A 53,523-nucleotide genomic window follows, 5' to 3' on the forward strand; every position below is an offset into this window, starting at 1 on the left:
GGCCGCGCTGATCATTTCCAGCACGTCGGTGAAGTGCACCACCACCGGCCTCTCCGGCAGCGCGGGCATCGTGACGCCGAGCAGGCCGAGCTCGGCCCCGGCCGACTCGCGGATGGCCGCCAGCATGCCGCCGACCGTGGCGTGGCAGGCGGCGATGACGTCCCGATGGTCGTCGATGAAGCCCATCTCCGCGTCCAGCGACGTGTACGACGCGAGATGGCGCGCCGTGTCGCTCGGCTCGGCCCGGAACACCGGCCCGACCTCGTAGACCCGCTCGAAGACGCCCACCATCATCTGCTTGTAGAGCTGCGGCGACTGCGCCAGGTACGCCGGGCGGCCGAAGTAGTCGAGCTTGAAGACGTTCGCGCCGCTCTCGGTCGCCGTACCCACGATCTTGGGGGTGTGGATCTCGACGAAGGACATGGCCTCCAGGGCCGTACGGAATCCGGAGACCGCGGCCGCGCCGACGCGGTGGGCGGCGGCCAGCCGCGGATGGCGCAGCGCGACCGGCGCGTGGTCCAGGAGCGTCGCCAGGTTGGCGCGCAGCTCCGGCCGGTACAGGTCGAACGGCGGCGGCTCGGCCGGGTCGGTCAGCGCCTCGATCACCGGCTCGGTGATCTCGACGCCGCCGGGCGCGGACGGCGCGGCGGTGACGGTGCCGGTCACGGCGACCGTCGTCTCCTCCGGCAGCGCCTCCAGCCGCGCGCGGGCGGGTTCCGCGGACACGACGATCTGGGTCAGTCCCGCCGCGTCGCGCAGGATCAGGAAGGCGACCGACTTCAGCAGCCGGCGGCGGTGAATCCAGCCCGCGACACGTACGGTCTGGCCGACGTGTTCACACAGCTGGGAGGACAGGATGCGTTGCATGGTGGCGACCTCCTCTGGTTCGCAACGCGTCCCCTGAGAGGCGTGGGCGAGCGGGATCCTCGCGGTACCACCACACCTTCGCCACACCGCTGATGCGGCGCGGCCTCGGCAAACCCGTGACGTGGGCGATTCGGCGGGGCTCTACTTGGCCGGCCGGCCGTTCTTCCCCGCAGCTCGGGAGGGTCTTCACATCCCGGCCGGAGTCCGCCTTCGCAGCTGCCGGCGGCTCTCTCCGACTCCGGTGGTCGCGATGCTACTCGGCTCCGTCGTCGCTGTTGCCCGCCAGTCTACGGGATGAGGTCGATCTCGACATCGGACGCGAGCGCCCGCAGGGGGAACGGATTGGCGGTGACGACGGGGAGGCCGCGGCGTTTCGCCGTTCGTACGATGCTGGCCGCCGTGACCTGCTCCGCCGCGTACGGGCCCGCGGCCCTGAGGATCACGGCGACGCCCGGCGCGCAGGAAGGCGTCAGCTCGTCCACGATGCTGATCTCCATCGACAGCAGGGCGTCGAGCACGGGTACGGCCGGCTCGTTCAGCTGGGCGAGTGCCGCGGCGAGGGCGGGGGCGGTGGTGACGAGCGGGACCACGTAGCCGCTGTGCTGGGCGCGCGACCACACCATGGCGTCCACGAACGGCGAGGTACGGCGGCCCCAGGCCAGCAGGGCGCTCGAATCGAGGACGCGCCCGATCACGCGACGGGACTGCGGGCGGCGAACTCGTGGTCGCGCTCCCCGACGAGCTGGAGCATCCCGGGCTCGGGCTCACCGCCGAGGATCTCCCGCAGCAGGGCGAGATTGCTGTCGCGCTGCTCGTCGGTGTAGACGAGCCGCTCCTGTTCATCGCCCATGCGTCGAGGATACCTGCGGATCACCGTCTGTCACCATCGAACCGCCGTGCTCCCCGCGTGAGCAGGATCAGGCAAGCACACAGGAGCATCGTTCTAACATTTCCGCAGCTCAGCCTGATCCAATTAAAGGGACAAATTCCACGGAGCGCATATCCGCTCCACAAATGGACAGGCAGGGAAAATCATGCGGGTCGCCATCGTCACCGGGGCCAGTTCCGGCATCGGCCAGAGCGCCGCCGTCCAGATCGCCAAGCGCGGGAACGGCGTGATCCTCACCTACAACGGCAACGAGTCCGGCGCGCTCGACACGGTCGAGACGATCGAGAAGGAGGGCGGGCGGGCCGTGGCGCTGCCCCTCGACGTCGGCAGGTCCGAGACGTTCCCCGCCTTCCGCGACTCCGTCGCCGGGGTCCTGCGCGACGTCTGGGGGCGGGACACGTTCGACATCCTCGTCAACAACGCCGGTTTCGGCCGGATGTCGATGTTCGAGGACACCTCGGAGGAACTGTTCGACACCTTCCTGCGCGTCCTGCTCAAAGGCCCGTACTTCCTGACCCAGGCACTGCTGCCGTTGCTGGCCGACGGCGGCGCCGTCGTCAACGTCTCCAGCAACTCGGCGCTCGCCTCCTCGGTGGAGGAGGGCTATTCCGCGTACGCGACGATGAAGGGCGGCCTCACCGTGCTCAGCCGGTACATGGCCAAGGAGTTCGGCAGGCGCGGCATCCGCGTCAACTCGGTCTCGCCGGGCTCCACCCGTACCCGCATCGCGGATGACGCCTTCGAGCGGTTCCCCGAGGTCATCCCGGCCCTGGCCGCGAAGACCGCGCTCGGCCGGGTGGGCGAGCCCGACGACATCGGCATGGTGATCGCGACGCTGGTGTCGGAGGAAGGCCGGTGGATCACCGCCCAGGACATCTCCGTCGACGGCGGCTTCAACCTCTGACCTGGTGGGTCAGGATACGGGTGAGCAGTTCGACGAGCTGCGCGCGTTCCTCCCGGTTCAGGGGGGCGAGCGCCTCGTCCTCGATCGTGGACAGCAGGTCGTCGAGCCTGTGCAGATGATCGGTGCCCGGCCCGGTGATGGTGATGACGTTGCGGCGTCGGTCGGCGGGATCCGGCGCGCGTTCCACCAGCCCGCGCCCCGCCAGTTCGTTGATCACGGCCACGACGTCGCTGTGGTAGATCCCGGTACGGCGGCTGAGCTCCGCCTGGCTCATCGGGCCGATCTCCGCCAGCGTGACGAGCACGGCGTAGTGCCACTTGCGGGCGTCCGCCCGGGCCAGCCCGTCGTTCACCAGGCGGTCGCAGCGCGTCGAGGCCATGGACAGCAGCCGGGTCGGCCGGTTCCGCAGCCGGGCCGGGACGGACTCGTCCATGTGGGCGTCGCCGGTGTTCATCCCGCGATCTTACCCGGTTGTGTTAGTCGGACTAACGATGTATGTTTCGTTAGTGGGACGAACGTTAGTGTGACTAATTGATTGGCGGTCCTCATGCCCGTGATCGATGTGCTCGACTCGACGATGTACTACGAGGAGGCCGGGGACGGCACCCCGTATGTCTTCCTGCACGGCAACCCGAGCTCCTCCCGTCTCTGGCGGAACGTGCTGCCCGCGTTCGACGGCGCCGGCCGCGTGCTCGCCCCCGACCTGATCGGCATGGGGCGTTCGGGGAAGCCCGACATTCCGTACCGGTTCGCGGACCACGCCCGCTACCTGGACGCCTGGTTCGACCGGCTGGGGCTGGACGGCGTGGTGCTGGTCGGCCACGACTGGGGCGGGGCGCTGGCCTTCGACTGGGCGGCGCGCCACCCGGGCCGGGTCCTGGGCCTGGCCTTCTTCGAGGCGATCGTCCGGACGATGTCCTGGAGCGACCTGGGCGAGGGGCCGCGGGCCCGTACCGAGCGGATCCGGAGTCCCGAGGGGGAGGCGCTGGTGCTCGATCAGAACTTCCTGGTGGACACGGCCTTCACCGGAGGGGTGCTGACGCCGCTGGGGGAGGAGGACCTGGAGGCGTACCGGATGCCGTACCCGACGCGGGAGAGCAGGCGGCCGTTGCTGGAATGGGCGCGGTCCATGCCCATCGACGGGGCGCCCGCCGACGTGGCGGAGCGGGTCGAGCGCTCCGGGGAATGGCTCGCCACCAGCGAGGACGTCCCCAAGCTGCTGCTCACCTTCGACTCCTCGCCGACGCTGCTCGTCACGGCGGAGGTCGCGGCCTGGTGCGCCGCGAACATCGCCGGTCTCACCGTCCGGCACTGCGGGCCGGCCGGTCATCACGCGCCGGAGGACCAGCCCGAGGCCATCGCCGCCGCGATCCTCGCCTGGGCGGACAAGACGCTCTTCTAGGCGCCGGGCGTCGCCGCCAGGGTCGCCAGCATCTCGGCCGAAGGGGAGCCGGCCGCCGGGTGGTAGACGACGAGGAAGAGGTCCGGGTCGGCGGTGGGCACGAAGGACTCCCAGCTGAGGGTCAGGGTGCCCACCGCGGGGTGGTTGAAGCGTTTGCGGCCGTACGTGCAGTAGGTGACGCCGTGGGCGGCCCAGAAACGGGCGAACTCGGGGGACTGGGCGGACAGCTCGTCGATCAGCTCCTTGGGACGCGAGTCGTCCGCGACCTTGCTCAGCGCGGTCCGCAGCCATCCGGCGCACTCGTCGGCGACCATCTCCCAGTCCGCGAAGATCTTCCGGGCCTCCGGGTCGAGGAAGATCCAGCGGATCATGTTGCGTTCCGCGCGTGGCATGGCCTCGAAGTCGGTCATGAGCGTCTTGCCCATGCGGTTGATGCCCACGACGTCCAGGACGGCGGTGAGGAGATGGGCCGGGGTCGGGTCGAGCGCGTCCAGCATCATGCGCAGCGAGGCCCGCGCGTGGAGCGGGGCGGACGCCGAGGACTGGACCGCCGCGTCCCGCCGGGCCTTGATCAGATCACGCAGGTGGCGGCGTTCCGCCTCGGACAGCCGCAGCACGGCGCCCACCGCCTCCAGCACCTGGTCGGAGACGTTGCCGGCGCGCCCCTGTTCGAGCCGGTTGTAGTAGTCCACGCTGACTCCCGCGGCCATCGCGAGCTCCTCGCGGCGCAGCCCTGCCACCCGGCGGCCGTTCACCTGCCAGGGCAGGCCCACGTCCGGCGGTGTCAGGCGAGCCCTCCGAGAACGCAGGAAGTCGCGCAACTCGTCCGAGCGCCTCATCCGACCAGTATCGCATATCCGCAGGTAGCGTCATGATCATCTCCTGAAGGGGAGCGAAGTCACCCCGCCATCAGCCCGGCGGACGGCTGCTCGGGCGGCCGGGGCTCGGCCAGCAGCCGCAACTCCTCGATGACGCCCTGCAGCCGGTCGACCGCGCAGAGGGTACGGCTCAGCAGGCCCTCCAGGTCCGTGTCGCCGGGATGCAGGCGGGCCTCCTCCAGCTCCGCCCGCACCGCGGCGACCGGGGTGCGCAGGCAGTGCATGGCGTCCGCCCTGAGCCGGCGCTGCTCGTCCAGCACGGCCCCCGACCGTTCCTCGGCCTCGTCCGCCCGGTCGAGCGCGCTGTTGATCGCCCTGGCGAGCCGTGAGGGCGCGGCGCCCGGCGCCTCGGTCATCCGCCCGGCGCCGGTGATGTTGATCAGTTCGAGTTCGGCCGACATGGCGTCCAGCACGGCCACCTGCGTACGCGCACTCTCTATCGTCATGACGCTCATCACGGCCCCTCTCAATCGGCTCCCCAAAGGCTGCATATCCAGGACAACGCCACGAGACCGGGAAATCAGCGTCTTACCTGGCCCTTCCCAACCAGGGTCTGGCCAGTACCACCTTCGCGTCGGAGAGCTAGCGGGAGGTGAAGCCGCCGTCCACGAACAGGGTGGCGCCGTGGATGTTCGCCGCGCCGTCGCCGGCCAGGAACACCACCGAGGCGGCGACCTCGGCGGGGGTGCTCAGCCGGCCGCCCGGTGTGGCGGCGACCATCTCGTTGAGGCGGTCCTCGATCTTCTGGTTGTTCTCGGTGCTGGTCGGGCCGGGGGCCACGGTGTTCACTCGTACGCCGGCGGGGCCGTACTCGGCGGCCCAGGACTTGGTCAGGGAGTGCAGGGTGGCCTTGGTGGCGCTGTAGAGCGCGGAGCCGGCCGAGCCGGTCACTCCGGAGATCGACCCGATGTTGACGATGGCGCCGCCGCCCGCCCGCGCCATCTCCGGCGCGATCCGCCCGGTGAGCAGGATCGGGGCCCGGACGCTGATCGCGAACGCCCGGTCGATCAGCTGTTCCGGCAGTTCGCCGGTGGGCTGCGGCATGAGCAGCAGCGCGGCGTTGTTGACCAGCACGTCCAGCCTGCCGTCCGCCAGTTCGGTCGCCCGCCCGGCCAGCGCCTCGACCGCGGCCGCGCCGTCGGCCAGGTCGGCGGCGACGAAGTCGGCGCGCCCGCCCGCCTGCTCGATCTCGGCGACCACGGCCGCGCCGCGCCCGGTGTCCCGGCCGGTCGCGATCACGTGCGCGCCCTGCTCGGCGAGTGCGAGCGCGATGGCGCGGCCGATGCCCGTCGTCGCGCCCGTGACCAGGGCGCTGCGGTCTTTCAGATTGGTGCTCATATGCGGAGACCCCCCAAGAGTGGACTGATTGGTCCAGTCTTGGGGGGTCTGGATTGGACTGTCAAGTCCAGTTTGGTCTAGAAGGTGACCGTCCACCCTTCGCGATCAGCCTGGTCCTTGGTGTACGAGACGCCGTGGACCTTCAGCCCGGCCGGATCGAGCAGGGTGACGGCCCCGCCCTTGTTGCCCAGTTGCAGCCCGGCCGCCACCGGCTGGCGGAGCGTCTCCCCGGGCGCGATCTGCCCCGCCAGCGGCAGAGTGCGTTTGGCCTGGTCGGCGAGGTGCCAGCCGTCGAGAGTGATCGGATCGGGGGAGGCGTTCAGGAGCGTGACGGTCTCCGGTTCCGGCGCGGGGCCAGGCGGGTTCACCACCGCGCCGACGATCCGCAGCGGCAGGTCGCCGGGCTCGGGGCGGGAGGGAGCGCCGCCGATGGCGTGACCGGTGGTGTCGTCGGTGTGCCAGGCCTGGGACTGGAAGGCCAGGAAGATCGCGATCCAGCGGTTCTCGCCCGGCAGGTGGATGAGCAGGCCGCCGTCCTGCCAGACCCCGTCGTCCCGCCGGAACCGCGCGCTGTTGCCCTGGTTCATGTGCACGTCGTGCACGCCGTTGCCCGGCAGGAAGCCGAAGATCTTGTCCCGGGTGGTCGCCTCCGGCCCCCACCGTTCCCCGAGGACGTACATTCCGGACGCGGGGTCGTTCATGGCGCGCTGGACGTAATGCTCAAGTTTGTCGGCGAGGTCGTTGTCGCCGCCGGGCAGATCGGGCGGCAGGGGGCGCATCAGCGCGGGGTCGAACAGGTTGCCCCGGATGTAGTCCAGGCTCGCCTCCCCGGGACGGGAGAGCAGCTTCGTCCAGCCGCTGCCCGGCGCGGGCAGCAGCGCGGTGACCGGATGGGTGAAATTCTCGTCGGCGAGATAGAGCAGTTCGGACGGCGCCTGCTGGGACTGCACGTTGACCGAGGCCCGGTAGTCCACGCCCGCGTCGTCCCGCAGGTGGATCTGGTAGTGCGGCGTGTCGGTGCTCCCCTCCCGCCGCCGGTCCAGCGGACGGGCGGCGAGGACACCATAGGAGCGCAACGGCATTGTGAAGCTCCGATCCCGGGAATTCGAAAACGGGGACAGGTTATCCACGCCGGATATTCGGCCGCGACCCCCTGGGGGAATTCGTTTTCCGGTCCGGAGAATAATCGGGGAAATGCGCGTCCGGGATTAGCGAATGGATAGTGATAAGTCGCCTTTTGGGGTCGTCAGGCGGGCCGCTGGGCGGTGAGGCTGCCGAGCAGGGCCAGCAGTTCGGCGCTGCGGCTGCCGGGCTCGGCGTGGAAGACCACCAGGAGCAGGTCGTCGGCGCCGCTGACCGTGAACTTGTTGGAGTGCAGGTCCAGCTCGCCGACCAGTGGGTGGGTGAGCCGGCTCACCCTGCCCCGCTTGGGCCGTACGTCGTGGCGGCTCCACAGCTGCCGGAAACGTTCACTCCTGATCGACAGCTCGCCCACCAGCTCCACCAGCCGGGGGTCGTCGACGCAAAGCCCGGCGTTGGCGCGCAGGCTGGCCACGCCCTCCTCGGTCGTCTCCTCCCAGTCGCGCCGCAGGTCCCGTTCGGCGGGGTCGAGGAAGACGGCCTGGAGCAGGTTCACCCCGGCGGCGTAGTTCGGGGACAGCGCCGCCGCCAGGGAGTTCACCGCGAGCACGTCCGCGAACCTGTTCTGCACGTACCCGGGATTGTGCGCCCACCCGTCGATGAGCTGGAGGATGCTCGGCGGCACCCGCTCCGGCCTGGGCGCCGTACGCGGGCGCTGCCTGAGGCGGGCGGGCCGCTCCCGGCTCAGGCCGATCAGGTACGCGGTCGCGTCGGCGTCCAGCCGCAGCACCCTGGCCAGCGCGTCCAGGACCTGGACGGACGGGTTCCGGTCGCGGCCCTGCTCCAGCCGGAGGTAGTAGTCGGCGCTGATCCCGGCCAGCATCGCGACCTCCTCCCGGCGCAGGCCCAGCACCCGGCGCAGGCCGGCGCCGCTGATCCCGACATCCTCCGGCCGGACCTGTTCCCGCCGCGCGCGGAGGAACTCGCCGAGTGCGTTGCTGCCGTCCATGCCCTTCACGGTAGCCGCGTTCCGCCGGGCGTGACTGGCCCTGCCACTCCCAGGAACACCGGGGCACTGCCGTCCCGCCACGGGTACGCCGGACAGTGTGGGTGTCGTGACCGGCCGTTCTCCGGCCGGCGTACCAGCGGAAACGGAAAGGCAGACCATTGGTCAGTGTTCCCGGCGGGGCTCTCACCCTCGCGGACGGTCTCACCCTCGGCAGGATGGGCTACGGTGCCATGCAGCTGGCCGGCCCCGGCGTCTTCGGGCCGCCGGAGGACCGCGACCAGGCCCTAGCGGTGCTGCGCGAGGCGGTGGAGCTGGGCGTCACCCACATCGACACGAGCGACTTCTACGGCCCCGCCGTCGTCAACGAGCTCATCAGGGAGGCCCTGCACCCCTATCCCGCGGACCTGCGCATCGTCACCAAGGTGGGCGCGCGCCGCGGCGGCGACGGCAGCTGGATCCCCTCACTGGACCCCGGCGACCTGAAGGACCAGGTCAGGGAGAACCTCCAGCACCTCGGCGTGGACAGCCTCGACGTCGTCAACCTGCGGCTCGGCTCGTTCGACGGCACCGGCCAGGAGTCCCTCGCCGAGCAGTTCGGCGCGCTCGCGGAGCTGCGGCAGCAGGGACTCATCCGCCACCTGGGCCTCAGCGGCGCGTCGGCGGCGCAGCTGACCGAGGCGCAGGCCATCGCGCCCGTGGTGACCGTGCAGAACCTCTACAACCTGGCGCAGCGGCGGGACGACGCGCTGGTCGACCGGTGCGCGGCCGAGGGCATCGCCTACGCCGCGTTCTTCCCGCTCGGCGGCCTCACCCCGCTCCAGTCCGCCGCGCTCACCGAGGTCGCGGCCCGGCTGGACGCCACGCCGCAGCAGGTCGCGCTGGCCTGGCTGCTCCAGCGCTCGGCCACGACCGTCCTCATTCCGGGCACCTCGTCCGTGGCGCACCTGCGGGAGAACGTCGCCGCCGCTGATCTGGTCCTGCCGGCCGAGGCCGTCGCCGAGCTGGACGCGGCCGGGGGGTAGATTTCCGCCCGAACCGGGGAGCGCGCATGGGGTGGGACATCCTGATCGGCGTCGCGGCGGCCGTGCTGGCCTGCTGGGCCGCGCTGGTCGCCGCGCTGGTCGTGCTGCGCCCGAAGGGGTCGCTGCTGACCGAGGCGCTGCGGGTCCTGCCCGACCTGCTCCGGCTGCTGCGCCGCCTGGCGGCCGACCCGGCGCTGCCGCGCGGCGTCCGGATCCGGCTCGGGCTGCTGCTGGCCTACCTGGCGATGCCGATCGACCTGATCCCCGACTTCATCCCGGTCCTCGGCTACGCCGACGACGCCATCATCGTCACGGCGGTGCTGCGCGGCGTGGTGCGCCGCGCCGGTCTCGCGGCCGTACGGCGGCACTGGCCCGGCACCGACGACGGCTTCGCCGCGCTCCGCCGCCTCACCGGCATCCGCGACGACTAGCCGGCCGGGGTGTTCCGCGCCGTGCCACCCGGCCGGTCTCCCGGTGCGTCACCCGCCCTCCGGTGCGGGCGCCGGAACGGTCTGGAACGCCTTACCAGCGATTCCACGACCGTCCGACCACACGGGAGAACAGCATATGAACAAGATCCGCCGCGGCCTGGCCGCCTCGGTGATCGCCGCCCTCGGCGTGCTGGGCCTGGCCGGCTCGCCCGCGCAGGCGGCGACCGTGATCACCGCCCAGCTGAGCATCAGCCCCAACCCGCCCCCCGGCCCCGGCGTCTTCAACGTGAAGGTCTTCGTCAAGGTCCCGATGAGCCAGGAGGACGCCGAAGGGTACCTCGGCAACGGGGCCAGGATCGAAGTGCGGTTCATGGGCGACGACCCGGGCACCGACAGCGTCATCCTCGGCCCGGTCACCTTCGTGAGGTCGTCCACCGGCCTGTCCGTCGGCCCCGAGGGCATCCGGCTCCACTTCCTGTCACAGGAGGCGGGCGGCTCCTTCCTCAACGAGGACGACTCCTGGGGCAACCGCGTGGACGAGGTCTACGTGAACGCCCGGTTCGTCGACGCCACGGGCGCGACCATCCGGACCAACTCCAACCTGGCCACCGGCCTGTTCTGACCAGGCAGAGCTCCGGGGGCGGGTCAGCCACGGCCCGCCTCCGGCACGCCGGCGCGGGGCACCCGGCTCCCGCGCCGGGCCACCACCAGCATGACCACGGCCGGGATGAGCAGCCCGAGCCAGCCGAACAGCCAGGACCCCGTCATCACCAGGACGATGAGGTCGAACCCGGCGAGGAGCCCCACGGGCGCGGCGGCCAGCAGGATCGTCCGCCGCCCGCTCGCGCTCCGGGCGGCGCATCCCGCGGCCACCGCCACCACCGTCAGCGGCGGCATCAGCAGGACGGTGTCCCATTCGTAGCCCAGGAGCCCCAGGGACAGGTTCTGCGGCACCACGGCGGCCGCGAACAACGCCGTCCAGCCGAGCATCCGCCGGTACGGCATGGCCGGCCGCTCAACCCGGAACGTGACCAGCAGCGCCGTCAGCGCGTACGGCGTCAGCATCAGGACGACGGGCAGCAGCTGGCTGGAGCTGAACGAGTACGTCCCCGAGAAGTCCAGGGGCAGCAGCATCGACAGGTTCCAGGCGATCAACCCGCCGCTCCACGCCCAGGTCGCCGCCACCGCCGGCCATCGCGGCGCGTACCGGATCAGCACGACGATCAGCACCGATGCGAGCGCGACCGCGGACGCGATCGCTCCCGACCACCGGTCGAAGCCGTATATCCACGCGTTGATCGCGTTCCCGATCTGTTCGCCGGTGAGCACCAGCGCCGCGACCAGCCCGGCCAGCCCGAACGCCCGCCGCCAGGAGGGCCCCGACTCGGCGCCGAAGGCGGTGCGTAACCTGATCAGGATGGCGCCTCTGATCAGGTCGGCCGAGTCCGCTAGCCGCGGCCGGGCGCGGCCCGGTTCCGCGCTCGCCATCAGGACCCCGAGCATCTCCTCCTCGTGCACGGCCCGGTGCGCCCGCGGATACCACTCCAGCAGCCGCCGGTAGCGTGCCTCCAGCTCGCTCATGAGAGCCCCCAGGCCGTGCTGAAGCCCTGCCGCAGGCGGGTGACGGCGGCGGTGGCGTGCCGGGTGAGGCGGTCGGCCTCGGCGCTCAGGCGGGTGGCGCCCTCGCCGGTGAGGCGGTAGTAGCGCCGCACCCGGCCGTCGACGATCTCCTCGCGCTCGGATTCGATCAGGCCCTCGGCGCGCAGCCGGTCGAGGGCGGCGTAGAGCGTTCCCGCCCGCAGCACGACTCTGCCGCCGGAGATCCCCTCGACGTCGGTGATCACCCCGTAGCCGTGCTGCGGCCCGGCCGCGAGCGCGGTGAGGATCAGGAACGTCGGCTCCTGCATTGGTTTCATGTCATCTGTATATACCGATGGTCGGTATATCGGCAATGCGTCAGCGGGTTTCGGCAGGCAGGTGCTTCTGGGCCCACTGGGAGATCTGCTCCAGGGCCGGCATGAGGGCCAGGCCGCTTTCGGTCAGCGCGTACGAGACCGAGACCGGGGGGCCCTCGTCGACGGTGCGGGAGATCAGGCCCGCCTCGGTCAGTTCGGAGAGGCGGTCGGAGAGGACCGAGTCGCTCACGCCGACGATGGCGCGGGAGAGCTCGCGGAACCCGGCGGGGCCGCCGCCCAGGCTGCCGAGCACGACGCCGCTCCACCTCTTCCCGAGCAGGGTGAACGCGCGGGTCAGCGCGACGTCGCCGCGCAGGCAGGCCGTCACGGCGGGGGCCGGGGGTGGCGTGGACATGCCCTCGATGATAGCCCACTCGAACTAGTCAAATCAGGTGTTGCTAGTTTTTTGCTAGTTGCTTGTATGCTCATCGCCACATCTCGATTGCGAGTGAGGACTGACTGAAATGATCTCTGAAGCGCGTCCCAGCGTCGTCGTGCTCGGTGGCGGATATGCCGGGTTCACCCTGGCGAAGTCGCTCGACGACGTGGCCGACGTCACGCTCGTCGACCCGTCCGACACGTTCATGCACAACGTGGCCTCCTGGCGCACCCTGGTCGAGCCGGAATGGCTGGACCGGATCTTCCTGCCCTTCGACGGGCTGCTCCGGCACGGCCGGTTCGTACGGGACCAGGCCGTCGCCGTGGACGGGCGGCGGGTCACGCTGGCCTCGGGCCGGCGGCTGGAGCCCGACTACCTGGTCCTGGCCACCGGCTCGTCCTACCCGTTCCCGGCCAAGAGCGACGTGTGGGACGCCGAGAAGACGCGGGCCAGGATGCTGGACGCGCACGACGCCCTGCGCGGCGCGCGGCGCGTGCTCGTCGTCGGCGCCGGTCCCTCCGGCCTGGAGCTGGCCGGCGAGATCAAGGCGTTCTTCCCGGACAAGCACGTCACGATCGCCGACATCGGCGCCGACGTCATGCCCGGCCCGTTCGACCAGGCCCTCCGCGACGAGCTGCGCGCCCAGGTGCACGGGCTGGGCATCGAGCTCAAGCTGGGCAGCCCGCTGAAGGCCCTGCCGGAGGCGGCGCCCGCCACCCTCTCCCCGATCTCGATCACCACCGAGGCGGGGGACGAGCTGACCGCCGACATCTGGTTCCGCTGCTTCGGCGTCGAACCCCGGACCGGCTACCTGACCGGCGCGCTCGCCGAGGCGCGCGACGCGCGCGGCTACGTCCGGGTGGACGAGTACCTGCGGGCCGGCGGCGTGGACCGCGTGTACGCCATCGGCGACATCGCGGACGCCGACCGCGACACCGTGGGCTCGGCCAACGCCCAGGCCACGCTGGTCGCCGCCAACATCCGCGGCGAGATCACGGGCTCGCCGGAACGCACGGCCTACGAGAAGATCCCGCCCATGGTCATCGTGCCGCTGGGCCCCGAAGGAGGCGCGGGCCAGCTGCCGGGCCAGGGCGTCTTCGGTGCCGAACAGGCGTCCGGGATCAAGGGCGCGACGCTCTTCGCCGACGTGTACGCCGAGATGTTCAACGTCCCCGCCGGATCGACCCGAAAATAGACCAGAACGAGCGGCCGGCGGGCAGTCGAGAGGGTGAGGGTTCATGGGTGCGGGTGAGCGGGACCTGCGGAGACTGCTGGCCGGGATGCGCCCGGAGCTCAATCCCGGCCGGTACGTCTTCGCCACCGTCGATGGGGGCGTACCGGCCGGGGTCACGCCCGTGGTGACGGTCGCGGAGGCGGAGGGCCTCACGGTGGTGGCGCGGCTGGAGGAGGCCGACGCGGCGGGCCTCGCGTACGACTACGTGGCGGCGTGGATCACCCTGCGGGTGCGCTCCGCGCTGGAGGCGGTCGGCCTGACGGCGGCCGTCGCCGGGGAACTGGCCGCCGCGGGCCTGAGCTGCAACGTCGTCGCGGGTTTCCACCACGACCACCTCTTCGTCCCGTACGAGCGGGCGGACGAGGCGGTCGCCCTGCTGGCGGAGCTGTCCCGGCGCTCCGCCTGAGCGGGAGCCGTCAGCCGGGGATCGCGCACCCGTCCGGGCCGCACGCGGCGGAGCCGCCCACGGGGGTCAGGGCCACGGGGTGCGCGGCGTCCCAGGCCTGGCGCAGGATGCCGAGCATGGTGTCGGCGTCCTGGGCGCCGGAGACGCCGTACCGGTCGTCGATGACGGTGAAGGGCACGCCGGTCGCGCCGAGGCGGCGGGCCTGGGCGCCGTCCTGTTCGACCTGGGCGCGGTGGCGGTGCTCGGTGAGGGCCCGGCGGGTGGCGGCGGCGTCGAGGCCGATCTCCTCGCCGAGGGCGACCAGGTCGTCGAGGGTGAACACGGAGCGGGACCGGCCGAAGTAGGCGTCGAAGACGAGCTCCCACGCCTCGGAGTGGAGTCCCTGCTCGGTGGCGTACGCGAGGAACTCGTGGGCCAGGGCGGTGTTGCCCACGTTGTTGCCGCCCACGTTGTAGGGGGACAGGCCCTCGGCGCGGGCCATGTCCTCGACCCTGCGGGTCATCGCGGCGATCTGGGCCGGGCTCATCCCGGTCTTGGCCGTCAGCATCTCGAAGACCGGCACCGTCGATCCGGTCGGCGTGGACGGGTCCAGCTGGAAGGAGCGGTGGATCACCTCGACCTGGTCGCGATGCTCGAATCGGGCCAGTGCCGCCTTCAGCCGGTGGTTGCCGAGACCACACCACGGGCACGTCACATCGGCCCAGATCTCTATCTTCATGCCGTGAGCTCCAATTCCTACCATCTGTGCGTAGCGACATCCTGCGTTAGAATCGGAAAGCTTACAAAAGGCACAAGCATGTCCGTACCGAACATGGGGGTAGGAAATGAGTGCCGTGCCGAGGGCTCTGGCCGGTCCCTGCGCCCGATGGCCGGAGGACAGCGATTTCGTCCGCGAAGTCCTGGAGCGCGCCGGCGACAAATGGAGCACCCTGGTCGTGGCCACCCTGGAGGACGGTCCCCTGCGTTACACGGACATCCACCATTCCATCCCCGGCATCTCCCAGCGCATGCTGACCCTCACCCTGCGCCACCTGCGCCGGGACGGCCTCATCACCCGCACCTCCTACCCGGAGGTCCCGCCGCGCGTCGAATACGCCCTCACGCCCCTGGGTTCCAGCCTGCTGGCCACCGTGCTCGCCCTGGCCGCGTGGGCCGTTGACCACCATGTCGAGATCCGCCGGAACCGCGCCCGCTTCGACGCCGCGGGGGAGTGAGCGGCGCGGTCAGCCGGGCCAGGCGGTCACCGACAGGAAGCGGATCGGCAGCTCGGCCAGGAGCCGGGGTCCGTGCGGTCCGGCGCCGTCGAACTGGAGGCAGTCACCGGGGGTGAGGGTGTAGCTGGACATGCCGTGGCCGTACACCATCTCGCCTTCCAGCATGTAGAGGAACTCGGTGCCGGGGTGCTGGAAGAGGGGGAAGACCTCGCTGGACTCGGTGAGGGTGACCAGGACCGGTTCCAGGCGCCGGTGCACGCCGCGGAGCGCGCCGAGCAGCCGGTAGTGGTGGCCCGCCCGGGTGCCGCGCCGGACGATCTCGGCGCCGTGCCCGGCCGGGGTGAACACGGCCTCGCTCTCCACGTCCACACCCCGGAACAGGGCGGTGACCGGGATCTCCAGGCCCTCGGCCAGGCGGGCCAGCGTGGTCAGGCTGCACGAGGTCTGGGCGTTCTCGATCTTGGAGAGCATGGCCTTGGAGAGCCCGGCCCGCCGCGCCAGCACGGCCGCGGACAGCCCGGCGGCCTGCCGGTACTCCCGGGTGCGCTGCGCGATGATCTCCTCGAGCGCGCCGGTCACCGCATCTCACCCGCGCCCCGGTACGGATGCGCGCTGGTCAGCGGCCGTCCTTCGGCGAAACGGCTCAGCCGGAAGTCCGGTAGCGCGGCCCCCGTGATCATCTCGGCCGCGATCCTGCCGACCGCCGGGGAGATCTTGAAACCGTGGCCGCTGAACCCGGCCGCGACGAACAATCCGTCCGGACCGGCCGGGCCGATGATCGGGTTGAAGTCGGGGGTGACGTCGTAGCAGCCCGCGTACGAGGTGACGAACGACACGTCGGGCAGGCCGGGGAAACGCCCGCTGAACCGGCCGGCCGCGCGTTCCAGATGCGGCCCGTCGGCCCGGTTGAGGTAACGGTCCGGGTCGGCCGGCTCCGGGTCGGCCAGGTCGCTGTTGCCGATCAGCAGCCTGCCGTCGGGCTCGGTCCGCACGTACTGCAGGCTGACCAGGTCGGAGAAGACCGGCACGTCCCCGACGGGCCGGCCGGGATCGGCGATCACGATCGGCTCGCGGACGGCCCGCACCGGCAGCTCCACCCCGGCGGGGGAGACCAGCGCGGTGGACCAGGCCCCGGCGGCCACCACCACGGTGCCGGCCCCGACCCGGCGGCCGTCGGCCAGCCGTACCCCCGTGACCCGGTCCCTTTCGGCGACCAGCGCGGCCACCGGCGTGTGCTGCAGGACGCGCGCGCCGCCGCGCCGCGCCGCCTCCGCGAAGTGCTGGCAGGTCCGGTACGCGTCCCCGTGCCCCCCGCGCGGCTCGTACGCGAAGACGGCGAAGTCCTCCGTCTCCAGCCCCGGCCACAGCCCCCGCACCTCGTCATGGCCGATCAGCGACACCTCGACCCCGAGACCCCGCTGAACCGCCACGTTCGCCCGCAGCGCCGCCTCGTTCTCCGGCCCGACCCCCACCACATATCCGGTACGGCGGAAGCCCAGCCCCGGCGTCTCCTCGAAGAAGCGCACCCCCTCCCAGGCCATCGCGGCCAGCAGCGGCACCCCGTAGTGGCAGCGCACGATGCCGCTGGACTTGCCGGTGCCCCCCGAACCGATCGTGCGCCGCTCCAGCACCAGCACGTCGCGGACGCCACGCCGGGTCAGGGCCGCCGCGATGGACATGCCCTCCAGGCCGCCGCCGACGATGACGACCTCGTGCGCGCTCATCGCCCGGGGATCCACTCGGTCCCGGCCAGCGGCACCCGCGCCATCGCCGCCGCCTCCACGGTCAGCGCGACCAGGTCCTCGGGTTCCAGATGGTGCACGTCGGCCTTGCCGCAGGCGCGCGCGAGCATGGTGGTCTCCATGGTGATCGCGCGCAGGTAGTTGGCCACCCGCTCGGCTCCGCGTACGGGATCGAGCCTGGCCTGAAGGGCCGGGGACTGGGTGGCGATGCCGACCGGGCAGCCGCCGGTGTGGCAGGCGGTGCAGCCGCCCGCGGTCGTGCCGAGCTCCGCGTACGAGGCCGGCCCGAAGTCGTGCACGGTGTCGTTGCAGCCGAGGGCGACCAGGGCGGCCATGCCGACGGAGACCGCGTCCGCGCCCAGGGCGAGCGCCTTGGCCACGTCGGCGCCGCTCCTGACGCCGCCCGAGACGATCAGTTTCACGTCGGGGAAGTCGGCCAGCGCGTCGGCGGCCAGCCGGACCGCGGCCAGGGTGGGGATGCCGGTGTGCTCGATGAAGACGTCCTGAGTCGCGCCGGTGCCGCCCTGCATGCCGTCCACCACGACCACGTCCGCGCCCGCCGTGGCGGCCAGGCGCACGTCGTGGTAGACCCGGGTCGCGCCGATCTTGACGAAGACCGGGACCCGCCAGTCCGTCGCCTCGCGCAGTTCCTCGATCTTGATGCGCAGGTCGTCGGGGCCGGTCCAGTCGGGGTGGCGGCAGGCCGAACGCTGGTCGATGCCCTCCGGCAGGGTGCGCATCGCGGCCACCCGGGGGCCCAGCTTCTGGCCCATCAGCATGCCGCCGCCGCCCGGCTTGGCGCCCTGGCCGAGCACCACCTCGATCGCGTCGGCCGCCCGCAGGTCGTCGGGGTTGAAGCCGTAGCGGGACGGCAGGCACTGGTAGACCAGCGTCTTGGAGCTCATCCGCTCCTCCGGCGTCATGCCGCCGTCGCCGGTCGTGGTCGCCGTGCCGACCTCGCTCGCGGCCCGGCCCAGCGCCTCCTTGGCCGGGGCCGACAGCGCGCCGAACGACATCCCGGCGATGGTGATCGGGATCTCCAGCACGACGGGGTCTCGGGCGTTGGCCGCCCCCAGGACCGTGCGCGTCGCGCACGCCTCCCGGTAGCCCTCCAGCGGGTAGCGGGAGGCGCTCGCGGTCAGGAACGTCAGGTCGTCGAAGGCAGGCACGGCACGGCGGGCGCCGCCGCCGCGGATCGGGTAGCGGCCGAGCCGGGCGCGTTCCCTGATCCCGTCGAAGCTGCTGTCGGAGCTCATGGGGTTCCCCAGTGGTAGAGCTGCCTGGCGGAGGCCACCCGGGTCACGTTCTCCGGGTCGATGTGGTCGAATCCGTGCTGTTTGGCCAGGCGGGCGACGAGTTCCACGTCCGCTTCCGCCAGCTCCTCGATCCGGGCGTCCGCGCCGAGGTCCCTGATCTTCCCGGCCACGTAGATGACCGCCTCGTACAGCGAGTCGCCGAGGCCGCGCCCGGCGTCGCCGCCGATCAGGATCGTCCCGGCCTGGGCCATGAAGCCGCAGTGGTCGCCCACGTCGCCGGCCACCAGCACGGTGCCGCCCTTCAGCGAGATGCCCGCGCGCAGCGAGGCGGAGCCGTGCACGACGACCGTGCCGCCGTGCGCGCAGGAGCCCAGGCTCTGCGAGGCGTCGCCGTCCACCCGGACCAGGCCGGACATCAGGTTCTCCCCGGCGCCCCAGCCGGCCGTGCCGCGCACCAGCACGGTGGCGTCGCGGCCCAGCCCGCCCGCGTAGTAGCCCGCCGTGCCGTCGATCTCGACGGTGATCGCCTCGGTCAGGCCGACCGCCAGGTTGTGCCGTCCGGCCGGGCTGGCCAGCCGGGCCGACGCCCCCGCGGGCAGCGCGCGGAGCGCGGCGTTGGCGTCCCGTACGGACGTGACGCTCAGGTCGATGTCCACAGGTAGACCTCCTCCGGCTCGGGTTCGTAGACGCGGGCGGCCGCGATGCCGGGGAGCACGGCGAGGGCGCGGTACTCCGAGGCCATCGCCACCCAGCCGGCGGTCTCGGCGATGATCGCGGGTTTGCAGGCGATGACGTCCCGGACCACGGCGAAGGCGTCCGGCGTCTGCACGGCCAGCGTGTAGAAGCCGTCGAACCGCTCACAGAGCAGCCGCAGCGCCTTCTCCAGGCCGTCGCCCTCCGCCATCCGGTACGCGAGGAACCTGGCCGCCACCTCGGAGTCGTTGTCGCTGTCGAAGGGGACGCCGCGGGCGAGCAGTTCGCGGCGGATGGTGGCGTGGTTGGCGAAGGAGCCGTTGTGCACCAGGCTGAGGCCGTCGCCGACGACGAACGGGTGGCAGTGCGCGGCGGTGATGGCCGACTCGGTCGCCATCCGGGTGTGCGCCACCGCCTGCGTGCCCGCCATCTCGCGCAACCGCCACTCGGCGGCGAGCGCGGCCGGATGCCCGACCCCCTTGAGCACCCTCACATCCGGATAAATCGTGATCCCGGCAGAGTCGGGGCCGCGTTCGGCGACCTGGGCCATCATGGCGGCCATCAGCTCCCCCAGCCGGGGGCGCAGGTCCGCGTCCCGGAGCTGGAGCGCGGTGATGCCGCACATCAGAAGGCCGTCAGGTACGCGTCGAGCTCCCACGGCGTCACCGTGTTGTGCCAGGAGAAGAACTCCTCCCGCTTGCGTCCCGCGTAGTACGCCGCCACGTCCGCGCCGAGCACGCCGGTCACCACCGGGTCCCGCTCCAGCGCCTCCACCGCGTGTAGCAGCGTCACCGGCAGTTCGGCCGCCGAGTCCGCGAACCGTCCAGGCCCGCTGGGATCGCCCGGATCCAGGTCCCGCTCGATCCCGTCCAGACCGGCCGCCAGCACCGCCGCGATCGCCAGGTACGGATTGGCCGACCCGTCGCCCCCGCGCAGCTCCACCCGGTCGCCCTCCGGAACCCGCAGCAGGTGGGTACGGTCGTTGCCGCCGTAGCTCGCCCGTTTCGGCGACCAGGTGGCGCCCGAGCTGGTCGTGGCCGCGCCCCGCCGCTTGTAGGAGTTGACCGTCGGCGCGATCACCCCGTGCAGCCCGGCCGCGTGGTCGAGCACGCCGGCCACGAAGGCGTACGCCAGCTTGGAGAGCCCGAGCCCGCGCGGGTCGTCGTCGCCGGGGAAGAGCGGGGTCTCGCCGTCCCAGAGGGAGAGGTGCAGGTGCAGGCCGCTGCCGGTGCGGTCGGTGAACGGCTTGGGCATGAAGGTGGCGATCATGTCCTGGCGTTCGGCCAGCATGTGCAGGAGATACCGGAGCGTGATCACGCGGTCGGCGGTGGTGAGCGCGTCGGCGAACCGGAAGTTCTGCTCGAACTGGCCGTTGGCGTCCTCGTGGTCGTTGGCGTAGTTGCCCCAGCCGAGGGCGTTCATCGCGGTCGAGACGGTGGTCAGATGGTCGTACATGCGGGTGACCCCGCGCGCGTCGTAACACGGCTGGGCGGCCGCGTCCCGAGCATCCGCGACCACCACATTCCCCGAAATATCCCGCTGAAGCAGGAAATATTCGACTTCGGCTCCTACATACGGGGTGTACGGCATACGCGCTAATAACCGGCGCAGAATCACCCGCGGCGCGTACGGCCACGGCTCTCCGTTCACATGCGGATCGCAGTGCACCAGCGCCAGCCCCTCCCGCAGGAAGGGCAACGGCGTATACGACCCCACATCCGGAATCGCCATGATGTCCGGATCGTACGGCTGCTGCCCGAGCGCGCCCGCCGCGTATCCGGCGAAGCCGACCCCGTCGGCCTCCAGGGCGTCCACCGCCTCCACCGGCACCAGCTTGGCGCAGGGTTTCCCGGTCAGGTCGACGAACGTGGCCAGGATGAACCGCACACCGTCGGCCCTGGTCAGATCTCCGAGCGAGGTCGCCATGGGGGCTCCCGTTCACTGTTGCTCACCGGCGTTGAAGCAAAGTGAACAACCGCCTTGTTGCCCCGGAATGGCCCTCCTGTTTCGACCCTGTTTCCCGGCCGTCCGCGTAAAAGTACCGATTCGGCGGGGAACCGGTTCGGCGTGCGGGGGCGTACAGGGAGGCGTCGGAAATCCGTGGTGAGATGAGCTTTCGTGGAGTGGGGATGAAGCTGTCCGGTCCTGTCGTGATGGACGAGTTCGAGCAGGTGGTCACCCGGGAGGAGCCCGAGACCGGGCTGCGGGCGATCATCGCCGTGCACAGCACGGCACGCGGTCCCGCGCTCGGCGGGGTACGCATGTGGCCGTACCCCGGGCACGCCGCCGCGCTGGACGACTGCCTGCGGCTGGCCCGCGCGATGACCCGCAAGACGGCCGCCGCCGGACTGCGGCTCGGCGGCGGCAAGAGCGTGATCATCGGCGACTCCGCCACGGACAAGACGACGGAGCTGCTGCGCGCGCACGGCCGGTTCATCCAGTCGCTCGGCGGCAGATACGTCCCCGGCATCGACGTCGGCACGGGCGCCGAGGAGATGCGCGTCATCGGCACCGAGGCCGCGACCGTCACCTGCACCGAGGGCGACCCCTCCTACCTGACCGCGCTCGGCGCGTTCGCCGGCATCACCGCCGCGGTCGAGCACGTGTACGGCTCCGCCGACCTGTCCGGCCGGACGGCGGTCGTCCAGGGTGTCGGCCACGTCGGCCACCACCTGGCCCGCCTGCTCACCAAGGCGTCGGCCGCCGTGCTGGTCACCGACGTCGTCCGGTCACGCGCCGAAACCCTGGCGGCCGAGATCGGCGCCGGCGTACTGGAGCCGGAGGAGGCCCTGGCCACCCGGTGCGACGTGCTCGCGCCGTGCGCCCTCGGCGAGGTGGTGAACCCGGCCACCATGCCCGCCTTGCGGTGCGAGATCCTCGCGGGCGTCGCCAACAACGTCCTGTCCCAGGACGACCTGGCCACGCCGCTCGCCGCCCGCGGCATCACCTTCGTCCCCGACTTCATCCTCAGCGCCGGCGGGATCACCTTCCTGGACGAGCAACTCCGGGGCGGCGACGAGCGCTCCGCGGTGCCGCGCGTCCTGGAGATCGGCCCCCGGGTCGGATCGATCCTCGCCGAGGCCCGCGCCGCCGCCGTCACCCCCCTGGACGCGGCCACGGCACTGGCCGAAGAACGCCTCCGCCTGTCCGGCCCCACGCCAATCGACCGCGGAACCACTCGCTGACCTGCGCGCCGGTGAGGATCGCCTTTGCGGTGCTCGCGCCGGCGGCGTGTCAGTTACTGTCAGTCGCGGCCAGCACCGACAGGGTCTGGCCGTCCGAGGTGACGGCGGCCAGCCCGATGTCCCACGCGATCCGCTTGAACCACCCCGAGTCCGCCCCGAAGGTGAACCAGGCGCACTGCCCGGCCCGCTCCTCGACCTCGGCGGCCGTCGCGCCCTCCGGGGCGGCGGAGAGGCCGGCGAGGGAACGCCACGCTGCCAGCCGCCCGTAGGCGCCCCGGAGCCCGGAGTTGTAGGCCCCTCCTGTCGACGCGGCGGAGAAGAGCAGCCGCCAGGCACGGTCGGGCCTACCGGGGACGATCGTCGCGGGCTTCCCCTCCAGGCAGGCCAGCCCCAGTTCGGCGAACCCGCCGAGCGGCCCCGCCAGGGCGTACGTCCGCGCCTCGACGCGGCCGCGGGACTCCTCGGCCCAGTTGGCCACGGCGGCGGCGATCAGCGCGGCGGCCACGTCCGTGGTGGTCTCGGTGACCCGCGTGGCCGCCTCGGACGGCACACCCGGCTCTTTGGGGATCCCCGACCAGAACGGGACGCTCCGGCCCCGGACACTGTACTGAGGCAGGGGCGGTTCCCCTTCGACGGCACGCAGGGTCAGCGGCAGCCACGACAGCGGGTGGGACAGCCAGTCCGGCGAGGCCAGCCAGCCGCGCACGCCGGGGATCTCCTCGACCGCCGCCTTCCGGAGCACCAGCTCCTGAACCAGGCAGGCACGCAGATCGGCCGGGACGTCACCGCCGGAGAAGGCGGCCGCCAGTTCTCCCGCCGGATGGCAGGCCGCCAGCAACTCCATCCCGTGGCGCCCCAGCTCCGGAGTGTCCGTCTGATACGCCGAGACCAGCCGCAATGTCTGGGACACCGCCTCCACGCCGGGCGCGAAGGCCAGCAGCCGCAACAGATGGCGGCGCACACTCCGTGCCTGCCACATCCGGGGATCGTCAGGCCCGGCGAGGGCGATACCGAGGTCCGCGACGAATGCGGCGTCCCCCCGGGCGAGCCGTTCCTCAGCCGTCGCCCACACGCCGGTGACCTTCGTCATGGCCGGTAACGCGGCGACAATCTTCGCGATCTCGTCGGTCACCTCACCCAGCATAGGTGTGCCGAACGCTCCGGCTACGCCGCTCCGGTGATCATCTCGGGCCAGAACTCCCGGTAGCGGCCGGAGTGGAAGACGAGTGGCTCCCCCTCCGCCCGCTGGTAGCCCTCCACCGCTCCGACGAAGATGTGGTGGTCGCCGCCGTCGTGGACGCGTTCCGTACGGCAGACGAAGCTGGCCAGGGTCCCGGCGAGTATCGGCAGGGGAGTGCCGAGCAACTCGACCCCGGCGAACTTGTCGGTCGAGGGTGTGGCGAAGCGCCTGGACAGGTGGTCCTGGCCGGCGGCGAGGACGTTGACGGCGAACCGCCCGGCCCGCAGGAAGAGCGGCGCGCTGGGCGCCCGGTTCGACAGGCACCAGAGCGCCAGCGGCGGATCGAGCGAGACCGAGGTGAAGGAGTTGACGGTCACACCGGCCCGCTCCCCGTCGTCGGTGACCGTCGTGATCACCGCCACTCCGGTCGCGAACTGCCCGAAGGCCTCACGGAGCGATCTCATGCCGCGACCCTGCTCAGGTAGGCGTCGGCTCGGCCGGCGTCCATGAACCAGTCGGCGTAGTCGGCCGGGTCGTCGAAGCCGTTGACGAACCGGGAGGCGATCTCCGGGCGTTGCCCGGCGGCGCCCAGGAGCGCCAGGTGGTGGGGTTCGGCCGGCGCCAGCAGCGCGTTGGTCCAGTCCGTGACGTGCCGCGCCTGAGCCCAGAAGAGGTCGAAGGTCCGCCGCATCCAGTCCGCGTCGAAGGGCTGCGCGCCCCGGTCCAGGATGGCCCGCAGGTAGGTGGCGGCGCACTTGGCGGCGTTGTTGCTGCCCTGCCCGGTGATCGGGTCGTTGAGCACCACGACGTCGGCGACGCCGAGCACCGGTGCGCCGGAGGGCAGAACGGCGACAGGGTGGCGAACCGTGGGGGCGAAGCGGCCGGTCAGGACCGCGTTGGCGTCGGTGAGCTCGATCCCGGCGCAGCGCTCGGCCTCCCACGGGAAGAAGGTCTCCAGGATGCGGCGGCTGCGCGCCAGATGCTCGGCGGGGCCGCGTACGTCGCCCCAGCAGTCCATGGGACCGCCCGGCACGCCCTCGAACACCATGATCTCGCAGGGGCCGGTGTGCGTGAGCGCGGGGAAGACGAAGTACTCGCCCACACCGGGGAGCAGATTGAAGCAGACCGCCGAGTGATCGGGGCGGGGAGCGAGACCGTGGACGTAGGTGACCGCCAGCGCGCGCTGCGGAACGGCGTACGGGGAGCGCGCGGGGTCCCGCTCGAAGAGCGCGGCGATCTGTCCCTTCCCCGCGGCGACGAGGACCAGGTCGTACCGGGCGGCATAGCTCTCCAGGTCCGCGGGGGTGGCGTCGTGCAGGACGAGCTTGCCGCCGAGCCGTTCGAACTCGCCCAGCCAGGCCGGCATCTTCAGCCGCTGGTCGACCGAGCGGGCCGGGACGTCCAGCCGCGCCGCCCAGTCGAGCGCCTTGCCGCCCTCCGGGCTCGGAACCGTGAGCGCGATGCCCTCGATGGGCGGGCAGACGTCGGCCCACCGGTCCAGGCCGAGCGTACGCTCATGGGCCTGCGCGGTGCCGAACATGGCCTGGCCGGACATCACCCGGCCGTCGCGGATGTCCTCGGGGGTGCGGTTGGAGATCACGGTGACGTCGTAGCCGTGCTGGAGCAGGCCGATGGCCAGGTGGAGGCCGGCCTGACCGGCGCCGACGATGAGGATGTCGCGCATGGTGATGTGTTCCTTCGGTGTCAGGAGTGGAGGTTGCGATCGGCGCCTGACAAGAAAGGTACGGCCGGCCCGTCCGCCCGGGCCATCCGCTGAGCGCGGATCTCATCCACCTGACGCCGAACCCCGGCGCAACGTCTCCGACGGCGGCAGCCCGTACTTCTCGCGGTACTGGGCGGCGAAGCGTCCCTGGTGCAGGAAGCCCCATCGGGCGGCCACCGTGGTCACCGTGGCCCTGGCGGGATCGGCCGTCCTGAGCTCGTCGTGCACCCGGGCCAGCCGTACCTGCCTGAGGTAGGCCGTCGGGGTCAGGCCGAGATGCGCGCGGAAACCCTCCTGGAGCGAGCGGCTGCTGACCGCGACGGCGCCGGCGATGTCGGAGGTGGTGAGCGGGAGGTACGCGTGCTCATGGATGAACTCCATCGCCCGACGTACGACCTTCGGCAGCGCGGCGGGTCTGGGCGCCGTCAGCCGCTCGAGGTAGGTGGAGGGCTGCATGGTCAGCAGCAGGGTGATCAGGGCGTTCTCCAGGTGCGCGACGGCCAGCGGATAGCCGGTCAGCCCGTCGTCGCGTTCGGCCTCCCTGACGAGCAGGTCGGCCATGTCCCGCCAGGACCGGGTCCAGCCCGTCGTCAGGTCCACGCCGAGGTCGAAGACGACCGGACCGTTGAGCTGTTCGCCGAGCATCTGCTCCAGCGAGCGCTCGATGGAGGCGCGCTCGAACTTGATCACCAACTGGGGGCAGCCCGCCGCCCAGCGCATGTCGAGGTGGCGGGTCGGCGAGGGCAGCGCGGCCAGCGACGGGGTGGAGACGATCTCCTCGCCGCCGGCGCGGATCAGGCTGCGCCCGGCGAGCGGGATCATGACCAGGAAGAACGTGTCGAGGTCGCCCGGTTCGATGTGCACGTCCGCCCCGTAGTCGAGGTAGCTGACGCGGACCGAGCCGAGCTGGACGGAGTTGAACCGGGCCGACAGCAGGTCCGCGTCCCCGGCCAGGTCCAGCCGGTGCGGGCAGAACACCTTGGCGACCTCGCCGCGGATCTCGTCGAGGTCGGAGCTGGCGAAGACGGCACGATTGCTGAGGAGCACACCGGATGATCGTCATTCTCGACCCCGGTGTTCCATGAAAAAGGACGCACAAGAGCCAGACCTCCGCTGACCGGAGGCCGGTCCGTCAGATTCGATGAGTTCAGACGGCGCCGTTGACATATCAAATGAACGCTTTTTTAATTCACGCATGGGGCGCGTCGCGGGAGTGACCGCCGCCGAGACCCGGGAGCGTTTGCTGCGGGCGGCGGCCGAGGTGTTCGCCGCACGCGGGTACGACGGCACCCGGGTTGCCGACATCGCCGCCGCGGCGGGCGTGAGCAACGGCGCGATGTACGCGCATTTCGGGTCGAAGGCGGAACTGCTGACCGCCGCCCTGCGTGCGCACGGGCGGCGGCTGCTCGCGGACCTGTTCGCCGCCGACCCGGACCGCTCGATCACCGAACTGCTCCTCGTGATCGGCCGGGGGCTGCCGCGCCGCCGCGACCCCGGCCGGCATCTCATCGTGGAGGCCCTGGTGGCGGCCCGCCGGGACCGGGAGGTCGCCGGCCCGGCCCGCGCGTACGTCGGCGAGCGCGCCGACTGGCTGGCCGAGCTCGTGCGGGCCGGTCAGGCCGACGGGGAGCTCGACTCCGCGGTGTCGCCGGACGCGCTCGCGCACCTCTGCCTGCTGCTCGCGATGGGCAGCGCGCTGATCACGCCGGAACTGCACGGGGTGGACGACGCCGAGTGGACCGCGCTGCTGACCCGGCTCGCCACCGCGCTCGCCCCAGCCGCAGAGACAGCCGCAGAAACAGCCGCCGAGAAAGCCGACACAGCCGTATCGAGGGGAGCCCCGCAGTGAAAGTCAAGATCGACTCGGAGCGCTGCCACGGGCACGGCCGCTGCTACGACCTCGCCCCCGGCCTGTTCACCGACGACGACGAGGGCTACGGGCAGGTCGCCGGGGACGGCTCGGTGCCGCCGGAGAGCGAGCGCGCGGCCCGGCTGGCGGTGGCCAACTGCCCCGAACGGGCGATCGAGATCCTCTAGGAGAGCGCGCATGACCGTCGACGACCGCTTCCGGCAGGACTACCAGGACACGGTGCGGGACCGGCCCCCCGGCGTCCGCAACGAGATCATCACCGGGCCCGTCTCGGACTGGGCGACCGACTTCTCCCACGCCGAGCCCGAGTGGGCGGCCGATCCGTACCCGATCCAGGACGAGCTGCGGTCACGCTGCCCGATCGCGCGCACCGAGCGGTTCGGCGGCGGATGGCTGCCCACCCGGTACGAGGACGTCGCGTCCATCGCGTACGACACGGAACGTTTCTCGTCGCGGGCGATCATCATGAGCAACTTCCGGCCACCCAAGGAGGCGGCCCCGGTGGGCGGCTCGCCGCCGATCTCGTCCGATCCGCCGTTCCACCACCACGCGCGCAAGCTCCTGCTCCCGGCGTTCACGAAGAGCGCGGTCACCCAGCGGGAGGAAGCGACCCGGGCGTTCTGCCACCGGCTCATCGACGCGCTGGAGGGGAAGGAGGTCGTCGACGCCGCCCGCGACTACGCCCAGCACATCCCCATGCGGGTCATCGCCGACATGCTCGGCTTCCCGCCCGAGGACGGGCCGAGGTTCCGCGTCTTCATCGAGAACCTCCTCGAAGGCATCAACCTCCCGCCCGAGGAGCGCACCGCCCGCGTGGAGAGCCTGTACGACTACCTGCTCGACCAGATCCGCGACCACGTGGAGCGGCCGCGCGACGACCTCACCACCTACCTGGTCGACGCCGAACTGGGCGGGCAGAAGCTCCACCCGTCCCACGTGGCGGGCACGATGGCGCTCCTGCTCATCGCCGGCATCGACACCACCTGGAGCGCCATCGGCGCCTCGCTCTGGCACCTGGCCCGCACCCCGGCCGACCGCGAACGCCTGGTCGCCGACCCCGGCCTGCTGCCGACCGCGATGGAGGAGTTCCTCCGGGCGTACGCCCCGGTGACCATGGCCCGCCTGGTCAGGGAGGACATGCGCTGGCAGGGCGTCGACATGAAGGCCGACGACTGGATCCTGCTGTCCTTCCCCGCCGCCAACCGCGACCCGGCCCAGTTCGACCGGGCGGGCGAGGTCGTCATCGACCGGGAGGTCAACCGGCACGCCGCGTTCGGCCTGGGCATCCACCGCTGCGTGGGCTCCCACCTGGCGCGCATGGAGTTACGCGTCGCGCTGGAGGTCTGGCTGGAGCGTTTCCCGGTCTTCGGCCTCGCCGACCCGGCCGCGGTCACCTGGGCCACGGGACAGGTACGCGGCCCGCGTACCCTCCCGCTGCGCATCGGCTAGCGCTGGATGGACTTGGTCTCCAGGAACTCGTCGATGCCCTGGCGGCCGAACTCGCGGCCGTTGCCGGACTGCTTGTAGCCGCCGAAGGGCGCGAGGGGGTTCCATTCGGCGCCGTTGATGTCGACCTGGCCGGTGCGCATCCGGCGGGCGACGCCGAGCGCGCGTTCCTCGCTGCCGAAGACCGCGCCGGTGAGGCCGTACACGGTGCTGTTGGCGATCTCGACGGCCTGGTCGTCGTCCGCGTACGGGATGATCGTCAGGACGGGGCCGAAGATCTCCTCCTGGGCGATCACGGATGCCGGGTCCACGTCGGCGAAGACCGTCGGCCGTGCGTACGCGCCCGAGTCGAAGCCGGCGGGCCTGCCGGGGCCGCCGAACGCGAGGGTGGCGCCGTCGGCGACGCCCCGCTCGATGTAGCCGTCGACGCGGCGGCGGTGCGCCTCCGACGCCAGCGGTCCGACGCGCGTGGCCTCGTCGGCGGGGTCGCCGACGGTGTACTCGGCCGCGGCGGCCACGACCATCTCGACGATCTCGTCGTGCCGCGCCGCGGGGACGAGCATGCGCGGCCACCCGCCGCACACCTGGCCGCCGTTGGCGAACGCGATGGCCACCCCGTGCGGTACGGCCCTGGCCAGGTCGGCGTCGTCCAGGATCACGTTCGCGGACTTGCCGCCGAGCTCCAGCGCCACCCGCTTGACGGTCTCCGCCGCGACGGCCGAGATGCGCCGGCCCGCCCGGGTGGAGCCGGTGAACGACACCATGTCGATGCCCGGATGCGCCGAGATGGCCTCGCCGACGACCGGGCCCGTGCCGTGCACGACGTTGAACACGCCCGCGGGCAGCCCCGCGTCGGCGGCGATCTCGGCGAGGATGCCGGCGGTCAGCGGCGCGATCTCGGAGGGCTTGAGGACCATGGTGTTGCCCGCCACCAGGGCGGGGGCCAGCTTGGAGACGACCTGCTGCAGCGGGAAGTTCCACGGGGTGATGGCGCCGACGACGCCGACCGGCTCCCGGACGACGAGGGAGTGCCCGATCTCCTCCGTCCACGGGAAGTCCTCGGCGATGGCCGCGACGGAGGCGGCCACCCTGACCGGGAAGGCGGCCTGCGCGAAGCGGGAGAGGCTGATCGGGGCGCCCATCTCGGCGGTGATGGTGGCGGCGATCTCCTCAGACCGGTCGCGCAGGCCCTCGGAGACGCGGCGCACGATCGCGGCCCGTTCGGCGACGCCGGTCGCGGCCCAGCGGGGGAACGCGGCCGTCGCGGCGGCGACAGCCTGGTCCACATCGGCGGCGGTGCCCGCCGGCACCCGGGCGACGACCTCCTCGGTCGCCGGATTCACCACGTCGATCGTTTCGCCGGATCCGGCGACGGCGACGCCGCCGATCCAGTGGGAGTTCATCGTTGTTGTGCTCATGCCCTCGAGCGTGCCGCCGGCGACTGGCCGGATCCATGTACTCCCAATCCAGGGATCCGCCGGGCCGTGACCGGTGTCACGTCATCGGCGATGACGCACCCGCCCCGGGTCGCCGTCGATTGGATCACGCCGGACAGGAGCCGGCAGGCCGACGCCGGCGCCGCTCCCGTGCGGGAACGACGCCGGCGCGCGGCTTCGATCAGGTCGCCTCTTCAGTCACCGGGTAGGCGTCGAGACGACGCCGGTGTGCGGCTTCGATCAGGCGGCGAGACCCCCTACGGGCTCAAGCGCTCCGACAGAGTGGACCGGCCGCTCTTGGCGCCGGTGCGGCGAGTGGCGTCACCCGCGTCAACGGCACCGGACAACGGTGAGAACCCGGTCCGTCTCAGCCCCAGGGATTGAACGGGACGGCCGCAGGCTTGGCCTTGCTGAGTTCCCATTCGAAATTGCCGTTCTTGAGCCCGAAGCTGGCCGAACCGAAGTCGTACCAGGTGAGCGCGTCACGGTGCTGCTGCGGCAGCCAGTCCCAGTTGACCAGCTTCGGGAACTGCCACCAGCCCTTGTGGTTCTCCGGCTGCTCGCCCCAGTCCGCGAACCGGAACGCGTGCGTGCCGCCGCCGTCCTTGTGATAAACGATCGTGGGGTGCGTGCCGCCATCGTCCCAGCGGACGTTGTTTCGATGGCGGATATTGTAATTGCCGTGCGCGGACGCGGAAACCCAGTCCGCCCAGCCGTTCTGGACCCACACCACGACGTGCTCCCAGTCGTGCCGATGCCCGCAGATGGAACAGCCCGGTAGAGTGGTCTGGTCCTTTTCGAAATATACGGCGTACATGTACGCGCACCAGCCGTTGTTGCATTTGACCCGCGAATAGATGTTGGCCTCGTCGAGATCCCAGGGGTCGTGGCAGTTCGCGTTGATGTAGCCGGTGGTGGGCAGGCCCGGGTTGATCTGCGCGTACTGCCAGCCGATGGCGGCGGTGGGGTAACAGCCGTCCCAGTCGTAGTCGAAGGCCGGCTCGTACCAGCGGTGCTCCCACGGCGCGTTCCAGTCGTATCCGACCGGCGGATCCGCGAGGGCCGGACTGGGAACGACGAGGACGATCGCCAGGCCCGCCAGGGCGGCGCGAATGGCGAACGAGAATCGTCCGGACCGGCGGCGGCGACCGGCAGGCGGCCCGCCGCGTGAGACCAGTCGAGCGAGTAATTCCCGTACTTGGCTTCGCACGTTCTCCTCCTTCATTACATCGGTGAGTGCCATACCGGTAAGGTAGGAAAACGGCTTTTGTATTCGCATCCGTATCACCCTGGTGCGCGGCCCCGGTGATTCGCAGGGGTAATAAAACGAATCGCACCGCCGACACCATGCCGGCGGTGCGATTCGTTTTATCCAATCGAGCTAGTACGACGAGTAAATCGTCACCTCACCGATCGACCACCACCAATCGGGTTCCGTACCGGTCTGGGTGATCTTCACGAATCGGGCGGTCCGCGGGGTGACGGTGATCGGCCGTTTCCAGCCGAAGCCGATCCCGGTGCCGACCGTCGTCCACGTGTCGCCGTCCATGGAGAACTCCAGCCGGAAGCCGCGCGGGAAGTCGCTGGTGGAATCGCGAGGCGTCTCCACGGTGACCTGCGCGATCGTGTGCGGCGAGCCGAGATCGATCTGGTACCACTGGTCGGGGGCCTGCCCGATGCCGGTGCTCCAACGGGTGGTGGTGTCGCCGTCGATGCCTTCGGACGCCGTATCCTCCAGCCAGGTCGAGGAGGCGTCGGCCTCCCAGTCGGTCTTGTCGATGGGGACGGGGTCGAAGGTGGCCAGGCCGCCGGCGTACCTGGTGACGGTCGCCACCAGGCGCTGGTTCTCGGTGAACGTGTCCGTGCCGAAACGCCGGAGCTTCTGGGCGAACGTGGCGGCGCCGTCGTTGTTGATCACGGGGATCGGGGCGGGGCGGTTGTAGTAGAAGCCCCAGTAGCCCTGGCCGTCGGCGTCGGTTCCCCTGACCTTGTACGACCAGTTCGACCAGGACTGCCGCCGCGCGTTGAGGCCGGCCATCCAGCGCGCCCAGACGTCGTCGTAGTAGTAGAGGGAGTACTCGCCGTACAGGACGGGAACGCCTGGGTCGGCGAGCAGGCCGGGCAGGTCGTCGAGGTTCCTGGTCACCAGATCGTTCTGCGCGGTCCAGTCGTGCGCCTCCTTCACCTTCATCGCGTACGGGTGGAGTTCGTAGACGACGTTGCTCCAGCCGTACTCCGAGGGCGGGGCGATCCGGTCGAAGTCGAAGAACGCGCCCATGACGATGAGGTGGTCGGGGTCGATCGCGCGGACCGCGTCGTAGAGCCGGTCGTAGTAGGCGCTCTTCCGCGTGACGTCGCCGGCGTCCTCGTCGATGGCGAGCAGCGGCTCGTTGATCAGGTCGTAGCCCGCGACGGCCGGGTCGCCCTCGTAGCGGGCGGCGATCGCCTCCCAGATCTCCTCGGTCCAGTCCTGGTACGCGGCGGTGCCCCAGAACCCGCCCGGACTGGGACCGACCCGCCCGCAACTGGCCCACGGGCAGCCGCCGCCGGGGACGGTGTGCAGGTCGAGCAGGGTGTACATGCCGCGGTTCGCCGCCTGTTGGACCGCCCAATCGATCTTGCTCCAGGGGTCGGCCTTCCAGGTGCCGTCCATGTTGAGCAGCGTCGTCCAGGCGATGGGCAGGCGGACGAAGTTCAGCCCCATGGCGGCGATCCGGTCGAAGTCGGCGGCGGTGATCCAGGTGTCCTCGTGCGCGTCCCGGATCGCCTGCCCGCCGGCGCGGCCGAATCGCTGGTCGAGGGTGAGCTGGAGGTTGTGGTCGTCGCGGCTGAGGCTGACCGACATCTCGCCGATCGACCACCATCGGTAGCTGCTGCCCGTCTGGGTCACCCGGACGTAACGCGCGCTCCTCGCCGGGAAGTTGATGTTCGTGGCCTTGAGGGTCCCGACGCCGGAGGCGACCTGCGTCCAGGTCTGCTCGTCGTTCGACAGCTGGACGGTGTAGCCGCGGGGGTAGTCGTCCTCGGAGGTCGTGTTCTTCTCCGTGTCGAGCGTGACGCTGTTGATCGTCATCCGCGCGTGCAGGTCGAGCTGGATCCACTGGCCGGGGGCCTGACCGGCGTTGGTCGTCCACCGGGTGGCGTTCTGCCCGTCGAGCACGGCGGAGGCGTCCGTGTTGTCCGAGGTCCGGGCGGTCCACTGGGTGCGTTTGAACGAATCACGCGGCGCGTTGTCCTCGTCCTCTTCGGGGAAGTCGTCGTTGAACAGGTTGATCTCGCCGACCGACCACCAGTCTCCGGCGCTGCCGGTCTGCCTGACCCGGACGTACCGGGCGGTCACCGGCGCGAAGTCGGCGGTCGTGACCGGCGTCGCTCCGCTTGCGGCCTTGTCGTACTCGGTCGTCCAGTGCGTGTTGTCGGGGGAGACCTCGACCACGAGGTGGCGGGCGAAGTCGCCGCCCGCGAAGCCGGCGTAGTTCACGGTGAGCCGGTTGAAGCGCGACAACCCGCCCAGGTCCAGGTATAACCACTCGCTGCCGTTCATGGCGGCCTCGGTGCTCCAGCGGGTGGAGTCGTCGCCGTCGAAGGCGCGCGTGACGTCCTGGATCCTCGCCGAGGCGGTGGCCGTCCAGCCGGAGCGGTCGAGCGCGAACTCCCCGAGCGGAGACATCCACTCCTCCATGGCGAGCCAGCCGCCGAGGTTGGTCCCCCGGAGGCTGACCGTCGCTCCCGAGCCGGAGTTCTTCTTCAGCACCGTGCCGCTGACCTTGAGAAAGTCGGCCGAATCGAGGGCGGCCGCCGGTCGGGCCGTCGTCGTGACGGCAGTGGCGGCGATGAGTGGGATGAGGGCGGCAATCGGCCATCGGCGTTTCATCTGGACCTCCTCGAAGCTTGACACTTGCGATGGTGGAGCCTCGAGGATACTTTGTCTATGGCTTAGGCTAAGCCAATTCCAAACGACCGGCGCCGCTGTCTGAGAGGGATCACTCTCATGAGAAGACCTGGCCTGGCGCTCGCCGCGCTGCTCCTCGCGGCGTGCTCACTCGTGCTCGCCGCCTGCTCGGGTACGGCGCCCGCGGGCGGTACCCCCGGCGAACTGACCGTGTGGATCATGGGCGACAGCTCCGCCCGGTTCGAGCAGCTCGTGCGGCCGTTCGTCGACCGGACCGGCATCCGGGTCGACCCCGTCCCCGTCCCGTGGGACTCGGTCGACCAGAAGTTCACCACCGCCGTGGCGTCGGGCGACGGGCCGGACGCCCTCCAGATCGGGCTGTCGAAGCTGCGTACCTTCGCCGACTCCGGCGCCCTGCTCACGCTCGACGACCGGACGTTGCGGGAGCACCCGGGCCTGGCCGCCGCCAACTTCCTCGACGGCGTGTCCCCCGGCGGGGACCCGGTGAGCGTTCCGTGGGTGGCCGACACCCGCGTGCTGTTCTACCGGCGGGACATCCTCACCGGCCAGGGCCTCGATGAGCCGCCGAGGACGTGGGACGAGGTCCGCGCGTACGCGAGGATTCTCGCCGGGCGCGGCGGGGGCGGCTACGGCTTCCACATCCCGCAGTGGGACAGCGCGCTGCCGGTCATCATGACCTGGACGATGGGCGGCCGGATCGTCGACGACGCCGGCCGGGTCGACTTCGACACCCCCGAGTTCCACCGCGCCGCCGACCTCTACCTCGGTTTCCACGCCGACCGGAGCGTGCCCGCCGACCCCGACTTCGACCAGATCCAGGGCTTCGTCTCCGGCGCGACCCCCATGCTGGTCTCCGGCCCCTACCTGGCGGGCGAGGTCGCCTCGGCCGCGCCGGAACTCGACGGCAAATGGTCGGTCGCCCCGATCCCCGGCGACGCCACCCACACCTCCCTGCTGGCCGGCTCGAACCTCGGCGTGTGGCGCTCCAGCGGCAACCGGGACGCCGCCCTGCGCCTTCTCGACTACCTCTCCCAGCCGCGTACCCAGCTGACCTGGTACGAACTCGACGGCCAGCTCCCCACGGCCAAAGCCGCCCTCAACGACCCGGAACTCACCGCCGACCCCCTCGTCTCGGTGTACGCCAGGCAACTCCGCGACGCCCGGCCCCTGCCCCCCGTGCCCAACTGGGACGGCGAAACCGGCAAGGCGCTCCTGGACGCCCTCAACTCCGTCGTCCTGACCGGCGCGAACCGCGACACCGCCCTCCAGGGCCTGTACGCGGCGACCGGCGGCACGTCCGTCAACTGACCGGAGCCGGCATGAAACAGCCTCTCGCCCCCTACGCCTTCATCGCCCCGGCGATGATCCTGCTGCTCGTCTTCGGCGTGCTCCCCATCCTGGTCGCCCTGCCCGTCAGCCTCACCGACATGAACCTCGCGGGCCTGGCCGACTGGTCCAGGATCGAGTTCGCCGGCGTGGCGAACTTCCGCGAGCTGGTCGCCGACGACGCCTTCTGGCAGGCCCTCACCAACACCGGGATCTTCGCGCTGCTCGGCGTCCCCACCGTGATCGCCGTCTCGTTCGCCGCCGCGCTCCTGCTCCACCGCAGCGAGAACCGCTTCTTCCGGGCGCTCAGGGCGTTCTACTTCGCCCCGGCCATCACCGCCATCGTCGCGGTCTCCCTCGTCTGGGGCTACCTGCTCAACACCCGGTTCGGCCTGGTCAACCACCTGCTGTCGACGGTGGGCCTGCCGCCGGCGCGGTGGCTCGGCGACCCCGTCCTGGTGAAGTTCTCCGTCGCGCTCGTCGCCGTCTGGCGCGGTACGGGACTGAACATCATCATCTTCCTCGCCGCCCTGAAGACCATCCCCCGGGAGTATCTGGAGGCCGCCGAGCTCGACGGGGCTTCCGGGGCGCGGAAGATCGTGTCGATCGTCATCCCGCTGCTGCGGTTCGCCTTCCTCTTCGTGGCCGTCACCACGGTCATCGCCTGGCTGCAGTTCTTCGACGAACCCTTCGTGCTCACCAAGGGCGGGCCGCTCGGCGAGTCGACGAGCATCTCCCTCTTCCTCTACCAGGAGGGATTCTCCGCGGGCCGGTTCGGCTACGCCGCCGCCGGAACCCTGGTGCTCTTCCTGATCATCGCCGGCGTGACCCTCGTCCAGCTGCGCGGGCGGAGGTTCGATGCGGATCGTTAGCTCCCGCCGCCTGACCGCGGCCATCGGAGCGGCCCTGGGCGCCGGGGCGCTGGTCACCGCGTTCCCGTTCCTCTGGATGATCTCCGGTTCGGTGAAGCCGCGGTCGGAGTCGGCCGCGTACCCGCCCCGATTGCTGCCGGAAGCGCCCACGTTCGAGAACTTCGCCCAGCTGTTCGGGCGGCTGGACTTCGGCCGCTACCTGGTCAACACCCTCGTGGTCGTGCTGATCAGCATGGCCGGGGTGGTGCTCATGGCCATGGCCGGATACGGGTTCGCCAAGTTCCGCTTCCGGGGGCGCGGCCCCATGTTCTTCCTGGTGCTCGCCACGATGATGGTCCCCGTCCAGGTGACCATGATCCCCACCTATCTCCTCCTCAACGGCATGCGGCTGACCAACACCCTGGTGGGCGTCGCGATCCCGGGGCTGGTGTCCGGGTTCGGCGTCTTCCTGTTCCGGCAGTTCATGTCGGCCGTACCCACCGAGATGATCGAGGCCGCCCGCCTCGACGGGGCAGGCGAGGCGCGCATCTTCTGGCGGATCGTCCTGCCGCTGTCCAGGCCCATCCTGGCCGTGCAGATTGTGCTGACCTTCATCGGCGCCTGGAACAGCTTCCTCTGGCCGCTGATCGTCGCCGACGACGACCGGCTCTACACCCTGTCGGTCGGGGTGTCGCTGCTCAACCGGCAGATCGCGACCAGCCCGTCGCTCCAGATGGCCGGGGCCACCCTCATGGTGGTGCCCATCCTGATCGTCTTCATCGTTTTCCAGCGTCACATCGTGCAGGGCTTCACCCTGTCCGGCCTCAGGTGATCGAGAAAGCAAGGTAAGTAGATGAGCAATCGTTTCACCGGCTTCGTCCGTGCCAGCGGCTCCCGGCTGGTCGACGGCTCGGGTGCCCCGCTGCTCCTGCGCGGCGTGGGCCTCGGGAACTGGCTGCTCGCCGAGGGCTACATGTGGAAGTTCGGTGACGAGATGAGTTCGCCCCGCCAGATCGAGCGGCGCGTGGAAGCCCTCGTCGGGCCCGATCGGGCCGCCGAGTTCTGGACCCGGTTCCGCGGCGGGTACGTCACCGAGGAGGACGTCGCCGCCATCGCCCGCCTGGGCTTCGACCACGTCAGGCTCCCGCTCAACTCCCGCGCCCTCGTCGATGAGGACGGCGGGTTCCTGGACGGCTTCACGCACATCGACGACCTGCTGCGCTGGTGCGGGACCCACAACCTGTGGGTGCTGCTCGACCTGCACGGCGCGCCCGGCGGCCAGACGGGCACCAACATCGACGACTCCCCGAACGGCCGGCCCGAACTGTTCATGGACGACCGCTACCGGCGGCTCACCGTCCACCTGTGGGCGGAGATCGCCCGGCGGTACCGGGACAACCCCGTGGTGCTCGGCTACGACCTGCTCAACGAGCCGCTCCCCAACGAGTGGCAGCACGTCTACCCGGCCGAACTCGTCTCCCTCTACCGCGACCTGACCGCCGCGATCCGCGCCGCCGACCGGAACCACCTGATCGTCTACGAGGGCTCGCACTGGGCGACGAACTGGTCCATCTTCACCGAGGTGCTCGACCCCAACTCCGCGTTGCAGTTCCACCGGTACTGGTGCCCGCCCGACCGGTCCAGCATCCAGGAGTACCTCGACACCCGGGACCGCCTCGGCGTGCCCATCTACATGGGCGAAGGCGGCGAGAACACCCCCGAATGGATCTACACCGCGCACCGGCTGTACGAGCGGCACGAGATCGGCTGGAACCTCTGGCCGTGGAAGAAGTCCGACACCCTCACCTCGCCCGTCTCCGCCGGCCTGCCCGACGGCTGGGAGCTGATCGCCGACCCGTACGCGGCGGTGCCGCCCGGCCGGGCCTGGGACATCCTCCAGGACTTCCTCGACCGGGTCTCCCTGCGGGCCTGCCGGGAGCGGCCGGAGATCGTCAACGCCGTGTTCGGCCGCGGCCCGCTGCGCATCCCCGCGTGGGGGTTCGTCGACGAGTCGCCCGTGTTCCGCGACCGGTTCTCCGCGTACGCCCATGACGGCGTGTGGCACCGCTCCTCGGGCCGGCCGTACGAGGAGACGGAACTGATGCCCGTGCTCGTCCAGGCCGGGGAGGAACTGCACTTCCCGCTGGAGAGCCGCCCGTCCGGATGGCGGGTGGACGCCGACGAGCCGGACCGGTTCGAGATCTCCTGGCGGGACGGCCGCGTGGTGGTCCGCGCGACCGGGACCGCGTGCCTGCGGGCCCTGCACGTGACCGGCTGCGAGAGGGTTGGGGCATGAGCGTCGAACCCGGGGGCCGTCCCGTTCTCACGTTGCCCGAGGTGTCCACCGTCACCACCCTCCGGCAGCGCAACCGGGCGCTGGTCCTCAAGATGGTGATCCTCGCGCAGGAGACCACGCGGGCCGACATCGCCAAGGAGAGCGGGCTGTCCACGGCCTCGGCCGGCAACCTCGTCGCCGAGTTGATCGCCGCGGGCCTGGTCGAGGAGCGCGGCCTGGTGTCCTCCCGGGGCGGCCGGCCCATCACGCTGATCGGCCCCCGGGCCGAGAGCGCGATCACGATCGGCGCCGACATCGGCGAACGCGGCGTCGCCGTGGAGATGTTCGACCTGGCGATGAACCGGATCGACCGCGAGTTCCGCGGCGGGACCCGGGCGGAGGAGCCGGAGCGGATCGGCGCCGCCCTCCACGAGGCGCTGGTGGCCCTGCGCGACCGCAACGCCGCCCGCTGGCCGACCCTGCTCGGCATCGGCCTCGGCCTGCCCGGCCTCGTCGAGACCGGCCAGGACGGGCAGCAGATGCTGTACGCGCAGAGCCTCGGCTGGCCGCCCCTCCCGATCCGCACGCTGTGCGACGCCGGAAGCATCCCCGTCCTCGCGGAGAACGGCGCGAAGATGCAGGCCAGGGCCGAACTGTGGTTCGGCAACGCGCGCGGCGTGGACCACTCCCTGGTCGCGCTCCTCGGCCGCGGCGTCGGGCTGGGCGTCGTCACCGGCGGGCAGCTGGCGTACGGCGCCCACTCCAGCGCGGGGGAGTGGGGGCACATGGCGATCGAGCGCGGCGGCCGGGTGTGCCGGTGCGGCAACCGGGGCTGCGTCGAGGCGTACCTGGGGTCCGACGCGATCCTCGCGGCGTGGCGGGAGACCGGAGCGGACTTCGAGGGCACCGGCTGGCGGGCCGTCGGCGAGCTCATCGCCGCCGCGCACCGGGGCGACCCGGACGCGAGCGCGATCGTCGAGGACGTCATCGACTGCCTGGGGACCGCCCTGGGCGGCATGGTCAACCTGACCGGCCCGGAACGCATCATCATCGGCGGCTGGGTGGGCCTGCGGCTCATGGAGTCGCTCGGCGACCGCATCACCGCCGCGATCAGGAAGCACAGCCTGTCCAGACCGGGCGGCCAGTTCCAGCTGACGGTCGCCAAGTTCGGGGGAGACGCCGTGGCCACCGGCTCGGCGCTGCTGCCCCTGGAAGCGCTCATCGCCGCCGATCCCATGTCCGAAAGGGGACCACGATGACCGGCTCACGCGAGGCGAACCACTCCCGGGGACGCCGGCCCCACCGCTCCCTGCTGGACCACCGCCACGCCGAACGCGACCGGCTCGACAAGCTGGTGGCCGCGGTACGCGCCGGCGAGAGCCAGTCCCTCGTGCTGCGCGGCGATCCGGGCGTGGGCAAGTCCGCCCTGCTCGACTACCTGGTGGAGCGGGCCGCCGGCTGCCGGGTGGCGCGGGCCGCGGGCGTACGGGCCGAGATGGGGCTGCCGTACGCGGCGGTCCACCAGCTGTGCGCGCCCATGATGGAACGGCTCGACCGGCTGCCGGAACCGCAGCGGGACGCGCTGCGCGCCGCGTTCGGCCTGCGCGCGGGGCCGCCGCCGGACCGGTTCCTGGCCGGGCTGGCCGTGCTGAGCCTGCTCGCGGACGTGGCCGACGACCGGCCGCTGGTCTGCGTGATCGATGACGCGCAGTGGCTCGACAGCGCCTCGGCGCAGGCGCTCGCCTTCGCCGCGCGGCGGCTGTCCGCGGAGTCGGTGGCGTGCGTGTTCGCGGCCCCCAGCGGTGGCACGCACGAGCTGTCCGGCCTGCCGGAACTGCTGATCGGCGGCCTGCGGGACGAGGACGCGCGGGCGCTGCTGCGCTCGGTCGTCCCCGGCCCGCTGGACCCGCCGGTGCGGGACCGGATCGTCGCCGAGGCGTACGGCAATCCGCTGGCGCTGCTGGAACTGTCGGCCGGGATGACGCCGGCCGAACTCGCGGGCGGCTTCGGCCTCCCGGCCGGGATCAGGCCGCCGCCGGGAGGGAGCGAGGACGGGTTCCGGCGGCGCCTGGAGCCGCTGCCGGAGGACACCCGGCGGCTGCTGCTGGTCGCGGCGGCCGAGCCGCTCGGTGACCCGGTCCTGGTCTGGCGGGCGGCGGCACGGCTCGGGATCGGCGCCGCCGCGGCGGGACCGGCGGCCGACCTGTGCGAGTTCGGGGCCCGGGTGCGGTTCTGCCATCCGCTCGCGCGCTCGGCGGTGTACCGGGCCGCCCCGCCGGAGGAGCGCAGGCGGGCGCACCACGCGCTGGCGGAGGTCACCGACGCGGCCGACCCGGATCGCCGGGCCTGGCACCGCGCGCACGCGACGGCCGAGGCCGACGAGGAGGTCGCCGCCGAACTGGAACGTACGGCGGAGTACGCGCGGGCCCGTGGTGGCATGGCCGCGGCGGCGGCGTTCCTCCAGCGGGCGGCCGAGCTGACCCCGGATCCGCCGCGCCGTGCCGTACGGGCGCTGGCGGCGGCCGGGGTCAAGAGGGAGGCGGGCGCGCCGGAAGCCGCGGCGGGGCTGCTCGGGGTGGCGCTGGCGGGTCCGCTCGACGAGCGGCGGCGCGCCCGCGCGGCCCTGCTGCACGCCGAGATCGTGTTCACCGCCACCCGGGGCAGCGCCGCAGCGCCGCTGCTGCTCGACGCCGCGAGACAACTCCAGCCCCTGGATCCTGAGCTGGCCCGCGACGCCTCCCTGGAAGCGTTGTCGGCGGCGATGCTCGCAGGACGCCTGGCTGCTGACGGAACCGGCCCCTGCGACGTCGCCCCCGCGCTGCCGACGCCCGGCCGCGCGGGGGACCCCCTGCTCGACGGCCTGGCGCTGCTCTTCACCGCCGGCCCCGAAACGGCGGCTCCCACGCTGCACCGCGCCCTGGCCGATCTCCACAACGGTTCCCCCGCCAGCCTCCACGAGGGCCTTCACGAAGGCTTCCTCGACGGCCCTCGCGACGGCTTCGCTGGTGGTCCCCGCAAGGACTTCCCCCGCGGTCCGCGTGACGGTTCTCCCGACGGCCCTGGCGACGGCTTCCCCGACGGTCCCCGCGACGACTTCCCCCGCGGTCCGCGCGGCGATTCCCGCGACGGCCTTCGCGGCGCCGGGGAGGGGATCCGGCGGCTCTGGCCCGGGTGTGTCGCCGCCGTGGCCTTGTGGGACCACGACGCCTGGCGCGAACTCGCGGATCGTCATGTCGCGCTCGCCCGTGACACCGGAGCCCTCGCCGTACTGCCCCTGGCGCTGGCCTCGCGCGTCACGGCCCACCTCTTCGAAGGCGAACTGGCGGAGGCGGCGGCGCTGAGCGCGGAGGCGCAGGCGATCACGGCGGCGACCGGGCTGCGCGTGACCGACCACGGCGCTCTCGCGGTCGCCGCCTGGCGTGGTCGCGAAGCCGAGGCGGAGGAGCTGATGCGCGTGAGCGCCGGTGAAGCGGCGTCCCGCGGGGAAGGGGCCGGGCTGACCGTCGTGGACTGGACGAGAGCCGTCCTCTACAACGGGCTCGGCCGGTACGACCGCGCCTGCGCCGCCGCCCAGCGCGGGAGCGAGGACCCGCCCGTGCCGGGCGCGGCGGCGCAGTGGGCGCAGGCCGAACTGGTCGAGGCGGCCACCCGCTGCGGCGACCGCGCCCTCGCGTACCGGGCCGCCGAGCGGCTCGCGGAGACCGCCCGGGCCTGCCCCACCGACTGGGCCCTCGGGATCGAGGCCCGGGTACGCGCCCTGGTCAGCGAACCGAGCCAGGCCGAAAGCCGCTACCGGGAGGCGATCGAGCGCCTTGGCCGCACTCGGCTCCGGCCCGACCTGGCGCGGGCGCATCTCCTCTACGGCGAATGGCTCCGCAGGGAACGGCGCAGGATCGAGGCGCGCCAGCAGCTCCGTACCGCGCACCGGCTGTTCGCGGCGATCGGGATGGCGGCCTTCGCGGAGCGGTCGGCGCTGGAACTGCGGGCCACCGGCGAGAACGCGCACCGGCGGAGCGTCCCGTCCGGCGGCGACCTCACCCCCCGGGAAGGACAGATCGCCCGGCTCGCCACCAAGGGTCTCACCAACTCCGAGATCGGCAGCCAGCTGTTCGTGAGCCCGCGCACCGTCGAATACCACCTCCGCAAGATCTTCGCGAAACTGGACATCACCTCGCGCAGCCAGCTCGACCGGTTCCTGGCCGACGCCGACAGCCCGGTCGGCTAGGGACTCGTACTACAGCCAGGTCTTGTTACCGATAGTGTCGGCGCATGCCTGATGAGTTAACGGCTGACGATGTCCAGAAGTAGGTCTCGGGGCTGGATGTGCTGTTCGGGCGGGTGGCAGGCCGGTTAGGGCGAGTGGAACCGCGTCGGCAGGCGCGAGCATATCTGCTGGGCTTGCCGGCTCCAATCGAGCGTAAGAACGGCTGGCGGGTGGCCGAGGCGGCTGGGGACGCGGCTCCGGATCGCATGCAGCGCCTGTCGAACAGCGCTCGCCAGGATCCCCGGCAGGTGCGCGCTGACCTGCGCGACTACGTAACGGGCCACCTCGGCCATCGCGACGGCGTGCTGATCGTGGACGAGACCGGCTGGCCATCGCGGCGGCACAGGTCGGCGCGGCTACGGCTCACCGACGCGGGCCGCAACGTTTGAGTACGCCCCTGCTCAGGCTCCGCATCATTTCCTGGCGCACAGTGAAGTCCCAACCTCTAGCCAGGAGTGATGATGGGTAGTGAACTTCCAGACGCCGTAGCACGCCAAGTCATGGCGGATGTCATCAACGAAAGCAAGCGCGCCGCCGGCCTCACGATGCCCCCCGCAGAGGGCACTCAACACCTGCTCGCCCCTCTGGCCAAGGCTATCGCTGCCGACCCCGACGCGTCCGAGGCCCTGGACGCCATGCTCACCGTCATCCGCGAGCATCAGGCACTCGATCCACTCCCGGTGGGCGAATCGGCACGACTGGTCGGCATGGCAAACGTAGACCTGCACCCCGGGACCAACATAAAGTCGGCGCCTTACGACGGCGGCGGCGCAAACGGGCCCGCACAGAGCCACTACAATCCCGAGACTGGCAAGTTCGGGCTCACCGGTAATGCGGGCGCCATTCAGGGCGGACAAGGCGATCACGTGTATTCGGTGTGCTGGCTAACCTGCGCCGTCACCGCGCCACAGAGTCGAACGGTCGACGCCCGCGCCGTCGTCAAGTGGGAAGCCCTGTGGAAGCTCGCCCATGTCGGAGTGGCGGAGGCCCTGGTCGGAGCAGGCCCCCGTGCGACGGCGAGGGCGGGCGTGAACCTCCAGGCCTACGACTCCAACGGACCGGTCACCGACCTCGTTTCACACACACTCGTCAACCAGGACTATGCGGGCACGTCCACAAGCTGGCGAGAGAAACAGAACGACGACGGCGGGTACGCGCCGCAGATGCAGGTCAGCTTCCAGCTGCCGGCCGGGCAGACCCGCTGGGTGAACGCGATCTTCTGGCTGGACCTCAACGCCTACTACTCTCCCATCTGGAACCAGGCGTCCAGCAGCCTGAGAATCAATGGTGAGGTGGTGTTCTTCGCCTTCGACGGCCTATAGCGCTCCGCCGTGACGGAGCAGCGCGCACTCACGTAGCCACCCCAGCACGGCCAGTCGGAGCCGCCCGGCCCATGTCACAAGGCCGGACCTACGACCGATCAGCCAAACAGCTCCCACAGCCGGATGATCTTATTTTCTGTGACGGTGGCGAAGAGGGAGCCGTCAGGGCTGAAGGCCGCCGCGGTGGGCCACTCGTACGAGGGTGAGCCTGCGGTCCGTGCGCCAGCTCGTGAGCGGTGTGCTTGCCTGCCCGTCCCGCACCGGAATCTCGGCCCACTCAGCCACCGCGTCCGTCATGAAGACGAGCAGGATCGATCCCCCGGTCCGAGCACCACCGCCATGACGAATGCCGCCATCAGGGCGTCGGTTAGCGCGTCGCCGGTGACGAAATTGACCATCGCCTGCCAGACTCCGCCCAACAGCGCCAACCCGATCGCTATCCCGCTCGCGATCGAGAAGCCGAACAGCAGCTTGTTGAGCAGTGAGAAGATCCGCCGCCCGATCCGCAGGTCGGCGTAACCGGGCTGGTCATGCGCCCAGGTGTGGTCGGACCTTTCCCGATACGAGGTGATGATCACCACACCGCCGACGAGGAACCACCAGGAGAAGGCGTCCAGCGCCAGCGTGGCGAGCGCTCCTCCCCACGCCACGCTCGCCACCAGCACCAAGAGCATGGTGCCCGGTCCAGGAGGAGGTTGGCGGATGGTCAGGGCCGCGAGCCGCCACCAGGCGAAGTCCCTGACCCCGATGCTCTTGTCGCCCAGGGGTACCTCCTCGGCGTCGAGCCACAGGCCCAAAGGGCTGGACAGGGTCTCGGAGAGCGGGGTCGGCCCACCGTCGCGCAGCCGGTCGAGCAGACGGCCCCAGCCCGGATGCGGAACGGTCCGTACGAGGATGCCGTCCAGGTAGTCGGCGGCGGCAGCGGCCGACATGGGCTCCGCCTCGACCACGGCGGCCCGGCCCAGCGCCTGCGCAGCGGCGGAACGTCGCCCTGCGCTCAGGCTCCGGCATCACCGCGGCCGCGTCGGCCGACCCGTTCAACGACGAGGTGTTCTGGACCGGCGACCGCTCACCACGTCCCATAGACGGATCGTCACCGATCGGGCGCAATCTGTCAGGAGATCTAAGAAACGGCTCCCAGGCTAGGCGTTCCCGCTGGGGCTTCACGGATTCGAACGGCAAGCCGGTGCGGCGACCATCGAAGAGCAGGGCATCCCCCCGGATGCGCCGCTCGAGAGAAGGAGCAAGCACATGAGCGTCACCACGACGGCCCCGGGCAGACCCACGATCGTGCTCGTGCACGGGGCGTTCGCCGAGTCGTCGAGCTGGAACGGCGTCATCGCCGGGCTGCTCGCCGACGGATATCCGGTCCTCGCGCTCGCGAACCCGCTGCGCGGCGTGGCCGGCGACGCCGACTACCTCCGCGGCGTCCTCACCGACATCGAGGGCGACGTGGTCCTCGTCGGCCACTCGTACGGCGGCATGGTGATCACCAATGGCGGGACCGGGAACCCCAACGTCAAGGCCCTCGTCTACATCTGCGGCTTCGCACCCGACGTGGGCGAGACCGCCGCCGAACTCTCCGGCCGCTACGAGGGCGGCACGCTCGGCGAGACCCTCGCCGTGGTCAAGCTGCCCGACGGCGGCACCGACCTCTACATCCGGCAGGACCGCTACCACCGGCAGTTCGCGGCCGACTCCACGGTCGAGGAGGCCGCGATCATGGCCGCGACCCAGCGCCCGATCACGGAGGCGGCGCTCATGGAGCCGTCGGGGGAGCCCGCCTGGAGGTCGATCCCCTCCTGGTTCCTGTTCGGCAGCGAGGACAAGAACATCCCGGCCGCCGCGCACCGTTTCATGGCGGAACGCGCCGGCTCCCGGCGGACCGTGGAGCTGACGGGCTCGCACACGGTCGCCATCCCGGAGGCGGCGGCCGCCGTGGACATCATCCGCGAGGCGGCCCGGGGGTAGCGGGGGCGCTCCGAAGAACCCCGGCTCGAACCGGGGTTCTTCGGGCTTTCGGCCCTAAGGAATGTCGTGCCGCGGCGACGGGCACGTCCTGCTGGGGTTCTTCGGCTTCCGCTCGCGGGAATGTCGCGCTGCGGAGGTGGGGCGCGTCCTGCTGGGGTTCTTCGGCTTCCGCTCGCGGGAATGTCGCGCTGCGGAGGTGGGACGCGTCCCGCTTGGGGGCCTTCGACTTTCGCCTGGGGAACGTCGCGTTATGGGGCGGATGGGGCACTGCTGTCGGAAACCTATTGTTGATGGGCCAGGCGCGGCTGCGGAGGGGGACGGATCTCATGGACCGGGCACGGCTCGCCGACTTCCTGCGTACTCGCCGGGAGGCGCTGCAACCCGAGGACGTGGGACTGCCACGCGGGAGACGGCGGCGGACCAGCGGCCTGCGCCGCGAGGAGGTCGCCGTGCTGTCCGACATGTCGATCGACTACTACAGCAGGCTGGAACAGCACCGCGGGCCGCACCCGTCGGAGCAGATGCTGAGCGCGCTCGCCCGCGGCCTCCGCCTCTCCCTCGAGGAACGCGACCACCTGTTCCGCCTCGCCGGGTACGCCACCCCGCAGCGCCACCTCCGCGCCGACCACATCAACCCGGGCATGATGCGCATCTTCGACGGCCTGGCGGACGCCGCCGCGCAGATCGTCACGTACCTGGGGGAGACGCTGAAGCAGACCCGCCTGTCGGTGGCGCTGATCGGCGACGAGAGCCTGCACACCGGACTGGCGCGCAGCCTGCACTACCGCTGGTTCACCGACCCGGAAACCCGGGAGCTGTACCACGAAGAGGACCAGGAGGACCACACCAGGCTGATCGCGGCCAACCTGCACCGCGTCTACACGCGTGACGGCGCCGGCTCACGGGCGGCGGCCATCGTGGACGCGCTGCTGGACAAGAGCCCCGAATTCACCGCGATCTGGGGCGAACACCCGGTCACAGGCCCGTACTGCCCGCCGAAACGAGTCCGGCATCCCCAACTCGGGCTCCTGGAACTGCACTGCCAGACCCTGCTCGACCCCGACCAGTCCCAGCTGCTGGTGGTCTACACGGCAACCCCGGGCACCGAGAGCTACGACAAGCTCCGACTGCTCTCAATCATCGGCGCCCAGCCCGAGAGCGCCGGCGCCGGATCTACTTTGTAAAGGCCCTCACACGGTGATGACGATCTTGGCCTTCGCGTGCTCCTTGCTGAAGTACCGCATCGCCTCCGGCACATCGCTCAACGCGTAGGTCCTGTCGATCGCCGGTGCGATCCGACCGGATTCGAGCATCTCCTTGAGTTCGGCGAGGTTGTCCGGGCTGGGTGACGCCATGAGGCTGCGCAGGCGATGCCGTACGAACGGGGCGAGCATGAGCGCGCTGATGAGCCGGCCCATCGGCCCGACCCACCGGTTGCCCTTCGAACTGGACAGGACGAGGATTCCGCGGGGGTTCAGCACGCGCCTGAAGGCGGATAACGAATGATTGCCCGCGAGGTCGAAGATGAGGTCGTAGCGCCGGTCGCCCGTGGTGAAATCCTCCCGGGTGTAGTCCACGACATGGTCGGCGCCGATCGAGCGGACCAGCTCCACGTTCCTCGTGCTGCACACACCGGTCACCTCCGCGCCGGCCGCTTTGGCGATCTGGACGGCGAAGGTTCCCACGCCTCCCGATGCCCCGTTGATCAGGACTTTCTGCCCCCGCGCCAGCTCGCCCCGGTCCCGGAGGCCCTGCAGCGCGGTGTTCGCCGCCCACGGCACGGCCGCCGCCTCCGCGAAGCTCAGGTTGGCCGGCTTCGCGCAGAGCAGTTTCTCGGGAACGCTGGCGTACTCCGCGAAGCCGCCGGCGGAGATCTCGGCGTAGACCTCGTCGCCCGGCCGGAACCGGGTCACGTTCTTGCCGACGGCTTCGACCTCGCCGGCGATGTCCCTGCCGGGCACCTGCCGCTTGGGGCCGCGCAGGCCGAACGCCAGACGGCCCAGGTAGGGCTCTCCGGTCATGGTCACCAGGTCGCCGTGGGTGACCGACGACGCGTGCACCCGGACCAGGACGTCGTCGTCGCCGGGGGTGGGTTTGTCGGCTTCGCCGATTCGCAGGACGTCGGGGGTGCCGTACTTCTCCTGGACGATCGCTTTCATGATGGTCTCCCTGATTATTCGACGGTTCGCAGGATCTGCTCGATGGAGGTGGCGCGGGTGCGCAGTTCGGCCAGGTCGGTCGCCGTGCGCTGCTGGGCGTCCTGGGTGTTCTCGGCGAGCTGCTCGTAGCGGCGTACGAGCTGGCGCAGGTCCTCCTGGACGGCGGCGGAGACCTTCAGCTTGCGGAACTCCAGCACGGTGGCCGCGGTGCCGATCAGCAGGATCAGGGCCAGCAGCGAGAGGCCGAGGATCAGGACCGTGCCCGGCCAGGTGGTGGTGTCCATGTCAGGTCTGCTCCTTGGAGGCGGGACTCTTGTCCGGGTCCGGGGTGAGGGTCTGGACCGCTTCGGCCACGGCCGAGGCGGTCAACTGCAGGTGGAAGTCGGTGACCTCGTAGTACTTCATGGCCTTGCCGTCCTCGGACAGCTCCAGGCTGCCGGTGATGAGCCCGGCCGCCTCCAGCCGCTGCAGGTGCATGTGCAGGAGCGGCCGGCTGATCCCGATGTCGCGGGCCATCCGGCTGACGTAGTCACGCCCTCCGGAGAGCCTCGCGACGATGCGCAGCCGCAGCGGATTGGCCAGTGCCGCGAGCATCACGACCAGTTCGTCACCGGTCGGTGTCATGACACTCCTTCACCTGAAAGAAATCTCTTACATGTGAAGCATAAGTCAGACATGCCGGATCTGGCTAGAGCGGTGAAACGGCCTGCCCGAGTGCCGCGATCATCTCGGTGGAGGCGGTTGAAGAGCTACGATCATTACCGGGTAAGCATGTAATCCCCCGTACGTGCTGAAGGAGACAGATGTCGTCGTCACCGGAACCGCGATCGTCGCGTCTTCGTCTGCCGCGCTGGTTCTCCGAACCCGTGGTGCCCGTGTCCGACCACGAGGACCTGCGGGTCTCCAACCTGGAGCTCTTCTTCGACCTGGTCTTCGTCTTCACGGCCACCCAGCTGACCGTCCTGCTGGCCTCCGACTTCGGGAAGCTGCCGCAGGTCGTGCTGATGTTCGGCGTGATCTGGTGGATGTTCGCCGGCTACGCGTGGCTGACGAACGCCGTGCCGCCGGTGCGGGCGACCCGGCGCCTGTTCATGCTGCTGGCCATGGGCGGCTGGCTGATCGTGGCGCTGGCCGTGCCGGAGGCCTTCGGCGCGAAGGGCACCGGGTTCGCGATCGGGCTGTTCGTGGTGATCGTCGTGCACGGGCTGATGTACCTGCAGTCGACCATGCGCTTCCTGTCCATGTTCGCCTCCAACCTGGCCGGCGGGGTGCTGGTCCTGGTCGCCGCCGGGACCAGCGGGGTGCCGCAGCATCTGCTCTGGCTGGCGGCCCTGCTGGTGATGTGGGGTTCGCCGCTGCTGACGGGCCAGGAGGGGTTCCCGCTGCACCCGGGTCACGCGGTCGAGCGGCACGGCCTGGTCGTCATCATCGCGCTGGGCGAGTCGATCGTGGCCATCGCGGTCGGCATCGGCGACGCCCCGGGGCCGATGAGCGCCGCGACCATCGGCACGGCGCTCATCGGCCTGGCCCTCAGCGCCGGCATCTGGTGGGCGTACTTCCATCTGGACCTGGAACGCGCGGAGCACGCGCTGAAGCAGGCCACCGGCCAGGTGGCGCGGACCCGGATGGTGCTGCTCGGCTTCTTCTACGCGCACGTGCCGATCCTGCTGGGCATCATCGCCCTGTCGGCCGGCGTCAAGAAGGCCGTCGCCCACCCCGGCGACCCGCTGACCGGCGGCGCTTCCATCGCCCTGGCGGGCGGGGTGGCGGCGGTGCTGCTCGGCTCGGTGGCGTTCCGCGCCGCCCTCGGCCTTCCCGGCCGCCTGCTCCGTACGGCTACCGCCGCGGTGATCCTGGCCGCCATGCCCCTCGGCTGGATCACGGGGGTGGGTCAGCTCGCGGTCACCGTCCTGCTGCTGACGGGCTCGCTGCTGCTGGAAGAACGCGCGGCCGCAGCACGAGGAGCGTGACGGCGAAGGCCGCTGCGAGCAGCACGGCGGCGACCACGAAAGCCAGCCGGTAGCCCTCGGTGAGCGCGTCGGCCGTCCCCGCACCGCCGGACAGCAGGCCCTGCGTACGGGAGGCCGCCAGGGTGGAGAGCACCGCGACCCCGGAGGCCATGCCGATCTGCTGCGTGGTGTTGAACAGCCCGGAGGCCAGGCCCGCGTCGCCGGGTTCCGCGCCGGACATGCCGAGCCCGGTCAGCGCCGGGAGCACCAGGCCGCCGCCCGCGATGAGCAGCATCACCGGGAGCAGATCGGTGACGTAGTCGGCGCGTACGGGGACGCGGGTGAGCCAGGCCATCGCCGCGAACAGGAGCAGCAGCCCGGCCAGCAGGACGAGGCGCTCGCCGAAGCGGGTGTTGAGCCGGGCGGAGACGAACAGGGACACGCCGCCGATGGCCACCGCGGCGGGGAGCATGGCCAGGCCGGTGGCGAGCGCGCCGTAGCCGAGCACCCGCTGGAGGAAGAGCGCGACGATGATCTGGAAGGCGAACATGGCCGAGAGCGTGAGGACCTGGACCAGGTTGGCGCCCCAGACGTTGCGCGGGCGCAGGACGCGCAGCGGCATCAGCGGGGTCGCTGCGGTGGCCTGGCGGGCGACGAACGCGGCCAGCAGCAGGAGGGAGAGCGCGCCGAGTCCGAGGGTGTGGGGGGCGAGCCAGCCGTACTCCTCGATCTTGACGACGGTGTAGATGCCCAGCATCAGGCCGGCGGTGACGAGGACGGCGCCGAGGGCGTCGGCTCCGGCGGCTAGCCCGATGCCGCGTTCGGCCGGCAGGGCCCTGACCGCCAGGGCGACGGTGGCCAGCCCGATGGGCACATTGATGAAGAAGATCCAGTGCCAGTTGAGCGCGTCGGTGAGCACGCCGCCCAGGACCTGGCCGATCGAGGCTCCGGCGGCCCCGGTGAAGCTGAAGACGCCGATGGCCTTCGCCCGTTCGCCCGGCTCGGTGAAGAGCGTCACCAGGATGCCCAGAACGACCGAGGAGGCCATGGCGCTGCCGACGCCCTGCGCGAACCGGGCGGCGATCAGCGTGCCGGGCCCCGAGGCGGCCCCGGCCAGCACCGACGAGGCGGTGAAGACCGCGTTCCCGGCCAGGAACATGGTCTTGCGGCCGACGAGGTCGCCCAGCCGCCCGGCCAGGAGCAGCAGTCCGCCGAAAGCGATCAGGTACGCGTTGACGGTCCAGCTGAGCCCCGCCGGCGTGAAGCCCAGGTCCCGCTGGATCGCGGGCAGGGCCACGGTCACGATGCTGCCGTCCAGGATCGTCATCAGCATCGCGGCGGACAGCACGGCGAGCGCCGTCCAGCGCGTACGGGCAGGGGAAAGGGAAGATCGCGGCATGGCCGTCTCCTGTTCATGGGGAACAGAAGCGACCGTAGCAGATAGTTCCGTAACAGACGATCCCTTGCGGACCTACTTGGCGCGCTGGCGGGCCCGCCGGGCGGTCTGCGGTGCTTCGGCGGGGGTGGCCAGCTGTCCCTCCGCCAGCCGGGTCATGATCCGGATGAGCGCCTCGCCGTCCTCCCCGGACAGCGCGTCCAGCGCCGAGCGGTGCACCCCGTCGACGATCTCCTGGCTCCTCCTGGCGACCTCCGCGCCCTTCTCGGTGACCACGATCACCCGGGCCCGCCGGTCGGTGCTGGACGGGCGGCGCTCGGCGAGCCCCGCCTGCTCCAGCGCGTCCACGGTCACCACCATCGTGGTCTTGTCCATGTCGCCCAGCTCGGCGAGCTGGATCTGGGTGCGCTCCTCCTCCAGGGCGTGCACCAGCACGCAGTGCATGCGCGCCGTCAGCCCGATCTCGGCGAGCGCCGCCGCCATCCGCGTGCGCAGCACATGGCTGGTGTGGTCCAGCAGGAACGACAGATCCGGTTCGGTACGCGCGGGCGCCATGGCGATCATCCCGCCATCCTACCAACTAGTCCCGTTCCGGATAATCTGCGAACGGGACTAGTTGGGTCTTCGGGAGGGTTTAGTCGAAGCCGAAGCCCCACGGGAGCGGCTCCCGCTTGAAGAGCCGGCTCGGGAACGCGTCGGCGATCGCCTTGTAGCCGGTCGGGTTCAGGTGCAGGCGGTCGCCCGTGTCGTACGCGGGCAGCAGCTGGCGGGGGTTGGCCGGGTCACGCGTGGCCTTGTCGAGGTCGACCACGGCGTCGAACCTGCGGCTGGTGCGGATCCAGTCGTTGACGGCCTGCCGGGACGCCTCGCGGAGGCCCGCCGGGTCGTCGTAGGAGGTGTTGCCGCCGAAGGGCGTGATCGTCGCGCCGTACACGCGGATGCCCTTGGCGCGGGCCCGGACGATCATCTGGTCGTAGGCCGTGATCAGGTCGGCCACCACGCGCTGCTGGGCGGCCTCGCTGGCCTCGGCCGTGCCGATGTCGTTGACGCCCTCGAACACGATCAGCCACTCGACGCCGCTCTGCGCCAGCACGTCGCGGTCCACGCGGCCCTGGGCGTTGGGCCCGAGGCCGTCGTTGAGCACGCGGTTGCCGCCGGCGGCCTGGTTGAGCACCGCCACGTTCGACGTGTCGTGCCGGGACTGCAGGCGGTCGAGCATCTGGTCGGGCCAGCGGTCGTTCCCGTTGGTCGTGGAGCCGCGCCCGTCGGTGAGCGAGTCGCCCAGGATGGCCACCGCCGCCGTCGAGTCCTTCGACCAGACCTCCAGCCCGCTCAGGAAGTACCAGTGGTCGGTACGGGTGGACCCGACCAGGTCCGCCGCCCCGGCGTGGTCCCCGGCCAGCAGCCACGACGAGGTCCTGGACCCGGGGTGGGAGGTGATGTTGTTGGACGCCTGCCCCTCGGCCAGGTACGTGGTCACGGTGAGGTTGGACCTGGGGGCGATGGTGAAGTTGAGCGGGTCGGAGACGATCTGCGCCCCCACCGGGACGGACACGGAGGTCCGGCCGCTGAAGGTCACCGGCTTCACGCTCTCCGGCACGATCGCGCTGACGCCGGCCTGCCCGCCGGCCGGGAGCGCGACGGTGACCTTGGTGATGGGCAGCGCCGTGCCGCCGAAGGCGTTGGAGAAGCGCAGCCGGATCTGCTGGCCGCCGACCGAGGTGTGCAGGGTCTGCCGCAGCGTGGCGTTGGCCATCACCAGGTTGTCCTGCGTGAACGGCGCGGGCGGCATGTTGCCGGGTTCGGTCAGCTGCGGCATCGACACCCAGGTGTTGACCCAGTGGCCGTCCATCTTCGGCTTGACGCGCCCGCCGAAGGGATCGGTCGTACGGCCTTCGGCGCCTAACGCGCTGAGCGCGGGGGAGACCATGACGACGGCGATCGCGATGATCGCGGCGATCACCGTCCTGGTCAGTTGCGACATTCTTTCGGCGGGCTGCGTGAGCGCGGCCAGGCGCCGGGGGGAGTGCAAAGGTGGAGCATTCATCGCTGGTCCTCCATCAAATCTGGTCCTGACGACGATCGGCCCTCGAAACATTTCTGGTCAGTCCAGAAATATTTCGGGGGCAACGTACGTCGCTTTGATCACCGGGTCAATGGGGTCCACACGGGTGCGGCAGGGTTCGAAGGGGTCGTGCCTGCGGGGCTTCCGGGGCGGGAACCGTGTGCTGCCTCGGCTCCCGGCGCGAGGACGGGCCCGATCGGGACCCGCCGATCGGGGGATGGAAAATTCTCGCGGCGTGAAACATTCACCCGCTGGCAGAGCATCCTGAATACGGATATTTCGCCTGATTAAACATTCGGGTGTTATTGATTTTCCCGGGCGGAGCGCGCAGGTATTCGGCCGGTCATCAGCGGTCCAAGGTCACGCCGGGCGGCCATTCTCCGGACGGGAGCCGTCGTATGGTCGCCGACGACGGCGATTTCGTTTCGGCGAAAACCGTAATTCACCCCATTCACGGCCGGGAGAGGACGAACGTGACGGCGACCGGAGCGGA

Annotated in this window: 56 protein-coding genes and 1 pseudogene (1 of these 57 only partly in view); 24 read left to right on the forward strand and 33 right to left on the reverse strand. The window is 71.1% G+C overall.

The window, feature by feature from the left end:
• The 3 genes from Aph01nite_RS19850 to Aph01nite_RS19860 all read right to left on the reverse strand — a co-directional run.
• Positions 1–867, reverse strand: an 867-nt coding sequence (locus Aph01nite_RS19850; protein WP_204042420.1) for an amino acid--tRNA ligase-related protein, incomplete at its 3' end; no start/stop codon positions are given.
• A gap of 287 nt (positions 868–1,154) precedes the next feature.
• Positions 1,155–1,562: a hypothetical protein gene (locus tag Aph01nite_RS19855; protein WP_204042421.1), complete on the reverse strand. Its 408-nt coding sequence runs from the start codon at positions 1,560–1,562 to the stop codon at positions 1,155–1,157.
• The gene (locus tag Aph01nite_RS19860; RefSeq protein WP_204042422.1) at positions 1,559–1,717 is read right to left on the reverse strand and encodes a hypothetical protein; all 159 of its coding nucleotides are present in this window, start codon (positions 1,715–1,717) and stop codon (positions 1,559–1,561) included. The genes Aph01nite_RS19855 and Aph01nite_RS19860 overlap by 4 nt, the downstream gene beginning before the upstream one ends.
• A 184-nt stretch (positions 1,718–1,901) precedes the next feature.
• Between Aph01nite_RS19860 and Aph01nite_RS19865 the strand changes: the two genes are divergently transcribed.
• Complete coding sequence (locus tag Aph01nite_RS19865; protein ID WP_204042423.1) at positions 1,902–2,660, forward strand: SDR family NAD(P)-dependent oxidoreductase; 759 nt, start codon at positions 1,902–1,904, stop codon at positions 2,658–2,660.
• Here the strand turns inward: Aph01nite_RS19865 and Aph01nite_RS19870 are convergent.
• Positions 2,650–3,114, reverse strand: a complete 465-nt coding sequence (locus Aph01nite_RS19870) for a MarR family winged helix-turn-helix transcriptional regulator (RefSeq protein ID WP_204042424.1) — start codon at positions 3,112–3,114, stop codon at positions 2,650–2,652. The genes Aph01nite_RS19865 and Aph01nite_RS19870 overlap by 11 nt on opposite strands.
• Before the next feature lie 93 nt (positions 3,115–3,207).
• Between Aph01nite_RS19870 and Aph01nite_RS19875 the strand changes: the two genes are divergently transcribed.
• The gene (locus Aph01nite_RS19875) at positions 3,208–4,062 is read left to right on the forward strand and encodes a haloalkane dehalogenase (RefSeq protein WP_204042425.1); all 855 of its coding nucleotides are present in this window, start codon (positions 3,208–3,210) and stop codon (positions 4,060–4,062) included.
• Here Aph01nite_RS19875 and Aph01nite_RS19880 read toward each other — a convergent pair.
• The 5 genes from Aph01nite_RS19880 to Aph01nite_RS19900 form a co-directional block, all read right to left on the reverse strand.
• Positions 4,059–4,901 carry a helix-turn-helix transcriptional regulator gene (locus Aph01nite_RS19880; protein ID WP_204042426.1) on the reverse strand — a complete coding sequence of 281 codons (843 nt, stop codon included), beginning with the start codon at positions 4,899–4,901 and terminating at the stop codon, positions 4,059–4,061. The genes Aph01nite_RS19875 and Aph01nite_RS19880 overlap by 4 nt on opposite strands.
• Positions 4,902–4,960: 59 nt before the next feature.
• Entirely contained in the window at positions 4,961–5,386 is a 426-nt protein-coding gene (locus Aph01nite_RS19885) for a histidine kinase dimerization/phospho-acceptor domain-containing protein (protein ID WP_204042427.1), read from the reverse strand.
• Between the two features lie 136 nt (positions 5,387–5,522).
• Positions 5,523–6,278: an SDR family NAD(P)-dependent oxidoreductase gene (locus Aph01nite_RS19890; protein ID WP_204042428.1), complete on the reverse strand. Its 756-nt coding sequence runs from the start codon at positions 6,276–6,278 to the stop codon at positions 5,523–5,525.
• 77 nt (positions 6,279–6,355) lie between these two features.
• Positions 6,356–7,360 (reverse strand): DUF2278 family protein, encoded by a 1,005-nt coding sequence (locus Aph01nite_RS19895; protein WP_204042429.1) that lies wholly within the window; start codon positions 7,358–7,360, stop codon positions 6,356–6,358.
• 164 nt (positions 7,361–7,524) lie between these two features.
• A complete protein-coding gene (locus tag Aph01nite_RS19900; RefSeq protein WP_204042430.1) occupies positions 7,525–8,367 on the reverse strand; it encodes a helix-turn-helix domain-containing protein in 843 nt (280 codons plus the stop codon).
• A 158-nt stretch (positions 8,368–8,525) separates the two neighbouring features.
• Between Aph01nite_RS19900 and Aph01nite_RS19905 the strand changes: the two genes are divergently transcribed.
• The 3 genes from Aph01nite_RS19905 to Aph01nite_RS19915 all read left to right on the forward strand — a co-directional run bounded on the left by Aph01nite_RS19905 (position 8,526) and on the right by Aph01nite_RS19915 (position 10,442).
• Positions 8,526–9,389, forward strand: a complete 864-nt coding sequence (locus tag Aph01nite_RS19905; RefSeq protein ID WP_275419257.1) for an oxidoreductase — start codon at positions 8,526–8,528, stop codon at positions 9,387–9,389.
• A 26-nt stretch (positions 9,390–9,415) separates the two neighbouring features.
• The gene (locus tag Aph01nite_RS19910) at positions 9,416–9,820 is read left to right on the forward strand and encodes a YkvA family protein (protein WP_204042432.1); all 405 of its coding nucleotides are present in this window, start codon (positions 9,416–9,418) and stop codon (positions 9,818–9,820) included.
• Between the two features lie 136 nt (positions 9,821–9,956).
• A complete protein-coding gene (locus tag Aph01nite_RS19915; RefSeq protein WP_204042433.1) occupies positions 9,957–10,442 on the forward strand; it encodes a hypothetical protein in 486 nt (161 codons plus the stop codon).
• Between the two features lie 23 nt (positions 10,443–10,465).
• On the opposite strand, the gene Aph01nite_RS19920 is transcribed toward Aph01nite_RS19915, so the two are convergent.
• From Aph01nite_RS19920 to Aph01nite_RS19930, 3 genes are read right to left on the reverse strand one after another with little or no spacing between them, the layout of a single operon-like run.
• Positions 10,466–11,401: a hypothetical protein gene (locus tag Aph01nite_RS19920; protein WP_204042434.1), complete on the reverse strand. Its 936-nt coding sequence runs from the start codon at positions 11,399–11,401 to the stop codon at positions 10,466–10,468.
• Positions 11,398–11,736, reverse strand: a complete 339-nt coding sequence (locus Aph01nite_RS19925) for a PadR family transcriptional regulator (RefSeq protein ID WP_239161823.1) — start codon at positions 11,734–11,736, stop codon at positions 11,398–11,400. Before Aph01nite_RS19925 ends, Aph01nite_RS19920 begins: the two co-directional genes overlap by 4 nt.
• Positions 11,737–11,776: 40 nt before the next feature.
• A complete protein-coding gene (locus Aph01nite_RS19930; RefSeq protein ID WP_204042435.1) occupies positions 11,777–12,130 on the reverse strand; it encodes a winged helix-turn-helix transcriptional regulator in 354 nt (117 codons plus the stop codon).
• 109 nt (positions 12,131–12,239) lie between these two features.
• On the opposite strand from Aph01nite_RS19930, the gene Aph01nite_RS19935 reads away from it, so the two are divergent.
• Together Aph01nite_RS19935 and Aph01nite_RS19940 are read left to right on the forward strand one after the other, a co-directional pair.
• Entirely contained in the window at positions 12,240–13,349 is a 1,110-nt protein-coding gene (locus Aph01nite_RS19935; protein ID WP_204042436.1) for an NAD(P)/FAD-dependent oxidoreductase, read from the forward strand.
• A 43-nt stretch (positions 13,350–13,392) separates the two neighbouring features.
• Positions 13,393–13,794, forward strand: a complete 402-nt coding sequence (locus Aph01nite_RS19940) for an ACT domain-containing protein (protein WP_204042437.1) — start codon at positions 13,393–13,395, stop codon at positions 13,792–13,794.
• Between the two features lie 10 nt (positions 13,795–13,804).
• Here the strand turns inward: Aph01nite_RS19940 and Aph01nite_RS19945 are convergent, their stop codons facing one another.
• Entirely contained in the window at positions 13,805–14,512 is a 708-nt protein-coding gene (locus tag Aph01nite_RS19945; protein ID WP_204042438.1) for a DsbA family oxidoreductase, read from the reverse strand.
• A gap of 106 nt (positions 14,513–14,618) precedes the next feature.
• Between Aph01nite_RS19945 and Aph01nite_RS19950 the strand changes: the two genes are divergently transcribed.
• Complete coding sequence (locus Aph01nite_RS19950; protein WP_204042439.1) at positions 14,619–15,008, forward strand: winged helix-turn-helix transcriptional regulator; 390 nt, start codon at positions 14,619–14,621, stop codon at positions 15,006–15,008.
• Between the two features lie 9 nt (positions 15,009–15,017).
• On the opposite strand, the gene Aph01nite_RS19955 is transcribed toward Aph01nite_RS19950, so the two are convergent.
• The 6 genes from Aph01nite_RS19955 to glnT are packed head-to-tail and all read right to left on the reverse strand — an operon-like array spanning position 15,018 to position 20,625.
• Positions 15,018–15,587, reverse strand: coding sequence for a helix-turn-helix domain-containing protein (locus Aph01nite_RS19955; protein ID WP_239161824.1), 570 nt, complete (start codon positions 15,585–15,587; stop codon positions 15,018–15,020).
• The gene (locus Aph01nite_RS19960; RefSeq protein ID WP_204042440.1) at positions 15,584–16,732 is read right to left on the reverse strand and encodes an NAD(P)/FAD-dependent oxidoreductase; all 1,149 of its coding nucleotides are present in this window, start codon (positions 16,730–16,732) and stop codon (positions 15,584–15,586) included. The genes Aph01nite_RS19955 and Aph01nite_RS19960 overlap by 4 nt, the downstream gene beginning before the upstream one ends.
• Positions 16,729–18,006: an FMN-binding glutamate synthase family protein gene (locus tag Aph01nite_RS19965; protein ID WP_204042441.1), complete on the reverse strand. Its 1,278-nt coding sequence runs from the start codon at positions 18,004–18,006 to the stop codon at positions 16,729–16,731. The genes Aph01nite_RS19960 and Aph01nite_RS19965 overlap by 4 nt, the downstream gene beginning before the upstream one ends.
• Positions 18,003–18,662, reverse strand: coding sequence for a GltB/FmdC/FwdC-like GXGXG domain-containing protein (locus tag Aph01nite_RS19970; protein WP_204042442.1), 660 nt, complete (start codon positions 18,660–18,662; stop codon positions 18,003–18,005). The genes Aph01nite_RS19965 and Aph01nite_RS19970 overlap by 4 nt, the downstream gene beginning before the upstream one ends.
• Positions 18,647–19,324, reverse strand: a complete 678-nt coding sequence (locus Aph01nite_RS19975) for a class II glutamine amidotransferase domain-containing protein (RefSeq protein ID WP_204042443.1) — start codon at positions 19,322–19,324, stop codon at positions 18,647–18,649. Before Aph01nite_RS19975 ends, Aph01nite_RS19970 begins: the two co-directional genes overlap by 16 nt.
• Positions 19,324–20,625 (reverse strand): type III glutamate--ammonia ligase, encoded by a 1,302-nt coding sequence (gene glnT / locus Aph01nite_RS19980; protein ID WP_204042444.1) that lies wholly within the window; start codon positions 20,623–20,625, stop codon positions 19,324–19,326. Before glnT ends, Aph01nite_RS19975 begins: the two co-directional genes overlap by 1 nt.
• Before the next feature lie 203 nt (positions 20,626–20,828).
• Here glnT and Aph01nite_RS19985 point away from each other — a divergent pair, with 203 nt between their 5' ends.
• Complete coding sequence (locus Aph01nite_RS19985; RefSeq protein WP_204042445.1) at positions 20,829–21,884, forward strand: Glu/Leu/Phe/Val family dehydrogenase; 1,056 nt, start codon at positions 20,829–20,831, stop codon at positions 21,882–21,884.
• 49 nt (positions 21,885–21,933) lie between these two features.
• Here Aph01nite_RS19985 and Aph01nite_RS19990 read toward each other — a convergent pair whose 3' ends face one another.
• The 4 genes from Aph01nite_RS19990 to Aph01nite_RS20005 form a co-directional block, all read right to left on the reverse strand.
• A complete protein-coding gene (locus Aph01nite_RS19990; protein WP_204042446.1) occupies positions 21,934–23,016 on the reverse strand; it encodes a DUF6183 family protein in 1,083 nt (360 codons plus the stop codon).
• Between the two features lie 32 nt (positions 23,017–23,048).
• Positions 23,049–23,528: a flavin reductase family protein gene (locus tag Aph01nite_RS19995; protein ID WP_204042447.1), complete on the reverse strand. Its 480-nt coding sequence runs from the start codon at positions 23,526–23,528 to the stop codon at positions 23,049–23,051.
• Positions 23,525–24,748, reverse strand: a complete 1,224-nt coding sequence (locus Aph01nite_RS20000; protein WP_204042448.1) for a styrene monooxygenase/indole monooxygenase family protein — start codon at positions 24,746–24,748, stop codon at positions 23,525–23,527. Before Aph01nite_RS20000 ends, Aph01nite_RS19995 begins: the two co-directional genes overlap by 4 nt.
• Positions 24,749–24,850: 102 nt before the next feature.
• Positions 24,851–25,834: an AraC family transcriptional regulator gene (locus Aph01nite_RS20005; RefSeq protein WP_204042449.1), complete on the reverse strand. Its 984-nt coding sequence runs from the start codon at positions 25,832–25,834 to the stop codon at positions 24,851–24,853.
• 148 nt (positions 25,835–25,982) lie between these two features.
• On the opposite strand from Aph01nite_RS20005, the gene Aph01nite_RS20010 reads away from it, so the two are divergent.
• Genes Aph01nite_RS20010 through Aph01nite_RS20020 form a run of 3 tightly spaced genes read left to right on the forward strand, consistent with a single transcriptional unit; the run spans position 25,983 to position 28,106 of the window.
• Positions 25,983–26,636 (forward strand): TetR family transcriptional regulator, encoded by a 654-nt coding sequence (locus Aph01nite_RS20010; protein ID WP_204042450.1) that lies wholly within the window; start codon positions 25,983–25,985, stop codon positions 26,634–26,636.
• Positions 26,633–26,824, forward strand: coding sequence for a ferredoxin (locus Aph01nite_RS20015; RefSeq protein ID WP_204042451.1), 192 nt, complete (start codon positions 26,633–26,635; stop codon positions 26,822–26,824). Before Aph01nite_RS20010 ends, Aph01nite_RS20015 begins: the two co-directional genes overlap by 4 nt.
• Positions 26,825–26,834: 10 nt before the next feature.
• Complete coding sequence (locus tag Aph01nite_RS20020; RefSeq protein ID WP_204042452.1) at positions 26,835–28,106, forward strand: cytochrome P450; 1,272 nt, start codon at positions 26,835–26,837, stop codon at positions 28,104–28,106.
• Here Aph01nite_RS20020 and Aph01nite_RS20025 read toward each other — a convergent pair.
• From Aph01nite_RS20025 to Aph01nite_RS20035, 3 genes are all read right to left on the reverse strand, one after another.
• Complete coding sequence (locus Aph01nite_RS20025; protein WP_204042519.1) at positions 28,103–29,506, reverse strand: aldehyde dehydrogenase family protein; 1,404 nt, start codon at positions 29,504–29,506, stop codon at positions 28,103–28,105. The genes Aph01nite_RS20020 and Aph01nite_RS20025 overlap by 4 nt on opposite strands.
• 400 nt (positions 29,507–29,906) lie before the next feature.
• Positions 29,907–30,782: an NPP1 family protein gene (locus Aph01nite_RS20030; RefSeq protein ID WP_239161825.1), complete on the reverse strand. Its 876-nt coding sequence runs from the start codon at positions 30,780–30,782 to the stop codon at positions 29,907–29,909.
• A 138-nt stretch (positions 30,783–30,920) separates the two neighbouring features.
• Positions 30,921–33,413 (reverse strand): discoidin domain-containing protein, encoded by a 2,493-nt coding sequence (locus Aph01nite_RS20035; RefSeq protein ID WP_204042453.1) that lies wholly within the window; start codon positions 33,411–33,413, stop codon positions 30,921–30,923.
• A 117-nt stretch (positions 33,414–33,530) separates the two neighbouring features.
• On the opposite strand from Aph01nite_RS20035, the gene Aph01nite_RS20040 reads away from it, so the two are divergent.
• The 8 genes and pseudogenes from Aph01nite_RS20040 (at position 33,531) to Aph01nite_RS20075 (ending at position 43,490) form a co-directional block, all read left to right on the forward strand.
• Positions 33,531–34,760 carry an extracellular solute-binding protein gene (locus Aph01nite_RS20040; protein WP_204042454.1) on the forward strand — a complete coding sequence of 410 codons (1,230 nt, stop codon included), beginning with the start codon at positions 33,531–33,533 and terminating at the stop codon, positions 34,758–34,760.
• Positions 34,761–34,771: 11 nt separating this feature from the next.
• Positions 34,772–35,650: a carbohydrate ABC transporter permease gene (locus tag Aph01nite_RS20045; protein ID WP_204042455.1), complete on the forward strand. Its 879-nt coding sequence runs from the start codon at positions 34,772–34,774 to the stop codon at positions 35,648–35,650.
• Entirely contained in the window at positions 35,637–36,461 is an 825-nt protein-coding gene (locus Aph01nite_RS20050; protein ID WP_204042456.1) for a carbohydrate ABC transporter permease, read from the forward strand. Before Aph01nite_RS20045 ends, Aph01nite_RS20050 begins: the two co-directional genes overlap by 14 nt.
• Before the next feature lie 21 nt (positions 36,462–36,482).
• Positions 36,483–37,925 carry a glycoside hydrolase family 5 protein gene (locus Aph01nite_RS20055; protein WP_204042457.1) on the forward strand — a complete coding sequence of 481 codons (1,443 nt, stop codon included), beginning with the start codon at positions 36,483–36,485 and terminating at the stop codon, positions 37,923–37,925.
• Positions 37,922–39,163 (forward strand): ROK family transcriptional regulator, encoded by a 1,242-nt coding sequence (locus Aph01nite_RS20060; protein ID WP_204042458.1) that lies wholly within the window; start codon positions 37,922–37,924, stop codon positions 39,161–39,163. Before Aph01nite_RS20055 ends, Aph01nite_RS20060 begins: the two co-directional genes overlap by 4 nt.
• Positions 39,160–42,129 (forward strand): helix-turn-helix transcriptional regulator, encoded by a 2,970-nt coding sequence (locus tag Aph01nite_RS42195; protein WP_204042459.1) that lies wholly within the window; start codon positions 39,160–39,162, stop codon positions 42,127–42,129. The genes Aph01nite_RS20060 and Aph01nite_RS42195 overlap by 4 nt, the downstream gene beginning before the upstream one ends.
• Before the next feature lie 92 nt (positions 42,130–42,221).
• Positions 42,222–42,545, forward strand: a pseudogene (locus tag Aph01nite_RS20070) (transposase); the annotation flags it as partial.
• A gap of 123 nt (positions 42,546–42,668) precedes the next feature.
• A complete protein-coding gene (locus Aph01nite_RS20075; RefSeq protein ID WP_204042461.1) occupies positions 42,669–43,490 on the forward strand; it encodes a hypothetical protein in 822 nt (273 codons plus the stop codon).
• A gap of 293 nt (positions 43,491–43,783) precedes the next feature.
• Here the strand turns inward: Aph01nite_RS20075 and Aph01nite_RS20080 are convergent, their stop codons facing one another.
• Entirely contained in the window at positions 43,784–44,422 is a 639-nt protein-coding gene (locus Aph01nite_RS20080; RefSeq protein WP_204042462.1) for a hypothetical protein, read from the reverse strand.
• A 319-nt stretch (positions 44,423–44,741) separates the two neighbouring features.
• Between Aph01nite_RS20080 and Aph01nite_RS20085 the strand changes: the two genes are divergently transcribed.
• Together Aph01nite_RS20085 and Aph01nite_RS20090 are read left to right on the forward strand one after the other, a co-directional pair.
• The gene (locus Aph01nite_RS20085; protein WP_204042463.1) at positions 44,742–45,461 is read left to right on the forward strand and encodes an alpha/beta fold hydrolase; all 720 of its coding nucleotides are present in this window, start codon (positions 44,742–44,744) and stop codon (positions 45,459–45,461) included.
• Between the two features lie 326 nt (positions 45,462–45,787).
• Positions 45,788–46,645 carry a helix-turn-helix transcriptional regulator gene (locus Aph01nite_RS20090; protein ID WP_204042464.1) on the forward strand — a complete coding sequence of 286 codons (858 nt, stop codon included), beginning with the start codon at positions 45,788–45,790 and terminating at the stop codon, positions 46,643–46,645.
• 6 nt (positions 46,646–46,651) lie between these two features.
• On the opposite strand, the gene Aph01nite_RS20095 is transcribed toward Aph01nite_RS20090, so the two are convergent.
• From Aph01nite_RS20095 to Aph01nite_RS20105, 3 genes are read right to left on the reverse strand one after another with little or no spacing between them, the layout of a single operon-like run.
• A complete protein-coding gene (locus tag Aph01nite_RS20095; RefSeq protein WP_204042465.1) occupies positions 46,652–47,620 on the reverse strand; it encodes an NAD(P)-dependent alcohol dehydrogenase in 969 nt (322 codons plus the stop codon).
• A gap of 14 nt (positions 47,621–47,634) precedes the next feature.
• On the reverse strand, positions 47,635–47,904 hold the full coding sequence (locus Aph01nite_RS20100; RefSeq protein ID WP_204042466.1) for a hypothetical protein: 270 nt from the start codon (positions 47,902–47,904) through the stop codon (positions 47,635–47,637).
• Position 47,905: 1 nt separating this feature from the next.
• Positions 47,906–48,244: an ArsR/SmtB family transcription factor gene (locus Aph01nite_RS20105; RefSeq protein WP_204042467.1), complete on the reverse strand. Its 339-nt coding sequence runs from the start codon at positions 48,242–48,244 to the stop codon at positions 47,906–47,908.
• Between the two features lie 251 nt (positions 48,245–48,495).
• Between Aph01nite_RS20105 and Aph01nite_RS20110 the strand changes: the two genes are divergently transcribed.
• The gene (locus tag Aph01nite_RS20110) at positions 48,496–49,590 is read left to right on the forward strand and encodes a low temperature requirement protein A (RefSeq protein WP_204042468.1); all 1,095 of its coding nucleotides are present in this window, start codon (positions 48,496–48,498) and stop codon (positions 49,588–49,590) included.
• Here Aph01nite_RS20110 and Aph01nite_RS20115 read toward each other — a convergent pair.
• The 3 genes from Aph01nite_RS20115 to Aph01nite_RS20125 form a co-directional block, all read right to left on the reverse strand.
• Positions 49,523–50,968: an MFS transporter gene (locus Aph01nite_RS20115; protein WP_204042469.1), complete on the reverse strand. Its 1,446-nt coding sequence runs from the start codon at positions 50,966–50,968 to the stop codon at positions 49,523–49,525. The two genes, Aph01nite_RS20110 and Aph01nite_RS20115, sit on opposite strands and share 68 nt — an antisense overlap.
• A gap of 72 nt (positions 50,969–51,040) precedes the next feature.
• On the reverse strand, positions 51,041–51,529 hold the full coding sequence (locus Aph01nite_RS20120; protein WP_204042470.1) for a MarR family winged helix-turn-helix transcriptional regulator: 489 nt from the start codon (positions 51,527–51,529) through the stop codon (positions 51,041–51,043).
• A gap of 70 nt (positions 51,530–51,599) precedes the next feature.
• Positions 51,600–53,012 (reverse strand): SGNH/GDSL hydrolase family protein, encoded by a 1,413-nt coding sequence (locus Aph01nite_RS20125; RefSeq protein ID WP_204042471.1) that lies wholly within the window; start codon positions 53,010–53,012, stop codon positions 51,600–51,602.
• Positions 53,013–53,503: 491 nt separating this feature from the next.
• On the opposite strand from Aph01nite_RS20125, the gene Aph01nite_RS20130 reads away from it, so the two are divergent.
• Positions 53,504–53,523: the start of a DUF2243 domain-containing protein gene (locus tag Aph01nite_RS20130; protein ID WP_239161828.1), read on the forward strand. The gene runs 511 nt beyond the window's last position; the window shows 20 of its 531 coding nt (coding positions 1–20); it begins with the start codon at positions 53,504–53,506; the stop codon falls past the right edge of the window.

Origin of the sequence: Acrocarpospora phusangensis (genome assembly GCF_016862995.1) — a bacterium.
In the GTDB taxonomy this organism is placed as follows: domain Bacteria; phylum Actinomycetota; class Actinomycetes; order Streptosporangiales; family Streptosporangiaceae; genus Acrocarpospora; species Acrocarpospora phusangensis.

Bases quoted from the DNA above. Each gene is read 5' to 3' on its own strand.
- Aph01nite_RS19860 (WP_204042422.1), bottom strand. From the start codon at position 1,717: ATGGGCGATGAACAGGAGCGGCTCGTCTACACCGACGAGCAGCGCGAC.
- Aph01nite_RS19865 (WP_204042423.1), top strand. From the start codon at position 1,902: ATGCGGGTCGCCATCGTCACCGGGGCCAGTTCCGGCATCGGCCAGAGC.
- Aph01nite_RS19870 (WP_204042424.1), bottom strand. From the start codon at position 3,114: ATGAACACCGGCGACGCCCACATGGACGAGTCCGTCCCGGCCCGGCTG.
- Aph01nite_RS19875 (WP_204042425.1), top strand. From the start codon at position 3,208: ATGCCCGTGATCGATGTGCTCGACTCGACGATGTACTACGAGGAGGCC.
- Aph01nite_RS19880 (WP_204042426.1), bottom strand. From the start codon at position 4,901: ATGAGGCGCTCGGACGAGTTGCGCGACTTCCTGCGTTCTCGGAGGGCT.
- Aph01nite_RS19885 (WP_204042427.1), bottom strand. From the start codon at position 5,386: ATGACGATAGAGAGTGCGCGTACGCAGGTGGCCGTGCTGGACGCCATG.
- Aph01nite_RS19890 (WP_204042428.1), bottom strand. From the start codon at position 6,278: ATGAGCACCAATCTGAAAGACCGCAGCGCCCTGGTCACGGGCGCGACG.
- Aph01nite_RS19895 (WP_204042429.1), bottom strand. From the start codon at position 7,360: ATGCCGTTGCGCTCCTATGGTGTCCTCGCCGCCCGTCCGCTGGACCGG.
- Aph01nite_RS19900 (WP_204042430.1), bottom strand. From the start codon at position 8,367: ATGGACGGCAGCAACGCACTCGGCGAGTTCCTCCGCGCGCGGCGGGAA.
- Aph01nite_RS19910 (WP_204042432.1), top strand. From the start codon at position 9,416: ATGGGGTGGGACATCCTGATCGGCGTCGCGGCGGCCGTGCTGGCCTGC.
- Aph01nite_RS19915 (WP_204042433.1), top strand. From the start codon at position 9,957: ATGAACAAGATCCGCCGCGGCCTGGCCGCCTCGGTGATCGCCGCCCTC.
- Aph01nite_RS19920 (WP_204042434.1), bottom strand. From the start codon at position 11,401: ATGAGCGAGCTGGAGGCACGCTACCGGCGGCTGCTGGAGTGGTATCCG.
- Aph01nite_RS19925 (WP_239161823.1), bottom strand. From the start codon at position 11,736: ATGAAACCAATGCAGGAGCCGACGTTCCTGATCCTCACCGCGCTCGCG.
- Aph01nite_RS19930 (WP_204042435.1), bottom strand. From the start codon at position 12,130: ATGTCCACGCCACCCCCGGCCCCCGCCGTGACGGCCTGCCTGCGCGGC.
- Aph01nite_RS19935 (WP_204042436.1), top strand. From the start codon at position 12,240: ATGATCTCTGAAGCGCGTCCCAGCGTCGTCGTGCTCGGTGGCGGATAT.
- Aph01nite_RS19940 (WP_204042437.1), top strand. From the start codon at position 13,393: ATGGGTGCGGGTGAGCGGGACCTGCGGAGACTGCTGGCCGGGATGCGC.
- Aph01nite_RS19945 (WP_204042438.1), bottom strand. From the start codon at position 14,512: ATGAAGATAGAGATCTGGGCCGATGTGACGTGCCCGTGGTGTGGTCTC.
- Aph01nite_RS19950 (WP_204042439.1), top strand. From the start codon at position 14,619: ATGAGTGCCGTGCCGAGGGCTCTGGCCGGTCCCTGCGCCCGATGGCCG.
- Aph01nite_RS19960 (WP_204042440.1), bottom strand. From the start codon at position 16,732: ATGAGCGCGCACGAGGTCGTCATCGTCGGCGGCGGCCTGGAGGGCATG.
- Aph01nite_RS19965 (WP_204042441.1), bottom strand. From the start codon at position 18,006: ATGAGCTCCGACAGCAGCTTCGACGGGATCAGGGAACGCGCCCGGCTC.
- Aph01nite_RS19975 (WP_204042443.1), bottom strand. From the start codon at position 19,324: ATGTGCGGCATCACCGCGCTCCAGCTCCGGGACGCGGACCTGCGCCCC.
- glnT (WP_204042444.1), bottom strand. From the start codon at position 20,625: ATGGCGACCTCGCTCGGAGATCTGACCAGGGCCGACGGTGTGCGGTTC.
- Aph01nite_RS19985 (WP_204042445.1), top strand. From the start codon at position 20,829: ATGAAGCTGTCCGGTCCTGTCGTGATGGACGAGTTCGAGCAGGTGGTC.
- Aph01nite_RS19995 (WP_204042447.1), bottom strand. From the start codon at position 23,528: ATGAGATCGCTCCGTGAGGCCTTCGGGCAGTTCGCGACCGGAGTGGCG.
- Aph01nite_RS20000 (WP_204042448.1), bottom strand. From the start codon at position 24,748: ATGCGCGACATCCTCATCGTCGGCGCCGGTCAGGCCGGCCTCCACCTG.
- Aph01nite_RS20010 (WP_204042450.1), top strand. From the start codon at position 25,983: ATGGGGCGCGTCGCGGGAGTGACCGCCGCCGAGACCCGGGAGCGTTTG.
- Aph01nite_RS20020 (WP_204042452.1), top strand. From the start codon at position 26,835: ATGACCGTCGACGACCGCTTCCGGCAGGACTACCAGGACACGGTGCGG.
- Aph01nite_RS20025 (WP_204042519.1), bottom strand. From the start codon at position 29,506: ATGAACTCCCACTGGATCGGCGGCGTCGCCGTCGCCGGATCCGGCGAA.
- Aph01nite_RS20030 (WP_239161825.1), bottom strand. From the start codon at position 30,782: ATGGCACTCACCGATGTAATGAAGGAGGAGAACGTGCGAAGCCAAGTA.
- Aph01nite_RS20035 (WP_204042453.1), bottom strand. From the start codon at position 33,413: ATGAAACGCCGATGGCCGATTGCCGCCCTCATCCCACTCATCGCCGCC.
- Aph01nite_RS20040 (WP_204042454.1), top strand. From the start codon at position 33,531: ATGAGAAGACCTGGCCTGGCGCTCGCCGCGCTGCTCCTCGCGGCGTGC.
- Aph01nite_RS20045 (WP_204042455.1), top strand. From the start codon at position 34,772: ATGAAACAGCCTCTCGCCCCCTACGCCTTCATCGCCCCGGCGATGATC.
- Aph01nite_RS20050 (WP_204042456.1), top strand. From the start codon at position 35,637: ATGCGGATCGTTAGCTCCCGCCGCCTGACCGCGGCCATCGGAGCGGCC.
- Aph01nite_RS20055 (WP_204042457.1), top strand. From the start codon at position 36,483: ATGAGCAATCGTTTCACCGGCTTCGTCCGTGCCAGCGGCTCCCGGCTG.
- Aph01nite_RS20060 (WP_204042458.1), top strand. From the start codon at position 37,922: ATGAGCGTCGAACCCGGGGGCCGTCCCGTTCTCACGTTGCCCGAGGTG.
- Aph01nite_RS42195 (WP_204042459.1), top strand. From the start codon at position 39,160: ATGACCGGCTCACGCGAGGCGAACCACTCCCGGGGACGCCGGCCCCAC.
- Aph01nite_RS20075 (WP_204042461.1), top strand. From the start codon at position 42,669: ATGGCGGATGTCATCAACGAAAGCAAGCGCGCCGCCGGCCTCACGATG.
- Aph01nite_RS20080 (WP_204042462.1), bottom strand. From the start codon at position 44,422: ATGTCGGCCGCTGCCGCCGCCGACTACCTGGACGGCATCCTCGTACGG.
- Aph01nite_RS20085 (WP_204042463.1), top strand. From the start codon at position 44,742: ATGAGCGTCACCACGACGGCCCCGGGCAGACCCACGATCGTGCTCGTG.
- Aph01nite_RS20090 (WP_204042464.1), top strand. From the start codon at position 45,788: ATGGACCGGGCACGGCTCGCCGACTTCCTGCGTACTCGCCGGGAGGCG.
- Aph01nite_RS20095 (WP_204042465.1), bottom strand. From the start codon at position 47,620: ATGAAAGCGATCGTCCAGGAGAAGTACGGCACCCCCGACGTCCTGCGA.
- Aph01nite_RS20100 (WP_204042466.1), bottom strand. From the start codon at position 47,904: ATGGACACCACCACCTGGCCGGGCACGGTCCTGATCCTCGGCCTCTCG.
- Aph01nite_RS20105 (WP_204042467.1), bottom strand. From the start codon at position 48,244: ATGACACCGACCGGTGACGAACTGGTCGTGATGCTCGCGGCACTGGCC.
- Aph01nite_RS20115 (WP_204042469.1), bottom strand. From the start codon at position 50,968: ATGCCGCGATCTTCCCTTTCCCCTGCCCGTACGCGCTGGACGGCGCTC.
- Aph01nite_RS20120 (WP_204042470.1), bottom strand. From the start codon at position 51,529: ATGATCGCCATGGCGCCCGCGCGTACCGAACCGGATCTGTCGTTCCTG.
- Aph01nite_RS20125 (WP_204042471.1), bottom strand. From the start codon at position 53,012: ATGAATGCTCCACCTTTGCACTCCCCCCGGCGCCTGGCCGCGCTCACG.